This window comes from Massilia agilis (genome assembly GCF_024756255.1).
In the GTDB taxonomy this organism is placed as follows: domain Bacteria; phylum Pseudomonadota; class Gammaproteobacteria; order Burkholderiales; family Burkholderiaceae_D; genus Telluria; species Telluria agilis.
This window is the reverse complement of the sequence record NZ_JANUHB010000002.1, coordinates 114,180-170,788: the sequence shown is the minus strand read 5'-3', so window position 1 is coordinate 170,788 and position 56,609 is coordinate 114,180. Positions and strand designations below refer to the sequence as shown.

Genomic DNA, 56,609 nt, shown 5'->3' with positions numbered 1-56,609 from the left:
GCAAGTACCAAGGCCAGCATGGCGTGACGCTGCCGAAGGCTTGATACGTTTTATGCGGCAGGGCGCCGCAGGATGAAAAAAGGAGCCTGGCCGGCTCCTTTTTTTGTTTGACGCAGCCCGTAGGGTGGGCTCTCGAGCCCACGCGGGTGGTTACGCGGCGCGTATCACCGCGTGGGCACAGGTGCCCACCCTACGACGCCGATTACTGTTTGACGCAGTCGACGAAGTAGCCCAGCTTGCCATCCACCACGCGCTTGACCAGGCCGTGGACGTCGGTCTCGAAGCCCGGGAAGCGCTCGTTGAAGTCGCGCGCGAAGCGCAGGTAGTCCACGATCGTCTTGTTGAAGCGCTCGCCCGGGATCAGGAGCGGAATGCCCGGCGGGTAGGGCGTGAGCAGGATCGCGGTGATGCGGCCTTCCAGCTCGTCGATCGCCACGCGCTCGATCTCGCGGTGCGCCATTTTGGCAAACGCATCCGACGGCTTCATCGCCGGCACCATGTCCGACAAGTACATCTCAGTGGTCAGGCGCGCCACGTCATACTGCTTGTAGAAGTCGTGGATGGCCTGGCACAGGTCGCGCAGGCCCCAGCTCTCGTAGCGCGGGAAGGCAGCCGCGAACTCGGGCATCACGCGCCACATCGGGGTGTTCTTGTCGTAGTCGTCCTTGAACTGCTGCAGCGCCGTCACCAGCGTGTTCCAGCGGCCCTTGGTGATACCGATGGTGAACATGATGAAGAACGAGTACAGCCCGCACTTCTCGATGATCACGCCGTGTTCGGCCAGGTACTTGGTCACGATCGAGGCCGGGATGCCGGTCTCGGCAAAGCTGCCGTCCAGCGCCAGGCCGGGGTTGACCACGGTCGCCTTGATCGGGTCGAGCATGTTGAAGTTCGGCGCCAGCTTCCCGAAGCCGTGCCAGTCGTCCTCGGCGCGGATCATCCAATCTTCCTGCGTGCCGATGCCTTCTTCGCTGAAGGTGTCCGGGCCCCAGACCTTGAACCACCAGTCCTGGCCCCATTCCTCGTCCACCTTCTTCATGGCGCGGCGGAAGTCGAGCGCTTCCAGGATCGATTCCTCGACCAGCGCGGTGCCGCCCGGCGCTTCCATCATCGCGGCGGCCACGTCGCACGAGGCGATGATCGAGTACTGCGGCGAGGTCGAGGTGTGCATCAGGTAGGCCTCGTTGAAGGCATCCTGGTCGAGCTTCACGCTCTCGGACTCGCGCACCAGCACCTGCGAGGCCTGCGACAGGCCGGCCAGCAGCTTGTGGGTGGACTGGGTCGAGAAGATCATCGACTGCTTCGGGCGCGGGCGGTCGTTGCCGATCGCGTGCATGTTCTTGTAGAAGTCGTGGAAGGTCGCGTGCGGCAGCCAGGCTTCGTCGAAGTGCAGGGTGTCGATCTCGCCGTCCAGCAGCTCGCGCAGCACCTCGACGTTGTACACCACGCCGTCATAGGTCGATTGGGTGATGGTGAGGATACGCGGCTTCTTGTTCTTCGCTTCGCGCGCGAACGGGTTGGCCTCGATCTTGCGGCGGATCGATTCGGGGCTGAATTCTTCCAGCGGGATCGGGCCGATGATGCCCAGGTGGTTCCTGGTCGGCATCAGGAACACAGGGATCGCGCCGCACATGATGATCGAGTGCAGGATCGACTTGTGGCAGTTGCGGTCCACCACCACGATGTCGCCCGGCGCCACCGTGGAGTGCCAGACCATCTTGTTCGAGGTCGAGGTGCCGTTGGTGACGAAGTAGCAGTGGTCGGCGTTGTAGATGCGCGCGGCGTTGCGCTCCGAGCGCGCGACCGGGCCGGTGTGGTCGAGCAGCTGGCCCAGTTCCTCGACCGCGTTGCACACGTCGGCGCGCAGCATGTTCTCGCCGAAGAACTGGTGGAACATCTGGCCGATCGGCGACTTCAGGAAGGCCACGCCGCCCGAGTGGCCCGGGCAGTGCCACGAGTACGAGCCGTCGTTGGCGTAGTTGACCAGCGCGCGGAAGAACGGCGGCGCCAGGCTGTCCAGGTAGGCTTTCGCTTCGCGGATGATGTGGCGTGCCTGGAACTCCGGCGTGTCCTCGAACATGTGGATGAAGCCGTGCAGCTCCTTCAGGATGTCGTTCGGCAGGTGGCGGCTGGTGCGGGTCTCGCCGTAGATGTAGATCGGGATGTCCGAGTTCTTGTATCGGATCTCCTCGACGAAGGCGCGCAGGGCGGCCAGGGCGAAATTGGTCTCCTCGGGCGAGCCTTCGCCGAATTCCTCGTCGTCGATCGACAGCACGAAGGCAGCGGCGCGCGACTGCTGCTGGGCGAACTGCGACAGGTCGCCGTAGCTGGTCAGGCCCAGCACTTCCATGCCTTCCTTTTCCATCGCCGCGGCCAGCGCGCGGATGCCCAGGCCGGACGTGTTCTCGGAACGGAAATCCTCGTCAATGATGACGATCGGGAAACGAAATTTCATGGACAGCTCCAATGCGAAGCGCCGTGGGAGCGGCCAACCCCGTCAAGGAGCGGCCACCGCACACGGCACCGAAAAATAAGAAGCGGATTTTCGCAGAAAATCAGCAGTTCGGTGGAAATTTTTTTGTTAGGTTAGCTAGACAGGCATGGGGATGGCGCACCGTTGTTTTTCAGCAAACACTCGTCAACGCGAAATCGTCATCCCTGCGCAGGCGGGGATCCATGCTGAGGCTGTATCCACGCGGCTTGTGCGCCCTTCGAGATTCAGTATGGGTCCCCGCCTGCGCGGGGACGACGTGTGAAGGGCGCGGGTGCCTGTTCGGCGTCAGTGGTGCGCCGCCGCGCCACCGGCAAACAGCGCGCCCAGCGGATCGACGTGCAGGGCCGCGAACGCCCCCAGCGCAAAGCCGATGATCGCTACCACGTAGGTCGCGTTCAGCAGCCAGCGGCGGCGCGTGAGCAGCGTGATCGCCGCCAGCGAGATCGCGATCTGCTCGGCGGTGGTCGCCAATGCCCACTGGTGGTGGCGGTGCATCGCTTCCTCGGACTTCTTGTTCCACTCCTCGGACGAGGCTTCCCACTTTTCCGCGTCCTTCTTGATGTCGCCCTTTTCGGACTGGTAGCGCGCCACGTCGGCCTTGTACTTGGCCTGGTCCACGCCCGGCAGGTTGGAAGCCAGCTCGGCCAGGTTCTGCTTGTTTGACTTGGCCTGGTAGTAGTTCCAGGCATTGGCCGCGGTGGTCTTGTCGATCGCCGCGTTGTTCTTGAAGAGCGCAGCGTCGTTCTGCGTGGCGCCGCCCAGGTAGCCGAACAGCGCGCCCACCGTGGCAAGCACCGCGGTCATCACTGCGATCTTGTTGGAGAAGTTGTCGCTGCCATGGGCGACGTGTTCGACCGCATGGTCATGCGGCCCGTGTACGTGAAAACCGTGTCCGGACATTCCTGTTTACTTTCTCTTCTCGTAAGTGACAAACGAATAGTCGAAGCCATTGGCCTCGGAATGGTGGCGCTCGCGCGCGGTCTCGACCCATTGGGCGGGATCGATCGCCGGGAAGAAGGTATCGCAGCGGAAGACGTGATCGATCTCGGTGATGATAATGCGGTGCGCGACTGCCAGCGACTCGTTGAAGATTTGCGCGCCCCCGATGATGCTGGCCGGTTCGTCCGCCGCCATCGCCACCGCCTGCGCCAGCGAGTACGCGACCTCGACGCCTTCGTGGGTCCAGCCTGCGTTGCGGGTGACGACGATGTTGCGGCGCTTGGGCAGCGGGCGGCCGATCGAGTCGAAGGTCTTGCGGCCCATGATGATCGGGTGGCCGAGCGTGACGCGCTTGAAGTGCGCCAGGTCCTCGGGCAGGTGCCAGGGCAGCTTGTTGTCGATGCCGATGCCGCGCTGGGCATCCATCGCCACGACGAGAGTGATCTGAGCCATCAGACAGCCACCGGCGCCTTGATCCCGGGATGCGGCTCGTAGCCCGTCACCTCGAAATCCTCGAATTTGTAGTCGAACAGCGAGTCCGGCTTGCGCTTGACAACCAGCTTGGGCAGCGCCAGCGGCGCGCGCGACAGCTGCAGGTCCACCTGCTCCATGTGGTTGGAGTACAGGTGGCAGTCGCCGCCAGTCCAGACGAAGTCGCCCACGTCCAGGTCCGCCTGCTGCGCCATCATGTGGGTGAGCAGGGCGTAGGACGCGATGTTGAACGGCACGCCAAGGAAGATGTCGGCGCTGCGCTGGTACAGCTGGCATGAGAGTTTGCCGTCGGCGACGTAGAACTGGAACATCGCGTGGCAGGGCGGCAGCTTCATCTTCGGCACGTCGGCCACGTTCCAGGCCGAGACGATCATCCGCCGCGAATCCGGGTTGTTACGGATCTGATCCATCACCTGCGCGATCTGGTCGATATGCTCGCCGTTGGGGGCCGGCCAGCTGCGCCACTGGTAGCCGTAGATCGGGCCCAGCTCGCCGTTCGCGTCGGCCCACTCGTCCCAGATGCTCACGCCGTTTTGCTTCAGGTAGGCGATGTTGGTGGAGCCGGCCAGGAACCACAGCAGCTCGTGGATCACCGACTTCAGGTGCACCTTCTTGGTGGTCACCAGCGGGAAGCCTTCGGCGAGATTGAAGCGCATCTGGTAGCCGAACACCGAGCGCGTGCCGGTGCCGGTGCGGTCGGTCTTGACCGCGCCATGCTCTTTCACATGGCGCATGAAGTCGAGGTATTGGCGCATCGTGTTGGACTATGTAAGGACAAATTGCGATTTTAACCCAGCCGCTCAAGCGGCGAGGGCTTTGGCGAACAGCGCCAGGCCGTCGCGCACCTGCTGGTTCGACAGGCCAAGCATGTTGTCGCCAATGTAGAGCTCGACGTAGCTGGAGTCCGGCAGCGCCGCGTGCGAGGCGCGGTTGAAGATCCAGATGCCGTGTTCCTCGGCGAGCTGGTTGCGGATCGCCAGTGCGCGGTCGCGGCTGACCGGCAGGTGCAGGTGCAGCATGTTGGCTTGCGGTTCGGCCGGGTTGACGCGGATCTCCGGATGCGCACGCAGCGCCTCGTACAGGAATTGGGTGCGCTCGAAGTAGGCCGGCATGGCGGCAAGGCGCTCGTCGAACTGCATGGCCGCAGCCACCACGTAGGGTGAGCGGTGGATGACGTTGCCGCCCTGGCGCTTCATCCACTCCGAAGCACGCGCGACAAATTCGCGGCTGCCGGCCAGCATGGCGCCACCCAGCCCACCGATGCCCTTGTACAGCGAAACGTAGACCGAATCGAAGCCGGCCGCGATTTGCGCCGCCGTCTTGCCGTAGCCGGCCTGCGCTTCCCACAGGCGCGCGCCGTCCATGTGCAGGTGCGTGCCGCGCTCGCGGCAGTGGGCCTTGATCGCTTCGAGCTCGTACCAGGGCGTGATCTGGCCGCCGATCTCGCGCATCGGGATCTCGAGCGCCACCGCGCCAAGGCGGTCGGGCACCGACTGCAGGTCACAGACCGTCCAGGTGCGGTGGCGGTCGCCCACCTGCAGGGCGTTGAAGTGGCCGAGCAGCTGGTAGTTCGAGCGCTCGTGCACGATGATGTGGGAGGTCGGGTGCAGCGCGACCAGCGGACGTCCGCGGTCCTGGCAGGCCAGCCGCAGTGCTGTGACCTGGGTCATGGTGCCGCTCACGCAGAATACCGCCGCCTCGAAGCCCAGCAGCGCGGCAACCTTGCGTTCGAACGACTCGATCAGGTCACCCGCGCCGTACACATCGTGTTCGATGCCGTTGGCCTCGCACCACTCTCCCATGGCGGCAAACATCTCGGCCGGACGGCGGGCGCGGTGGCTGGTAAAGACGGTGTGGCAGCGTGCCAGCAGTTCTTGGTCGGTCAAAACGGGCTCCTTGGCAAATGGGCCATTCCGGCCCGCCGCCACTGTACACCGAAGCGGCGGACGGCGAAAGGCGGCTAGGCCTGGGTCTCGCTGGGCGCAGCCTGCAGGTGGTGGAACTGCAGCGCGGCCAGGTTGGCGTACACGCCGCCCAGCGCAACCAGCGAGGCGTGGGTGCCGGTTTCGACGATGCGGCCGTCTTCCATGACGATGATGCGGTCGGCGCGCTGCACGGTAGCGAGGCGGTGCGCGATGATGAGGGTGGTGCGACCGACCATTGCCGCTTCCAGCGCGGCCTGCACCAGCCGTTCGGACTCGGCGTCCAGTGCGCTGGTCGCTTCGTCCAGCAGCAGGAGCGGCGGGTTCTTGAGCAGGGCGCGCGCAATCGCGATGCGCTGCCGCTGGCCGCCGGACAGGCGCACGCCGCGCTCGCCGAGGAACGAGCGGTAGCCCTGCGGCAGCCGTTCGATGAACTCGTGCGCGGCCGCCATCTTCGCCGCTGCGATCACTTCGTCGTCGCTCGCCTCCGGACGGCCGTAGCGGATGTTTTCCATCGCGTCGGCAGAGAAGATGACGGTATCTTGCGGCACGATGCCGATCGCGCCGCGCAGCGTGTGCAGGTCAAGGTCGCGAATGTCCACGCCGTCCAGCGCAATGGCGCCGGCCTGCGGATCGTAAAAGCGCAGCAGCAGCTGGAACAGCGTGCTCTTGCCAGCGCCCGAGGGGCCGACCACGGCCACCGTTTCGCCGGGGCGGATCAACAGGTTCAGGTGCGCCAGCGCGGCAGTGTCCGGGCGCGACGGGTACGAGAAACTGACGTCCGCCAGCGCCACCGCTGCGCCGCCTTCGGTGCGCTGCGGCAGCGGCTTGCCATGCGCCGGGTTCTGGATTTCGGAGCGCGCGGCCAGCAGTTCGAGCAGGCGCTCGGTGGCGCCGGCGGCGCGCTGCGCTTCGCCCATCACCTCGGACAGCGCGCCAATCGAGCCGGCCACGATGGACGCATACAGGATGAACTGGCCAAGGTCGCCACCCGTCATGTCGCCCGACAGCACCGCGTGCGCGCCCAGCCACAGCACGAACACGATGGTACCGAACACCAGCACGATGGCCAGCATGGTCAGGAAAGCACGCGCACGGATGCGGCGCATCGCGGTGTGGAATGCTCCCTCGACCGAGCGGCCGAAGCGGTCAGCCTCGATGCGCTCGTGGGTGAAGGCCTGCACGGTGGGCACGGCGTTGAGCATTTCGCCGGCCAGCGCCGAGGCGTCGGCGATGCGGTCCTGCGAATCGCGCGAGAGCTTGCGCACCCGGCGGCCGAAGAACACGATCGGCACCACCACCAGCACCAACAGGCCCAGGATGATGGAGGAGAGCTTCACGCTGGTCACGAACAGCATCGCAAGGCCGCCGAGGAACAGCAGGGCGTTGCGCAGGGCCACCGAGATGCTGCTGCCGACCACGCTCTGGATCAGGGTGGTGTCGGTCGTCAGGCGCGAGAGCACCTCGCCGGTCTGCGTGGTCTCGAAGAACTCGGGGCTTTGCTGGACCACGTGGCGGTACACCGCTTCGCGCAGGTCGGCGGTGACGCGTTCGCCCAGCCACGACACGGTGAAGTAGCGCGCCGCGGTGGCCAGCGCGAGCACGGTCGCGACCGCGAACAGCGCGAGGAAGGTGGCGTCCACGTGCTTGATGCTCCTGGCGCCGGCGGAGGCGCCGAAGCCCAGGTCGATCATCTGCTTGAATGCGTAGGGGATCGCCAGCGTGGCAGCGGCTGCGACCACCAGCGCGATGCCGGCCATGAGGAACTGGCGGCGGTACGGACGAAGGAACGGGAACAGGCCGCGGAAAGCGGCAAGGCTGCCTTTGCGGGATGGCTCGGTGCCGGTGGAGCTGTCGGTCATGTGTTTACGCGTTGTTCTGTTGTTCGGTTCAAAGCTTGAGCGGCGCCACGTAGCCGGTCATTTCAAGATAGCCGTGGCCTGCGGGCGCGCCATCGAGCAGCACGCTGACCGCGCCTTCCCAGTACACGGCGCCGGTCGAGCGGCGGGAGTCGAGTTCCTGGTCCTGCTGCAGGGGGCGCAGCTGCCAGGTGGCGCCGCCCAGCGCCAGGTCGGTGGCGACCGGGTACACGGCGCCGGTGCGTGGGGATGTCCAGCGCGCTTGCGGGGTGAAGCGGACCTGGTCCGCCGCGTATTGTGCCACCGCGCCCGCGGCGTTGCGCACGGTTGCGTGCGCCCACAGTGTACCACCGCGCTTGGCGCGTATCTGGAACGCCATCAGGGCGCTGCCGTCGTCCAGGTTGGCGCCCAGCCAGTCCCACCCGGCAGCGTCTTCCTGCAACGCTTCGCTCGACCATTCGTGGTCCAGCCAGGCGGTGCCGGTCACCGCCACGGCGGCACCGGAGCGGCGCGATGCCGATCCGCTGACCTTGAGCTGCGGCTGGCTGTAGTAATAGCTGGCGTTGCGCGGCGCCGGGCCTTTTTGCGAGAAGCCGCGTTCGCCCTGCAGCAGCACGGGCTGGCCGGGCTCGAGCCGCAGGTCGAACGCCAGCTCGCGCGCATGCACCGACACGCGGTAGCTGCCGTCGGGCGCGCGCACCATCGTCCAGTCGTCGAGCTTGACGTCGGTGGTGCCGGTGCGCGCCCACGCCAGGCCAAAGCCCTCGCGCGCGCTGCGCTCGTCGTGCAGCAGGTGGCCGAGCGCCGGATCGGACAGCGCCGCGTGGCCGATGATGAGCTGTTTTGCCGCGAACGCGCTCGGGTTGGCCGGGTCGTTGCCGGTGCGGCTGCGGAAAAACGTGACCTGGAAGCCGAGCGGCTTGCCGTCCGGCGTACGCAGCCAGCCGGTTACATACCACCACTCGGTACGAAATTCAGGGTGCGCGCCAAAGTCGGCCGGGAAGACGAGGGTGCGGCCCGGCGTGACGGGCGTAAAGGTGGGCGGCGCGGCCTGGCAGCACGCGGCGGCCAGCAGCAGCAACAGGAGCAGCAGCCTTTTCACCAGTCCTCCCTTACGGCCCGCACCGGGCCGCCGGACAGCGCGTAGCGGCCGGACGCCAGCGCGGTGAGGATGGACGCCACCACCAGCACCGCCGCCACGGTGCCGATCAGCGGCCAGGGCAGGTGCAGTTGCATCGTCCAGTGGAAGGACTGCGGGTTGACGACGAACACGAGGATCAGGCTGATGAACAGGCCCAGCGCAAAGCCGCACAGTACGCCCAGCGAGGTGAGGAAGCCGCCCTCGAACGCGAGGATGCGCAGCACCTGGGTGCGGGTGACGCCGACGTGGCGCAGCATGCCGAACTCCCGCGCACGCGCGAGCGTCTGGGCCGAGAAGGTGGCGGCCACGCCGGACAGGCCGATGGCGATCGCGATCGCCTCCAGCAGGTAGGTGACGGCAAAGCTGCGGTCGAAGATCTTCAGGCTGATCGCGCGGATCTCGCCGGGCTGGGCCAGCGTGAGCGCTGGGCCGAAGGGCAGGGCGCGGATCGACTGTGCCAGCTTGTCGGCGCTGGTGCCCGGTTGGGCCCACATGGCCGCGTCGGTCACTTCGCGGTCACCGGTCAGCGCGCGGTAGTCGGCCAGGCGGACGACGACCGAGCCGGATTGGTTGGCGTAGTCGCGCCACACCCCGGCCACGAAGAACTGGCGCGGCGCGCCGCCCAGCGGTATCGAGATGCGGCTGCCCGGGTGTACCTTGTACAGGTCCTGCATGGCCTCGGATATCCAGGCCGGACGTTCGCCCGCCGGCACGCTTGCTTCCGGGCCGATCAGCGCAAGCAGCTTGCCCGGCTCGCGCAGGTCGAGGTCGCGCGCGACCAGGGTCACGTCGGGCCGGTCGGCCTGCAGCGAGACCGGGCGCGTGCGCAGGAACTGGATCTGCTGCACGCCCGGCAGTTGCGCAAGCGCCTGCTGCTGGGCTGCGGACAGAGCGCTGGTGTTGCCGCCTTGCGCGCTGCGGAGGTACAGGTCGGCAGGCAGGATGTGCACCATCCAGTCGTCCACCGACACGCGGAAACTGGCGACCATGATGCCCATTGCGACCATGAGGCTGAAGCTGGCCAGCACGCCGCCCAGGGCGATCGAGGCCTGGCCCGGGGCATTGGCCAGCCGGGCGAGGGCAAGCGTCAGGATCGGCATGCGCGCCGGATTCTTTTGCACCTGGCGGTCGAGCACGTGGAACACGGAAGCCGCCAGGCGCGGCATCAGGCCGATGCCGCCCACCAGCAGCAGCGCAATGGCAAAGTAGCCGAACAGCGGCAGCTCGAATACCGGCGGGGCGAACGTGAATGCGGCGGCGCAGGCCAGGCAGACCAGCGCGGGCCACACGCGCGACAGGCGCGCAAGCGGCGCCTCGTCATTGCCCGCCTTGAGCGCCACCGCGGGCCGGGCGCGCGCCGCTTCCAGTGCCGGGGCAAGGCAGCCGAGCAGCGCCACGCCCAGGCCCAGCGCGAAGAACACGGCCGCCGCCAGCGGAGAGAATGCCACCTGCGGCTGCACGCCCGGGAAGTAGCCGGCGCCCAGGTCGCCGCCAAAAAAGCGCAGCGCAGCTGCCGCCAGCGCATAGCCGGCGCCGATGCCGCACAGGGAACCAATCACGCCCAGCGTGGCGCCTTCTACCAGCACCTGGCGCAGCAGGCGCCGGCGTTCGAGCCCGAGCACGCGCAGCAGCGCGAACTGGCTGCGCCGGCGCAGCACCGACAGGGCCTGCGTCGAGAACACCAGGAAGGCCCCGGTGAACAGGGCCACCAGCGCAAGCACGGTCAGGTTGACCCGGTACGCCCGGCTCATGTTGTTGGTGCGGCTTTGCTGCTGCTCGTCGTTGGGCTGGCCGACGCGAAAGCGGCCGGGGTAGGCCTGCTCCAGCTCCGCCGCCAGCGCGCGTTCGAAGGCTGCCCGGTCCACGCCGGCACGCAGCTTCAGGTCGATGCGCGACAGTTGCCCGACGCGGTTGAAGCGCCACTGCGCGGCGCCGATGTCCATCACGCCAAGGCGCTGCCCGGCACGCGCCTGCACCGTGCCGGCCACGCGCAGGCGCACCGGCTGCGTGCCCGCGCGCGGGGCGACGGTGGCGCCGGGACGCGCGTCCAGCCACGCCTGCGCCGCGGGCGAAAGGAAGATCGCGTCGTCCGCGATCACATCCGTTTGCTGCCCCCTGGCCGAGGTGCCGATCAGGCCCGGCTCGACGAAGCCGGCACGGAACGGGTCCACGCCAACCACCTTGAGCGTGCCCTTGGCCTCGGGGACCGGGGCCGCCACTTCCAGCACGGGCGAGGCCATGGCGACCCCCTCGTGCGTGGCCAGCCGCGGATAGACCGATTCGTCGAACAGCGCTTCGCGCCCGGACACCTGCAGGTCGGCCTGGCCGGCGAGGCTCTTGACGGCGGCCGAGAACTCGTTGAATGCGGCAGCGTTGATCAGGTGGATGGCAAAGCCCATGGCCACGCCGACCGCGATCGCGGCAATGGCCAGCAGTGCGCGCACCGGGTGCGCGCGCCACTCGCCAAGCAGCAGCCAGCGTGACAGGAGGCTTACGCCGGACATTCCACCGCCAGCGTTTCGGCGTCGCGCCGCGCCTTGATGCGTGCCTGTTCGAGCGCTGCCCCGGTCAGCCGCGCGCGGTCTTCATCTGCCCACTTCTGGCGCAGGCGCAGCTTGCCGCAGCGGCGGCGCTGGCTGTCGGCGGCGCGCCGTTCGCGCGCTTCGGCCCGCGCCTCGCGCTCGGCGCTGGCGCGCGCGCGTTCCTGCTGCAGCTCGCGGGCGAGGCGCATTTTTTCTAGCTCGAGCAAGGCCTCGCGTTCGCGGCTGGCCGCGCTGGCGGCGCCTGGGCCAGGCGCGGGCGGAACGTTGAGCGCGACCACCTGGCCGCGCGCGCACGGCCGGTCGCCGTATTCGATCTTGCCGTCCACCGTGCATTTGAACACCGACTGTGCCAGCGCTCCCTGGCACAGCGCGCACGCGGCCAGCGCGGGAATGAGTCGCAACATGGTCATCTCCTGGTCAAAGAATTTTGCCAGGGTTCATAATGCCGAGCGGGTCGAGCGCGGTTTTGATGGCACGCATCATGTTCAATTCAACGGCCGACTTGTAGCGCGTCAGGTCGCTCCGCTTGAGCGCGCCAATCCCGTGTTCGGCGGATATTGACCCGCCGAAAACATGCACGCTGTCGTGGACGATCCGGCTGACCGCCGCCTGGTTGGCCAGGAACTCATCGTGCGACTGTCCCTCGGCCGGGGCGACGTTGTAGTGCAGGTTGCCGTCGCCCAGGTGGCCGAAGCACACCAGCTGGCAGCCGGGGAAGGCCTGCTGCAGCTGGGCCGCGGTCTGGTCGATGAAGTCGGCAATGCGTGAGATCGGCAGCGACACGTCGTGCTTGAGGTTCTTGCCGTCGGCCGCCTGCGCCAGCGGAATGTGCTCGCGAATATTCCACAGCGCACGCGACTGCGCCAGCGAGGTGGCGACCACGGCGTCGTCGATGATCCCTTGCTCGAGCGCGTCGCCGATCGCCCCTTCCAGCAAGCCGATCGCGTGTTCCTCGGATTCGTTGCTGGATACTTCGAGCAGCGCGTACTGCGCGTGCTCCTGGGCGAACGGGCGCGGCAGGTGCGGGAAATGGCGGCCGACCAGCCGCAGGCACACGTCGGACATCAATTCGTACGCGGTCAGGCTGGCGCCACAGTAGTCCTGCGCCAGCGACAGCAATTCGAGCGCGCGCCGCGGCGAGCCTGTCGCCACCAGTGCCGTGATGGTCGCCTTGGGCTGCGGATACAGCTTGAGGACGGCGGCGGTGATGACCCCCAGCGTGCCTTCTGCGCCAATGAACAGGTCGCGCAGGTCGTAGCCGGTATTGTCCTTGCGCAGGCCGCGCAGCCCGTCCCACACCTCGCCCTGGGCGGTGACCACTTCCAGGCCCAGGCACAGCTCGCGCGTGTTCCCGTAGCGCAGCACCGCCGTTCCGCCGGCGTTGGTGGACAGGTTGCCGCCGATCGTGCAGCTGCCCTCGGCGGCCAGCGACAGCGGGAACAGCAGGCCCGCTTCCTCGGCCGCATCCTGGATCTGCTGCAGGATGCAGCCGGCCTGCACCAGCATGGTCCGGTTGGCGGTGTCGATGTGGACGATGCGGTTCAGGCGGGTGAGCGAGAGCACTACTTCCAGCCCGCTGTCGTCCGGCACGCTCCCCAGCACCAGGCCCGTCTTGCCACCTTGCGGCACCAAGGGCACCCGGTATTCGCCGCAGGCCTGCACCAGTTGCGCCACCTCGGCGGCGCTGGCGGGGCGCAGGACGGCGCGCGCGCGGCCGGTGAAGCGACCGCGCCAGTCGGTCAGGTAAGACGCCATGTCGGCATGCGAGGTCAGGACATGGGACGCGCCGATCAGTTGGCGGCAGCGCTCGAGGAAGGCGTCAGTCATGCGGTACTTTCACTTTATCCAGCAACTCCTTGGCCAGTTTCTTGGCCGCTTTTTTGTACGGCCGCAGGTACAGCAGGGCGCACGCGAAAAACGCTACCGACAGGATAATCTCGCCCCAGGCCATGAAGCGGGACATCTCAGCCACGTCGGCCCAGGCGCGCACGGCGCCTTCGGCAAAATACAGCAGGATCACCATCGACGACCACTGCAGCGTGTACAGCTCGCGCTTGAGCACGCCGCGCAGCGGGATCAAGAGTGGCAATACCTTCAGGGCGAGCAGCGAACCGCCCGCGTGGATAGGCGCGACGACCATTTCCCAGGCCACGAGCCAGAATATCAGTGCGACCAGGCTGGCAATCGCACCGGCGTGAAAGAACTTCTGGTTTTCCATCACTGTGTTCCGCGCAATTTCACCGCAGCCATCGCCAGACGGCGACCAAGCGCGATGGCCAATGTCTTCTCATCTTCCGTGACCGGCTTGTCACCGTCAATACCGGCCCAATGGGTTGCGCCGTAGGGGCTGCCGCCGCTGCCGGTGTTCATCAACTCGGGATGGGTGTAGGGCAGGCCCATCACCAGCATGCCGTGGTGGAGCAGCGGGATCATCATCGACAACAGCGTTGCTTCCTGGCCGCCGTGCAGACTGCCAGTGGACGTGAACACGGCGGCCGGCTTGCCGGCCAGCGTGCCCGAGACCCATTCGGTGGCGGTGCCGTCAAGGAAGTACTTGAGCGCGGCGGCCATATTGCCGAAACGTGTGGGTGAACCGAGCGCCAGCGCCGCGCAATCGGCCAGGTCCTGCAATTCCACGTAGGGGCTGCCGCTGCGCGGGATGTCGGGCTCGGTCGCTTCGGCCACGGTGGACACCGCGGGCACGGTGCGCAAGCGCGCCTCGGTCCCCGGTACGCTCTCGATCCCCTGGGCGATGAACTGCGCCAGCTTGCGGGTGGCGCCGTGGCGCGAGTAATACAGGACGAGAATTGTCAGATTGGATGGGTTCATCGTTGGTATTATAGGGCGCTTTACAGAGTGACATGCCCGGTACGCGGCACAATTTTAGCGACTACATGCTTTCCAAGACCGTCTCATCGATTTCGCGCTCCACCACGGAAATGATCAACGTCAGCGTGGACATGGTGCGCGGCCTGACCTGGCGCGAAACCCGCGACCTGGTGCGCTTTGCGCGCCGCCGGCTGAACGAGGAAAAGCTGCCGCAGGTGGCTGGCAGCCTCACGTTCACGACCACGCTCGCGCTGGTGCCGCTGCTGACGATCGTGCTGGCGATCTTTACCACGTTTCCCATCTTCGGCCAGCTGCGCGCGGCCCTCGACACCTATTTCGTGCAGACGGTGATGCCCAAGGCGATCGCCAACACCGTCACCTCCAACCTGACCCAGTTCGCCAGCAAGGCCACCCGGCTGTCGGCCGTGGGCGCGGTGGCGCTGCTGGTGACGACCACGGCCATGATTGCCACCATCGAGCGCGCCTTCAACCAGATCTGGCGGGTGCGCCGGCCGCGGCCGCTGGTGCAGCGTATCGTCATCTACTGGGCCTTGCTCACGCTGGGGCCGCTGCTGTTCGGCCTGTCGCTGACGGTGACCTCGCAGCTGTTCACGGCCACCAGCGCTCTGGTCAAGGCGGTCCCGTTCATCGGCGCGCTGTTCTATTCGAGCGTGTCGGTGGCCATCACCACCGGCGGCTACACGCTGCTTTACATGACGGTGCCCAACCGCCCGGTGGACTGGCGCGACGCGGCCTGGGGCGGTTTGGCGGCGGCGCTTGCGTTCGAGGTCGCCAAGCGCGTGTTCGCGCTCTTCATCGGCCAGTTCCCGACATATGCGCTGATCTACGGCGCGCTGGCGGCGCTGCCGCTGTTCCTGCTGTGGATGTACCTGTCGTGGATGATCACGCTGGTGGGGGCGCTGCTGGTGGCGGCGCTGCCGGTGGTGAAATATGAACGCTGGTGGTACGAGCCGGTGCCGGGCGGGCAGTTCGTGGACGCGATGGCGATCCTCAAGGTGCTCTACCGCGGCGCGCAGATTACCGGCACCACGTTGGTGTCCAGCCCGGCGATCCGGGCGCACACGCGCATCGGCTACGACGAAATGCGCACGCTGCTCGACCAGATGGTCACGGCCGGCTGGGTCGGGCGGGTGCAGACCGACATCTCGGCCCGGGCGCGCTGGGGCAAGGGCGTGCGCGAGAACACCGACAACTGGGTGCTGCTGCTCGACCCGAGCACGCTCAGGCTGTCGGACGTGTACCGGTTGTTCATCTTCGGCGCGGCCGGAGTGGAGGCGCTGGCGACCACCGGCCCGGAACTGCTGCCGTCCTCGCCCGTGACGCTGGATACCGCGGCGCTGGCGCGCCAGGTGGAAGAGGCGGTGGAGCGCGGGCTGGACCAGACGCTGGCCGAGCATTTCGGGGACCGGCGCAAGGCGGAATAGCGAGCTGATATACCGTCGTTCCGGCGAAGGCCGGAACCCATACTGAGTTCGCTACTTCGTTGCGACGGTTGATTACCAGGTCACCTTCCCGGTCAACATCTGCCAGTACATCACCCAATCGGCCCGGAACGAATACAGCGGCTGGTCGAACGTGGCCGGGCGGTTCTTTTCGAACATGAAGTGCCCGATCCACGCCCCGCCGTAGCCGGTGACGAGCGCCACCAGCAGCCACCACGGGTTCAGGCTGTCGGCAAACTGCACCATCGCGGCGATTGCCGACGAGGTGCCGAGGAAATGCGCGCGACGGCAGCGGCGGTCGGCATGCTGGGTCAGGTAGTACGGGTAGAAGTCCGCAAAGCTGGTGTAGCGCGCCGTCATGCTGCCTCCTCGTTAGAGCTTGCTGGCGAAACCGTACAGCGCGTCGAGCACCGCGTCCGGCTGCTCGCTCATCATCTGGTGGCCCGCGTCCACGCTGGCGATTCTCCCATGGCCGATTGCGCCCGTCAGCAGCTTGGCCGAACGTGGCGGTGTCATCACGTCCTTGGTGCCGAGCACGAACAGCGTGGGGCAGCGCACCGCTTCGGCTGCCGCCTGGCCGTTGGCGTAGGCGTTACAGGCCGCAAAGTCGGTGTAGAACAGTTGCTCCGGGTTTAGCTGCGACATGCGCTGCATGAGCCGGCGGGCTCCGCCCATCACCCAGAACCCCGGCCCCGGGCACGATGGCTTGTGCGCGATGGTGGAGTGCGACCAGATATTGACCATGTCGATCGCGCGCGCTTCGTCACTGCGCGCCGTCTCGAGTAGCGCGTCGGACACCTTCATCGGCCAGGTCGTGCCCAGCAGCGCCAGGCCGCGCACGCGCTCCGGTGCGCGGTGGCTCGCTTCCAGCGCAATCAGGGAACCCATGCTGTGCCCCGCGAGCACGGCCTGCTCGACACCGGCGGCAGTCAGCAGCGCCAGCACCCAATCGGCCATCGCCTCGACGGTGGTGAGGGCGGGACCGCCGCTGCGGCCGTGGCCGGGCAGGTCCAGCGCCAGCACGGCAAAGCCGTGGTGTGCGAAATAGCGGGTTTGCAACGCCCACACCGAGTGGTCGTTCTGCGCGCCGTGAATGAAGACGATCGCCGGCAGCGATGCATCGAACGCGCGCCCGCCCGTGTAGCAGTAAGCCTGTTTGCCTTGCACCTCGAGGATCACGTCATGCTCCTTTCTGCGACAGCTTGAGCGCGCGCGCCAGGTCTTCGATCAGGTCGGCCGGGTCTTCCAGGCCCACGGACAGGCGCATTGTGCCTTCCTGGACGCCGCTGGCGGCCAGCTGGTCGGCCGGCACGCGCAGGTGCGTGGTCGAAGCAGGGTGGATCACGAGCGACTTGGCGTCGCCCACGTTGGCCAGGTGCGAGAACACCTTCAGGCCATCGACGAAACGGCGCCCGGCGGCGCGGTCGCCCTTGAGGTTGAAGGTGAACACGGCGCCTGCTCCCTTGGGCAGCAGGGTCTTGGCGAGCTGGTAGTCGGGATGGGTGTCGAGCTCCGGATACGACACCGATTCGACCGCCGGGTGGCTAACCAGGAACTCGACCAGCTTGCGCGTGTTGGCCACGTGGCGCTCCATGCGCAGGCCCAGCGTTTCGATCCCCTGCAGGATCGCGAACGCGTTGTGCGGGCTCATGACCGCGCCGAAGTCGCGCAGGCCTTCGCGGCGCGCGCGCAGCGCGAACGCGGCCACCGTGGATTCTTCGCTGAACACCATGCCGTGAAAGCCCTCGTACGGCTCGCACAGTTCGGCAAAGCGCCCCGTGCGTTCGTACGCGCGCTGCCAGTCGAAAGTGCCGCCGTCCACCAGCAGGCCGCCCATCGCGGTGCCATGCCCGCACAGGAACTTGGTCGCGGAGTGGAACACGAGGTCGGCGCCGTGTTCGAGCGGCTGCAGCAGGTAGGGCGTGGTGAAGGTGGAATCGACCATCAGCGGCAGGTCGTGCGCATGCGCCAGTTCGGCCAGGCGCGGCACATCCAGCACGGGGAGGCCCGGGTTGCCGAGGGTCTCGCCGAACAGCACCTTGGTGTCGGGCCGGATGGCGGCGCGCCAGGCGTCGATGTCGCGCGGATCGACGAACGTGGTCTCGATGCCGAAGCGCTTGAGCGTGTAGGCCAGCAGGTTGTGCGAGCCGCCGTACAGCGCGCGCGAGGCGACGACGTGCGAGCCGGCGCCGGCGATGGTGGCAAGGCCGATGTGCATGGCCGCCTGGCCGCTGGCGGTGGCAATGCCCGCCACGCCCCCTTCCAGCGCCGCGATGCGCTCTTCCAGCACCGCGTTGGTCGGGTTGGAGATGCGCGAATAGACGTCTCCCGAGCGCTCCATGTTGAACAGCGCCGCGGCGTGGTCGGAATCGGGCAGGGCGAACGAGGACGTGAAATAGATCGGCGTGGCGCGCGCGCCGGTGGCCGGATCGGGCGCACTGCCGGCGTGCAGCGACAGGGTGTCGAAGCCGGGATATTGGGGACCGCTCATGGCTGGCTCATCAATCAAGGACGGAAATGGGCCGCATCGTAGCATTTATTCATCACCCTGCGAGCCTCGACTTGCACTGATTTGGCGCAACGCTGGATTTTTTGTGGGGCATAGGCTAAATTGGTGTTGTATGAGATACAAAGAATTCAACGAAAGCAACCTCTTGCGGGCAGGGTGGATATCATGAAAGTGTCAGAGATTCTCCAGGTGAAGGGCAACATCCTGTACACCGTCACGCCCGAAACGCTGCTCGCGGACGCGGTCAGCACGATGTCGGAAAAGGACATCGGCTCGTTGGTGGTCATGGAATATGGCGACCTGGTCGGCATGCTGACTTTCCGCGAGGTGATCGCGGTGCTGGCCGCCAACGGCGGCTCGGTCGGCAACGGCACGGTGCGCCGCTACATGGACGACAGCCCGATCACCGTCACCCCCGACACCGAGGTCAACGAGGTGCGCCGCATGATGCTCGAAAAGCACGCGCGCTACCTGCCCGTGATGGACGCGCGCACGCTGCTTGGCGTGATCTCGTTCTACGACGTGGCACGCGCGGTGCTGGAAGCGCAAAGCTTCGAGAACCGCATGCTCAAGGCCTATATTCGCGACTGGCCGGCGGAGCAGGCGGCTGACGACTGACGCTAGCGGCTCAATACGTGCTGGTTGAACGCGTGGGCAGGGAAACCTGCCCACCCTACAAAGGCGGCCGCTTCACGTAGGGTGGGCAGGTTTCCTGCCCACGCGTTCAGCTGGCGCAAAGCCACCACCTTCTTATGCTTTATCCCGTCTAGGGCACGGCCAGCCAGCTGACCAGTTCATCCGGCGCCAGCGGACGCGAGAACAGGAAGCCCTGCGCCTTGCGGCAACCGAGCGCGCGCAGGATCTGCGCCTGGCGTTCGTCCTCCACGCCCTCGGCGATGATCGACAGGCCCAGGTTGCGGCCCAGCTGGATCACCATTTCCGCGATGCTGCTGCCGCGCGCCGAGCCGGTGATCTCGCTCACGAACGCGCGGTCGATCTTGAGCCGGTCCACCTGCAGCCGCTGCAGGTGCGACAGCGACGAAAAGCCCGTGCCAAAGTCGTCGATCGCGATCGACACGCCAGTGCGCTTGACCTGCGCCAGCATCTCGGCCAGCAGGTCGGGCTCTTCCATCGCCATCGATTCGGTAATTTCCAGCTCCACGTATTCGGCCGGCGCGCCGGTGTCCTGCAGCGCACGGCGCAGCATGTCGAGGAAGTGCGGGTGGCGGAACTGCACCTGCGACACGTTCACCGACATCGTGAAATCGACATGCCCCGCCTCGCGCAGGCGCACCAACTCGGCGCAGGCCTCGCGCAGCACCCATTCGCCGATCTCGGTGATCAGGCCCGAGTACTCGGCGATCGGGATGAAGCGGTCGGGCGGCACGTTGCGGCCGTCTTCCAGCCGCCAGCGCAGCAGCGCCTCGGCGCCGAACGCGCGCCCGGTCGCCAGGTCGACCTGCGGCTGGTAGGCCAGGTACAACTGGCCGCGCGCAAAGCCGCCGCGCAGGGCGTGCATCATGCGCACGCGCTCGCGGATTTCCACGCCCAGGCCGCGCGTGAAATAGAAATGGTTGGTGCCGTGCTTGCTTTTGGCGCGCTTGAGCGCGATGTCGGCGTCCTTGAGCGCGTCGGCGCCGTTGCCGTCATGCTCCGCAAGCCGCACCAGTCCCAGCGTGGCCGCCACCTGCACGTCCTGCCCGTCGATCGAGAACGGCGCCTCGAACAGGGCGGCGATGCGCGAGGGGACCACGGCGCTTGCGCTGCCCAGCACGCAGAACACGTCGCTGCCGATGCGCGCCACGGTCTCGCCGCTGGACAGGGCCGACTTGAGGCGCTCGGCCACCGCGGTCAGCAGGGCGTCGCCGAACTGGTGGCCCAGCGCGTCGTTGGTCTCGGCAAAGTGGTCGATGTCCACCAGCGCGACGATGGCCTCGGAGCGGAATGGTCCGTCCAGCGTGGCGTCGAGCAGCTCGACCAGCCGGGTGCGGTTAGGCAGCCCGGTGAGCGTGTCGTAGAAGGCCGACATGTGCAGGTGGCTGACCAGCTCGACGTTGTCCAGTCCCACCGCGACCACGCTGCAAAAAACTTCCAGCAGCTTGCGCTGGATCTCGCACATGGGCGCCGCCAGGCGCAGGCCGACCGAAAAGTCGCGTCCCGATTTGCCCGGGAAGTACAGCGCCAGGCGGCCGTCGGAAAACAGGTTGGTACGCTCGTCGAGCGCGCGCACGACCGCGTCGACGACGCTCGGGTCGTGGCGCGTGGCCGGCTCAAGTTCCAGGATATGGGCCCACGCGCCCGAACCGGCGATCACCTGCGGCAGCCCGGCGCCGGACCTGTCGCGCGCGCACAGCAGGCCATCGGCATCCTGCCCGAGCAGGGCGGCAAGCTGGGCCAGCACACCGCGCCCGAAGTCGCGCAGGCGATGCAGCGCGGTCAGCTCGGCGCCGGCGCGCACGATGCGTTCCATGCCGGCGCGGCTGGCCTGCAGGGCGCGGATCTGCTCGTAGGAGCGCACCGCCGCCGCCACGGCGGTGAACAGCTTGGTGCGGGTGAGCTCGGCCTTGGAGCGGTAGTCGTTGATGTCGTAGCCGCGGATCGCCTCCATCTCCGGCGCATAGCCCGGCTGGCCGGTACGCAGGATGATGCGCACGTCGGCGCGGCCAAGCGTCTCGCGCACGTGGCGCACCAGGTGCAGGCCGGCGTCGGCCTGTTCCATGACCACGTCCAGCAGGATCACCGCGATGTCGGCTTCGCGCTCGAGCAGGGCGCGGGCTTCGGCGGCGGAATGGGCGTGCAGGAATTCGAGCGGCCGCCCCTGCATCTCCAGGTTGGCAAGCGCAAAGGCGGTGGTGGTGTGGACGTCGGCGTCGTCATCCACCACGAGAATGCGCCAGGCCGGACCGCCGCCGCTGTCGCCGGCCTGCGGCGTCTCGGCCAGGAACTCGAGGTCGTCGCTGTCATCGATCGCGCTGGCGCGCGTTTTCGGTGCTGGCATCCTCGTGGTCTCCCTGGTTGGCTCGGCTTGGTGTTCCGGTTCAGTATAGCCAAATTGTATGCAAGCAAGTGAAGATCGTGGTCGAATTGTCAAAATATGTCCACAGGGCAACATATTTCTTGACGTAGGGGCAAAAAAAGCGCTAACCGGCCGACGGCCGCGGGCTGGTAGAATGTACGTTCCCTTTACGCATTTCTACATCATGTCCGGCAATACTTTTGGCAAGCTGTTTTCCGTTACTACCTTTGGCGAATCGCACGGGCCTGCGATCGGCTGCGTGATCGATGGCTGCCCGCCGGGGATGGCGCTGTCCGAAGCCGACATCCAGCCGGAGCTCGACCGGCGCAAGCCCGGCACCTCGCGCCACGTGACGCAGCGCCAGGAGGCGGACCGGGTCGAGATCCTGTCCGGCGTGTACGAGGGCGTCACCACCGGCACGCCGATCGCGCTCCTGATCCGCAACGAAGACCAGCGCAGCAAGGACTACGGCAACATCGCCGACACCTTCCGTCCCGGGCACGCGGACTATACCTATTGGCACAAATATGGCGTGCGCGACCCGCGCGGCGGCGGCCGCTCGTCGGCCCGGCTGACCGCGCCCGTGGTGGGCGCCGGTGCGGTGGCCAAGAAATGGCTGCGCGAGCACTATGGCACCGAAGTCCTGGCCTACATGAGCCAGCTCGGCGACATCGAGGTGCCGTTCGAGGGCTGGGAGCACGTGCACGCCAATCCGTTTTTCGCTGCCACCGGCGACGCCGCCCTGGTCGCGCGGATGGAAGAGGCGATGGACCAGCTGCGCCGCGCCGGCGACTCGATCGGCGCACGCATCAACGTGGTGGCCAGCCGCGTGCCGGTCGGGCTGGGCCAGCCGATCTACGACAAGCTGGACGCGGATATTGCCTACGCGATGATGGGCATTAATGCGGTCAAGGGCGTGGAGATCGGCGCCGGCTTTGCCTCGGTGTGCCAGAAGGGCTCGGAGCATGGCGACGAGCTGACGCCGCAGGGCTTCGTCGGCAACAACGCGGGCGGGGTGCTGGGCGGGATCTCGACCGGGCAGGACATCACGGTCTCGATCGCGATCAAGCCCACTTCCTCGATCCGCGTGCCGCGCCGCTCGATCGACAAGGAGGGCAACCCGGTGATGGTCGAGACCTTCGGCCGCCATGACCCCTGCGTGGGCATCCGTGCCACCCCGATCGCCGAGGCGATGCTCGCGCTGGTGCTGGCCGACCACGCGCTGATGCAGCGTGCCCAGTGCGCCGACGTGCGGGTGACGACCCCGAAAATCTGACCTCGATTCAGGCCCGGCTGGCGGCCACGTCGCGCTGCTCGCGCGGGTCGAGCGAACGTGCCAGCAGGGTGCGCAGGTCGTTGAGCAGCCCGAACTCGACCGGCCCGGGCGCGACTGCCTGCGCCGTGCCGCGCCAGTCGCCGTACAGGAAGCCGGCCGGGTCGCCGCGCACGCACAGCGGCAGGATCACGAACGCGCGCGCATCAAGCAGCGTGGCCTTCCACCACTGCGGCAGCTTGTTCGCAAAGCCAGGTGCGTGCGCATCCTCGATGAAGATCACGCGGTCGCTCTTGAGGGCGGCGTGGAACACCGTCGGCTCGTAGCCGTCGCCAAAGCGTAGCCCCGGGGCGAGCGCGTTGATGTCCTCGCCCAGGCCCATGCGCGCCAGGTACAGCGCCTCGCGCCGGTTGCGCAGGAAGGCGAAGCTGCGCGAAAAATCGAGCCCGCGGTGCATCGCCTCGAGCGCCAGTTCCACCATGCGCGTGCCGCCGCCCTGGGCGAGCGTTTCGCGCAGTTCGGCCGCGCCGGCCATCATGACGCGGTTGCCGGAGGCGCGCCGGCGTGCGCTGTCGGCCTGGCGCTCGCGCTTTTCCTGCGGGCGTGCCAGCGGGGCCACGGTCAGGTCGGCCGCCGCTTCCACCCGGGCCTGCGCGACCGCCTCCAGGATGCGGCGCGGCTCGATCCCCAGCATCGGACCGTAGGCGCCTGCCAGGCGCCGCACTTCGTCGGCGCCGGCCTCGTCGTCGTTCCACAGCGACTGTGCGCAGCGCGAGGACATGGTGCCGATTGCGGCCAGCCAGTCTTCGTGGCCGGCGCTGATCTGGCGCGCGGCCGGCGGCAGGCTGCGCATGCCGGCGACCAGGTTGCGCGGCAGTCCCCAGTGTTCGGCCGCCGCGCGCCCGATCGCTTCCAGCGACAGGCCCAGCAAATCCTGGGCGGCCGCGTCCTCGTGGCCGGCGCCGCGTTCCTGCAGCGCGCTCCAGCGCTCGGGCAAATAGAAGGTGACCATCATGCGGCCCAGCGAGTGCAGGATGGCGCACACCACGGCCGCCTCGGGGTCGCGCAGCGCGTGGTTGCCGGCCACCTGCTGCGCAACCATCCCGGCCAGTACCGCCTTTTCCATTTCGGCGTGGGCCTGGGCCGAATCGGGCCGGCTGCGCGACAGCTCCTCGACCAGCTTGAGCCCCAGCGCCAGGTGGCCGATGGTCTCGGTGCCAAGCACCAGCACGGCCTTGGAGACGGTGTCGATGCGCTGGCCGAAGGCGGCGTACATGCCGCTGTTGGCAAGGCGCAGCACGCGCTGGGTCAGCACCGGGTCGGACAGCACTGTCTGCGTCATCGAAAAATCGCGTTCGGCTTCGCCGCGCAGCGCGGCCAGCACCGCGCCCACCGCGCGCGTGAACCCGGGCATGTCGCCCTGGCGCCGCACGCGTTCCCACAGCAGGGCCAGGGTCGAGGCGGCGAGCGGCGAGCGGTCGGCGGGCTGGGTCATGGCGGTTACAGGCGCGATTCCGAGGGCATCAGCGCCTCGTACATGTCATCGTTCAGCGCCGCGATGGCCGCGTGCGGCGGCATCGGCTTGCCGGTCAGGTAGCCCTGCACGTAGTGGCAGCCGCGCTCGGCCAGGCATCCCAGCTGGTCCTCGGTTTCGACACCCTCGGCCACCACCGACAGGTCGAGGTGGCGCGCCAGGTCGAGCACGGCGTTGCAGATGGCGGCATCCTTGGATGAGCCGGGCAGGTCCTTGATGAAGGCGCGGTCCACCTTGAGCACCGAGATCGGGAAGCGCTTCAGGTAGGCCAGCGACGAGTAGCCGGTGCCGAAGTCGTCGATGGCGATGCGCGCTTCGCGCCCGGCCATGCGCTCGAGGATGGTCTCGGCGTGGGCCGGATCGACCATCAGCGTGCCCTCGGTGATCTCGAGCACCAGCTGGCGGCCCGGCATGCCGGAGATGGCCAGCGCCTCATCCAGCACGTCGAGGAACTTGTCGCTCCTGAACTGCCGCGGGCTGATGTTGACCGAGATGTACAGCTCGCGCCGCGCGGCCTGCTCGAATTGGCGCAGCTGCACGCAGGCGGCCTTGAGCGCCCAGGCGCCCAGCAGGTTGATCAGGCCATTGGTTTCGGCGATCGGGATGAAGCGCGCCGGCGGCACCATGCCGAGCGTCGGGTGCTTCCAGCGCATCAGCGTTTCGAAGCCCTCGATCTTGCGCGTGCGCGCGCTCACGATCGGCTGGTAGTACAGCAGGAACTCGCCTTCGCGCACCGCCGAGAACATCGCCGCCTCCAGCGAAATGTCGTGCGCCGGCGGGCCGTTGTCGCGCGCGCTGTACACCACGCAGCGCGACTTGCCGGTGGCCTTGGCGCGCGACATGGCGCAATCGGCCAGCGCCACCAGCCGCACCTCGTCCTCGGCATGGTCGGGGTAGAGCGACACGCCGACCGAGGCGCCGATGTAAATCGTATGTTCGTCGATCTCGAACGGCGACTGCAGCGCGGCCAGCAGGCGGCCGCTGACGAGCCTGACCTGCGCCTCGGTGTGGGTGCCCGGCAGGACGGCTACGAACTCGTCGCCGCTGGCGCGCGCCAGCGTGTCGCTGTCGCGCAGCGCGCGGCGCAAGCGGCCGGCGGCCATGCGCAGCACCTCGTCGCCCACCGCGTGGCCGAGCGCGTCGTTCACTTTCTTGAAGCCGTCCAGCCCGACGGTGGCAACGGCAAAGTTCTGGCCCGAGCGGCGCGCGTTGGCGATGATCACGCGGATGCGGTCCGACAGCAGCAGGCGGTTGGGCAGTTCGGTCAGCGCATCGTGGGTGGCCATGTGGCGCAGCCGCTCTTCGGTAGCGTGCTGCGCGGTCATGTCGCGGCCGATGACGAGCAGGGTGCTGTCGTCGGCCAGTCCCGGGCAGTTCGTGATGCGCAGCTCGAACCAGGTCTCGCGTTCATGCGAGCGCAGGCGCACTTCGACCAGCACCGGCTGCGGCCCGGCGAGCGCGTCGGCGATGGCGTTGCGCAGGGCAGGGCGGTCGGGTTCGGATACGAGGGCGGACAGCGCCGCCCCGCGCAGCCCGTGCGGCAGGCCGGCCAGCCGGATCGCGCCCGGGCTGGCGAAGCAGATCTCGCCGGTGGCGGCCAGCCGGAATGCGACGTCCCCGGCGGCTTGCAGCAAGCCGTCCAGCCCCGGTCGCAGGCCCTGCGTCGGCACAACCGATGAACTCGAGCGCATCGTTGGGATCCCCCATGGCCGCGGCGCCCATCGGCTGCACGCGGCATTCGGTAACGGCCAACCAAAACGAGTGTCCAATGTAGCACCCGAAGATTCCCTTAGGCATCAAAAAATCACAAGTCTCCGTGTGGTTTTCGCGCCGTTTTGATGTGGAGCAGCAACACCTTGCGCCCCCGCAGCGCCGGTCCGGGCAGGCCTTGCCTTGGTATCAACTTTCAGCTAGCCTGCTCCGACAGACCGCCGCGACGCGGCACGCCAACCAGGAGACGGCATGGACACGTTCGACACCCACGAGGTTTTCAACCAGGCCGCGCCGTTCGCGGACGTGAACCTGTTCACCTGCGACCCGGCGCTGCAGGAAGCGCTCGAGCGCGAAGGCGGCGGTTGGGCCGCCGGCGCGCTGGCGGCGCTGGGCGACAAGCTGGGGCGCGCCGAAACGCTCGACCTGGCGCGCCTGGCCAACGCCAACCCGCCGCGCCTGGTGCAGTTCGACCGCAGCGGCCGCCGCGTGGACGAGGTCGAGTTCCACCCCGCCTGGCACGCGCTGATGGCGCTGATGGTGGGCGCGGGCGCGCACTCGGCGCCGTGGGCCGAGCCCAGGGCCGGCGCCCAGGTGGCGCGCGCGGCCCAGTACCTGCTGTTCGGCCAGCTCGAAAACGGCGCCCAGTGCCCGGTGACCATGACTTACGCCTCGGTGCCCGCGTTGCGGCGCGAGGAGCGGCTGGCCAGCACCTGGCTGCCCAAGATCCTGTCGCGCGACTACGATCCGCGCGCGCTGCCGGTGGCGCAAAAGCGCGGCGCGCTGGTGGGCATGGGCATGACCGAAAAACAGGGCGGCACCGACGTGCGCGCCAACACCACGCGCGCCGAGCCGCTCGAGCCTGGCGCCGCGCGGGCGCGCTTTGGCGAGGACGGCGACGGCGCCTGGCGCATCGTCGGCCACAAGTGGTTCTTCTCGGCCCCGCAGGCCGACGCGCACCTGGTGCTGGCACAGACCGACGACGCCGGCAGCGCTGGGTTGTCCTGCTTCCTGCTGCCGCGCATTCTTCCCGATGGCACGCGCAACGCGATCCGCGTGCAGCGCCTCAAGGACAAGCTGGGCAACCGCTCGAACGCCTCGTCCGAGGTCGAGTTTCATGGCGCCGTTGGCTGGCTGGTGGGCAAAGTCGGGCGCGGCATCCCGACCATCCTCGAAATGGGCAGCCACACGCGCCTGGACTGCGTGATCGGCACCGCCGGCATCATGCGCGCCGCGCTGTGCCATGCGCTGCACCACGCGCGCGGGCGCGCCGTGTTCGGCCGCATGCTGGCCGAGCAGCCGCTGATGCAAAACGTGCTGGCCGACCTGGCGCTCGAATCCGAGGCGGCCACCGCGTTCGCGCTGCGGCTGGCGCGCTGCTTCGACCAGCAGGACGACCCGGCACAGGCGCTGCTGGGCAGGCTGCTCACGCCGGCCGGCAAATACTGGATCTGCCGGCGTGGCCCGGGCTTTGGCGCCGAGGCGATGGAAGTCGTCGGCGGCAATGGCTATGTGGAGGACGGCCCGCTGGCGCGCCTGTACCGCGAGTTCCCGGTCAATTCGATCTGGGAAGGCTCGGGCAACGTGATGTGCCTGGACGTGCTGCGCGCGCTCGGCAAGGCGCCGCTGGAAACGCATGCCGCCCTGGCGGCCGAGCTGGAGCCGGCGGCAGGCCTGGACGCGCGCTTTGATGCATTCGCCGGCAGCCTGCTGGACGACCTGGCCGCCATGCGCGTGGACGAATTCGGTGCGCGCGTGCTGGCCGAGCGCATCGTGCTGGCGGTGCAGGCGGGGCTGCTGCTGCGCTTTGCGCCAGGCTACGTGGCGCAGGCGTTCGTGGGCTCGCGCCTGCTGGCCGGGGCCGGTGGCGCTTACGGCCAGCTGCCCGAGGGCACCGATTGCGCGGCGATCCTGGCGCGCGCGCTGCCGGCATGAAGCACAAAATTCTTCGCCAAACTGAGGACAAACGGGCGCGCGGCTGGGATAATGCTGCGGATAAGCCACAACAACATCCCAGATGCCGATCATGAAACAAGACCCGCGCTTTCCCAACCTGTTCATCCTGAACCACCCGCTGATCCAGCACAAGCTGTCGCACATGCGCGAGCACGACACGTCCACGCGCACCTTCCGCGAGCTGCTGCGCGAGATCACGCTGCTGATGGGCTATGAGATTACGCGCGACCTGCCGCTGACCACCCGCAAGGTGCAAACGCCGCTCGAGACGATCGATGCGCCCGTCATCGCCGGCAAGAAGCTGGCCGTGGTGCCGATCCTGCGCGCGGGCGTGGGCATGAGCGACGGCCTGCTGGAGCTGGTGCCGTCGGCCCGCGTGGGCCACATCGGCGTGTTCCGTGACCCGGAAACCCACGAGCCGGTGGAATACCTGGTGCGCCTGCCGGACACGACCGACCGTACCTTCATCCTGTGCGACCCGATGGTCGCCACCGGCAACTCGGCCGTGCATGCGGTGGACGTGCTGAAGAAGCGCGGCGTGGCCGACGAGCAGATTATCTTCCTGGCGCTGGTGGCCGCGCCCGAAGGCGTGGCGGTGTTCCAGAAGGCGCACCCGAACGTGAAGCTGTACGTCGCTTCGCTCGACTCGCACCTGAACGACCATGCCTACATCGTGCCGGGCCTGGGCGACGCGGGCGACCGTATCTTCGGCACCAAATAACCACGGCGTCGTTTTGCCACCACGGTTGCCGGACGGTGCGGGCGGCTTTTGCTGACCGCTCCGTCCGGACCGCGCCTCGTCTCCCATCCCCCTGCAGCCCGTGTTCCCCCGTGCGCATCCAGTCGTGCGCCGTGTTTCTATCTTAATAGGCTAGAGTCTGCTTTGCCGTACCGCATAGAAACATGCGTATGATCGTTTGATCCATCGCAAATTTGACAAGTATCGATGGCCTATATTCTTCATACCGCCGACGCAAATGCAGCTCCGCGAGTTGGGTGTGAGAATTACGGAGTTTTGTATTAAATTTGCGAAAACCATGTACACGTGGTTTTTATCGGTATAATGAGGGATCGTTGGGTTCGAGGTAGTAGTGCAGTCTGTCTGTCATTTCTTTCTTGCTTCTTCAAACGATCTGAAAACGGACGAAAGTCCAACTTAACTGAAATAGGAAATTGTAATGGCAACTGGCATCGTAAAATGGTTCAATGACTCGAAGGGCTTCGGCTTCATCACCCCGGACGAGGGCGGCGAAGATCTGTTCGCTCACTTCTCGGCGATCCAATCGCAGGGCTTCAAGTCGCTGCAGGAGAACCAGCGCGTCTCGTTTGACGTGACCTCCGGCCCGAAAGGCAAGCAAGCTTCGAACATTCAGCCGCTGTAATGCTCGAATTTGCTTAGGCAAAGAAATCCTCGGAACTTCCGGGGATTTTTTTTTGCCTGTTCCATTTCTATTTCCCTTCAGAACTTCTCCAGTAATCCGGCCGGGCGTAGGCGCGGCGCAGGAAATCGACGAAGGCGCGGATGCGCAGCGGCAGGTGTCGGCGCTGGGGAAACACCGCGTAGATGTCGTTGCCCGGCGCCGAATACTGGTCCAGCACCGTGACCAGGCGCCCGGCCTCGATCTGCGCCGCCACCTCCCACATCGAGCGCCACGCCAGCCCCTTGCCGGCCACCGCCCAGTCGTGCAGGACGGCGCCGTCGTTGCACACCATGCTGCCGGCCACCTTCAGTGTCACGATCTTGCCCTTGTCGAGGAAGGTCCAGCCGCGCTGGCTGCCCTCGCTGCTGATGGCCAGGCACTGGTGGCGGGCCAAATCGGCCAGGGTGCGCGGGGCGCCGTGGCGCTTGACGTAGGCAGGCGAGGCGACGACCACCCGGTGGTTGTCGGCCAGTTTGACGCTCACCAGGTTCGAGTCCACCGGGCTGGCGATACGTATCGCCACGTCCACGCCTTCGCCGATCAGGTCCACGATGCGGTCGGACAGGTTCAGGTTGACGGTCAGGTCGCGGTGCTCGGCCAGGAAAGAGGGGATCAGCGGCGCCACGTGCTGGCGCCCGAAGCCCGCCGGCGCCGAGATCAACAGGTTGCCGGTGGCGTGCACGCTGCGTTCCGAGACTGCCGCCTCCGCCTCTTCCAACTCGCCCAGGATGCGCTGGCAATCCTCCAAAAACGCCGCCCCTTCGTCGGTCAGCGCCAGGCGGCGCGTGGTGCGCTGCAGCAGCTTGACGCCCAGCCGCGCCTCCAGCGCATCCAGGCGGCGCCCGATCATGGCCGGCGCAATGCCCTCGGCCCGCGCGGCGGCCGACAGGCTGCCCTTGGAAACGACCTCGACAAAGGTGGAAATCTGGCGAAATTTGCCCATCTGGATTTGATACAAAAAGTGAGAGATGAAGTGATCAATTGTATCGTTTAGATACGGCGGAGTGAATATACTTGAGTGATGATAAACGCGCTGCTGGCATATACTGCTTCGCAGTGCAGCACGACAGATTTCCTCAACTTTCGAAAACAGGAGCATTGCACATGGCCATCGTCACCCCAGCCGGAATGGAAATCCGGGCCGAGATCAAGCCCGGCTACGAACAGATCCTGACGCCGGAGGCGCTGGAACTGGTTGCCAAGCTGTCGCGCGAGTTCGAGCCGCGCCGCCAGCAGCTGCTGGCTGCCCGTACCGAACGTGCCCGTCGCCTGGACGCCGGCGAGCGCCCCGACTTTTTGCCGGAAACCGCGCACATCCGCGCCGGCGACTGGAAGATCGCGCCGATCCCCAAGGCGCTCGAATGCCGCCGCGTGGAGATCACCGGCCCGGTCGAGCGCAAGATGGTGATCAACGCGCTCAACTCGGGCGCGGACAGCTACATGACCGACTTCGAGGATTCGAACACGCCGAACTGGGACAACCAGATCACCGGCCAGCTGAACATGCGCGACGCCGTGCGCGGCACGATCTCGCTGGAGCAGGGCGGCAAGTCGTACAAGCTGAACGACAAGGTGGCGACCCTGGTCGTGCGCCCGCGCGGCTGGCACCTGGACGAGAAGCACGTGCTGGTGGACGGCAAGCGCATCTCCGGCGGTATCTTCGACTTTGCGCTGTTCATGTTCCATAACGCCAAGGAGCAGCTGGCGCGCGGCGCCGGCCCGTACTTCTACCTGCCGAAGATGGAGTCGCACCTCGAGGCGCGCCTGTGGAACGACATCTTCATCATGACCCAGTGCGAGCTTGGCCTGCCGCAGGGCACGATCAAGGCCACCGTGCTGATCGAAACGATCCTGGCCGCGTTCGAGATGGACGAGATCCTGTTCGAACTGCGCGAGCACAGCGCCGGCCTGAACGCGGGCCGCTGGGACTACATCTTCTCGTGCATCAAGAAGTTCAAGCTCGACAAGAACTTCTGCCTGGCCGACCGTCCGAAGGTCACGATGACCTCGCCGTTCATGCGCGCTTACGCGCTGCTGCTGCTCAAGACCTGCCACAAGCGCGGCGCCCCGGCCATCGGCGGCATGTCGGCGCTCATCCCGATCAAGAACGATCCGGCCAAGAACGAGGTCGCGATGGGCGGCGTGCGTGCCGACAAGTCGCGCGATGCGACCGATGGCTACGATGGTGGCTGGGTGGCGCACCCGGGCCTGGTCGAGCTGGCGATGACCGAATTTACGAAGGTGCTCGGCGATCGTCCCAACCAGATCGACAAGCAGCGCGACGACGTGCAGGTGACCGCGGCCGACCTGCTTGACTTCCGTCCGGAAGCGCCGATCACCGAGGACGGCCTGCGTTACAACATCAACGTCGGCATCCACTACCTGGGTGCATGGCTGGCCGGTAACGGCTGCGTGCCGATCCACAACCTGATGGAAGACGCCGCCACCGCCGAGATCAGCCGCTCGCAGGTGTGGCAGTGGATCCGTACGCCCAAGGGCGTGCTGGAAGACGGCCGCAAGGTGACCGCCGAAATGGTGCGCGCGATGATCCCGCAGGAACTGGCCAAGGTGAAGGCGGTGGCGCCGAACGGCGACAACCCGAGCTATGTGCGCGCTGCCGAGATTTTCGAGCAGATGTCGACGTCGGAGGACTTTGCCGAGTTCCTGACGCTGCCGCTGTACGAGGAAATCTAAATCGCGGAAACAGCAACCGCCGTCGTCCCGGCGCAGGCCGGGACCCATGCTGAGATCGCCTGACGGCTACGCTCGACGTCGCCAGTTGTGCATGCGATGCATGGGTTCCGGCTTTCGCCGGAACGACGGGGTGGGAGTTGGAAGTGGGCAGCTGCCGCCAAGCAGCGTCAGAAAACGTTTTTCCACTCGCGCAACGCCGCGAACACCTGTACCGGGCCGGCGCCCGGCGCCAGTTTCCCGGCCTTGACCAGGCTGTCGGCAATCGCCGGCTCGGCATAACGCAGGAAAGGATTGGTCGCCTTCTCGCTGCCGATGTTGGACGGTACAGTCGGCAGGTTCATCGCACGCTTGGCGCTCTCGTCGGCGATGCGGCGGATCAGCGCTTCGTTGCCAGGCTCGACAGCCTCGGCAAAGCGCAGGTTCGACAAGGTGTATTCGTGCGCGCAATACACCAGCGTGTCATCCGGCAACGCGGCCAGCTTGCCAAGCGAGTCCACCATCTGCTCCGGCGTGCCTTCGAACAGCCGCCCGCAGCCGCCCGCAAACAGGGTATCCCCGCAAAACACCGCACGCACGCCGCGCCGCTTGACGTAGGCGATGTGGCCCAGCGTGTGGCCCGGCACGTCCAGCACTTCCAGCTCCAGGTCCAGCCCCGGCACCGCGACGCGGTCGCCTTCGGAGAGTGGATTTGTCACTGCGACAATGCCATCGTGGCGCGGCCCGAATACCGGTACCGCATAGCGCGACAGCAAGTGCGACACGCCGCCGATATGGTCAGCATGGTGATGGGTGAGTAGAATGGCAGTCAGCGCGAGCTTGTGGCGCTCCAGCGCTTCCATGACGGGCGCGGCGTCGCCGGGATCCACTACGGCGGCATGGGTTCCGTCATGGATCAGCCACAGGTAGTTGTCCTTGAACGCCGGCACGGCGAGAACGGCAAGGCTACTTTGCGGCGGGTTCATCATCGTGTTCGATTCGACAAAGGGTAGGCATGGATAGTGCTGCATCCGAAAAATCCATTATAGCGCTCGACCACTGGCTGCAATCGCCGGCCGGCGCCTACGTGCGCGCGTGGGAACAGAGCTGCCTCGACGAGTTGACGGCGGACATCTTCGGCTTCAACGCCATCCAGATCGGCTTGCCGCAAATCGACGCGCTGGCGGCCAACCGGATGCCCAACAAGTGGCAGGCGGCAACGCGCACGTCGACCGTGGACGAGCTGGCGATTACCCATGGCAAGCAGGTCGCGGTGGCGCTGGACTTTGCCGACCTGCCGTTCGCCTCGCAGAGCCTGGACCTGGTGGTGCTGCCGCACGTGCTCGAGTTCGCGGCCGAGCCGCACCAGGTGCTGCGCGAGGTCGAGCGCGTGCTGATCCCGGAAGGGCAGGTCATCATTTGCGGCTTCAATCCGGCCAGCATGTGGGGCGTGCGCCAGGGCGTGGGCAAGATCACGCGCAGCGATTACCTGCCGGCCGCCGGCGAGTTCATCTCTTTGCCGCGCCTGAAAGACTGGTTAAAATTGTTGAATCTGGGCGAGAGCCGCAGCCATTTCGGCTGCTACGCGCCGCCGTTTCGCACCGAGCAGTGGCTCGACCGTTTTTCCGTGATGGAATCGGCCGGCCAGAAGTGGTGGCCTTACCTCGGCGCGGTGTACATCGTGCATGCGATCAAGCGGGTCAAGGGCATGCGCCTGATCGGGCCGGCCTGGAACAAGAAACCCACCAAGGCCGCGCAGACCGTGCCGGCCGCAAACAGGAATGAACGAGTCAAATAAGGGCGGCATGACGACGAAAGTAGAGATTTACACCGATGGCGCCTGCAAGGGAAACCCCGGCGCGGGCGGTTGGGGTGCGCTCCTGGTGTCCAACGGCCACGAGAAGGAAATTTTCGGCGGCGAGCTGAACACCACCAACAACCGCATGGAGCTGAAGGCCGTGATCGAGGCCCTCGGCGCGCTGACGCGCCCGTGCCAGGTGGTGCTGCACACCGACAGCCAGTATGTACAGAAGGGCATCTCGGAGTGGATTCACGGCTGGAAGGCGCGCGGCTGGAAGACCTCGACCAAGGAGCCGGTGAAGAACGAGGATTTGTGGCGCGCGCTCGACGCGGCACAGCAGCAGCACGACGTCGAATGGCGCTGGGTGCGCGGCCACAACGGCCATCCCGGCAACGAGCGCGCCGACGTGCTGGCCAACCGGGGTGTGGCGTCGGTGCGTCGATGAGCGGGCCGCGGGTTTGCTATACTCGCGACGTGCCAACTCATCCGTAACACTCCATGCGCCAGATTGTCCTCGATACCGAAACCACAGGCTTAAATCCCCGCACTGGCGACCGCATCATCGAAATCGGCTGCGTTGAAATCTTCAACCGCAAGCTCACCGGCAACAACTTCCACCGCTACATCAACCCCGAGCGCGACTCCGACGAGGCCGCGCTCGCAGTGCACGGCCTGACCACCGAGTTCTTGAGCGACAAGCCCAGGTTCCACGAGATCGTCGAGGAGCTGCGCGAGTATGTGCGCGGGGCCGAGATCATCATCCACAACGCGCCGTTCGACCTGGGCTTTTTGAACCACGAGTTCTCGCGCCTGGGCCTGCCGGAGTTCACCGAGCACTGCACCGGCGTGATCGACACCCTGGTGCATGCCAAGGAACTGCACCCGGGCAAGCGCAACTCGCTCGACGCGCTGTGCGACCGCTACGGCATCTCCAACGCGCACCGCAAGCTGCACGGCGCATTGCTCGACTCGGAGCTGCTGGCCGATGTCTACCTCGCGATGACGCGCGGGCAGAACACGCTGTCGATGGATGTGGAGGTCGAGGCGGCGATCGGGGGCGACCTGCTGGAAGCGGTGCCGCTGGGCGAGATCATCGTGCTCAAGGCAAACGCGGAAGAGGAAGCCCTCCACGAAAGCGTGCTGGGCGGGCTGGACAAGGCGGCCAAAGGCAGCTGTGTTTGGAGAAATTATTCTCAACAGGGGTGACAAACAGAAAGAGACCTGTCATAATACGCCTCGTTGAACGGGAAGCACTCCCGGATCAAACGGGAGGTTAGCTCAGGGGTAGAGCACTGCATTCACACTGCAGGGGTCGCAAGTTCGAAACTTGCACTTCCCACCAAGAATTTTAAAACGCTGCACGCGCAAGCCTGCAGCGTTTTTTGTTTGTATGGCCGGTTCATGTAGGGTGGGCTCTTGAGCCCACGCAGGTGCACCTGCCGCGTGAACAACGCGTGGGCTCAAGAGCCCACCCTACGAATCTTCCAGCAGTCACTCGAGCGCAATCTCGCCGTCGAAGCGCACCTTCAACTGCAGGCCCGCCACCTCGAGCGTCATTGTTGCCGGCAACACCGCATCGGCGGGAATCTGGCGCGCGGCCAGCGCGCGTGCGACGGCCTGTTCGATCTCGTGCTGGGATTTGACGCCCACCATCTTCAGGAATTTGCGCACGCTGAGATTCAGGGTTTCTTCGTTCATCGATTCGTCCTCCAGGTTGTGCCGGGTTAGACATCAAAAACTTATCGCAAGTTAGCTTCTTGCCCTATGATGGGCGAACCTAAAAGAATGATGAGGAGAAAACCCTTGCGACGCAAGATCCTGACGGTTCACGCCGTGCTGCTGGCCGCGCTGGCGGCGGCAAACGCGGTCCATGCCGCCCCCTCGGTCGGCCAGACCTTTTTTGAAAGCAATTGCGCCGAGTGCCATACGGTTGATCCGAAGATGGGTTCGCGCTCCGGCCCCAGCCTGTATGGCCTGCTGGGGCGCAAGCTTGGTTCGGCGCCCGGCTACAACTATACCGAAGCACTGGCCAAGGCCGGCGCGAGCGGCCGTACCTGGACCCGCGCCGAGCTCGACGTGTTCCTTGTCGATCCCGAGCAGTCAGTGCCGGGCACGACGATGCCGGTGATGGTGCCGGACAAGGCGGACCGTGAGCCGCTGATCGACTACCTGGCCAGCCTGAGCGGCCTGGCGCAGGGGCCGGCAGCGGCGGCGGGCGCGGCGGCACATGCGGACGCGGCGGCATGGGGCGAGAACAAGCCCGGCAAACGGCACCGCATCACGGCAGCCGAGCTCGTTGCGCCGTTTGCCAGCAGCAGCGCGGGCAACGGTTCCAAGCTCGCGCCGCGTCCGGACGGTGCGCTGCCGGCCGTGCCGCCCGGCTTCAAGGTGGGCATCTTCGCCACCGACCCAGAGAAGGGGCGGCTGCCGGTGCGCGCACCCAATGGCGACATCTTCCTGGCCGAACCGGCCAAGGGCCAGATCAAGTTGCTGCGTTCGTCCAACGGCGAGACCGCCGAGACCGCGAGCGTGTTCGCAAGCGGCCTCACGCGGCCGTATGGCATGGCGTTCTACCCGTCCGGCGCCCACCCCAAATACCTGTACGTGGCCAACGTGAACTCGGTGGTGCGTTTCCCGTATTCGAACGGCGACCTGGCCGCGCGCGGCGAGCCCGAGGTGGTGGTGGCGCAGCTGGCGGGGACCTCGGGCGGCCACGTCACGCGCACGCTGGCCTTCTCCGAGGACGGCAAGACGATGTTCGTGTCGGTTGGCTCGGCCACCAACTACGCCGCCGACATCGGCGCGCAGCCGCCCGAGCCGCTGGCGCAGTGGGAAGCCAGGCACGGCCTTGGCGGCGCGTGGGGCGTGGAGACCGACCGCGCCGCCGTGCTCGCCTTCGATCCGGACGGCGGCAACCGCCGCACCTATGCGACGGGCTTGCGCAACTGCGTCGGCATGCTGGTCTATCCCGGCACCGGCGAGCTGATGTGCAGCGTGAACGAGCGCGACGAGCTCGGCGACAACCTGCCGCCGGATTACGTGACGCGCGTGAAGAAGGGCGGCTTTTACGGCTGGCCTTGGTACTACATCGGCGACCACGAAGAGCCGCGCTTGAAGGGCGTGCGTCCGGACCTGAAGGGCAAGGCGATCGTGCCGGACACGCTGCTGCAGGCCCACTCGGCGCCGCTGGGCATGGTGGTGTACCACGCGCCGGCGGGCGCGAAGCACGCCTTCGCCAAGGAATACGAGGGCGATATCTTCCTGGCGCTGCACGGCTCCTGGAACCGTGGCACCCGCACCGGCTACAAGCTGGTGCGCGTGTTCATGAAGAAGGGCGTGCCGACCGGCGAATACGAGGACTTCATGACCGGCATGGTGCTGTCGGACCGCGACGTCTGGGGCCGCCCGGCGGCGGTGACGGTCGCGGCCGATGGCGCGCTGCTGGTGGCCGACGATGGCGGCGGCGTGATCTGGCGCATCGCCCCGGTGCGCTGACTCCGGCAGCGTAGGGTGGGCAGGTCTCCTGCCCACGCGTTCAGGCCAGGCGTGCTCCGCTTGCACGCGTGGGCAGGAAACCTGCCCACCCTACCGTGCGAGCTGTGTTAGCCTCCACCCATGAAGCCGGAGTGGAAAGAAGCGTTGCGTCAGGTTGGCCCCGGTTTCATCACGGGCGTTGCCGACGACGACCCGAGCGGCATCGCGACCTACTCGCAGGCCGGCGCCCGGTTCGGCACGGCCATGCTGTGGGTGTCGCTGTTCACCTTTCCCCTGATGGCGGCGGTGCAGGAGATCAGCGCGCGCATCGGCCGCGTGTCCGGCCACGGCTTGGCCGGCAACATCCGGCGGCATTATCCGCCCGCGCTGATGTACATGGTCGTGGTGCTGATCGCGATCTCGAACATCATCAACATCGGCGCCGACATCGGCGGCATGGCCGCGTCGATGGAACTGGTGCTGGGACGCGACCGCCTGCACCTGTACCCGGTTGCGATCAGCGTGGTGTCGGTCGTCGCGCTGACCCTGCTCTCGTATTCCGCCTACTCGTCGCTGCTCAAGTGGCTGGGCCTGTGCGTGTTCGCCTACGTCGGGATCGTGTTCTTTGTGCAGATACCGTGGCCTGACGTGGCACGCGACACGCTGGTGCCGCGGCTGCAGTTCTCGCATGGCTACCTGTCCATGCTCACCGCGGTGCTGGGCACGACGATCAGCCCCTACCTGTTCGTCTGGCAGTCCTCGCTGGAAGTGGAGGAGCAGCGCAACACCCCGCACGAGGCGCCGGTGCGCATTGCGCCGAGCCAGGCGCGCCAGCAGTTCATGAAGATCCGGGTGGACACCTACCTGGGCATGGCGGTGTCCAATGCCGTGATGTTCTTCATCATCCTGACCGCCGCCGTGACCCTGAACGCGCACGGCATCACCCAGGTGGAATCGGCCGAACAGGCCGCCCGCGCGCTCGAGCCGGTCGCGGGGCGCCATGCGTTCCTGCTGTTTGCGATCGGTGTCATCGGCACCGGCTTGCTGGCGGTGCCCACCCTGGCCGGTTCGCTCGGCTACGCGATGGGCGAGGCGTTCCGCTGGCGCACCGGCCTCGATTACAAGCCCTACCAGGCACGCCGGTTCTACGCGGTGATCGCGGTGGCCACGCTGCTGGGCATGGCGATGAACTTCATCGGCATTGATCCGATCCGCGCGCTGATCGCCAGTGCTGTCATCAACGGCATCCTGAGCGTGCCGCTGCTGTTCCTGCTGCTGTCGATCGCGCGCAACCCCAAGGTCATGGGCCGCTTCGTGATCCCGCGCCGGCTGGCGGTGCCCGGCTGGATCACGGCGGTGCTGATGGCCTGCTCGGCCGGGTTGACGCTGGTGGACCTTGCGCTGTCGCTGGTGTAAGGCGTGACCGGCCGAGGTCGCTTTTTGCCTTGACGGAGCAGCCACTGCCCACTTACACTCGCGCTGTTTTCATTTTTCGGGTCCACTCATGGGCACTTGTTCAAGCGACAGTTGTAGCCAGCACGAGGCTGGCGCTTCCTTGGCAAGATAACGCAGGCGTTCCCCGTCCCCTGCCGTCATCCTGCCACGGATGATGGCGTCTTTGTGTGCCGGTCCTGGCCGGCGCATCCGTATAGTCAGCAACACACGCAAAACCGGCATGGCGCGCGGCAGCGTTTGCCTGCGCGCGTGCCGGCGCACCATCGATGCCGCAAGCGCGGCCAAACGACGGGTCAACCACAGGCGCCAGAGGCGCGCCTGGGCGAGCCGCACGCGTGCGGTCAGGGATGTGTTGATGTTCGAGTTCTTCAATGTGCGGCAGGGCGGCCAGGGCAGGGCCGCACGCGGGCCCAATCGCTGGGACTGGGTGCTGCTGCCGCTGGTGCTGGCGGTACTGGCCGCGGCCGCCTACGGCGCCATGCAAATGGCGCGCCCGTTCGTGCTGGGGCAGGCCACGCCGATTTCGCTGGATGTGGCGGTGCTGCCGTACTACCTGCTGCGCACCATCCTGCGCATGTTCATGGCGCTCGGCTGCTCGCTCTTGTTCTCGTTCGTGTTCGCGGCGGTCGCGGCCAAGTACCGGGCGGCCGAAAAGGTGCTCATTCCACTGCTCGACATCCTGCAGTCGGTGCCGATCCTGGGCTTCCAGGCGATCGCGATCGCCCCCTTCATTGCACTGTTCCCGGGCAGCCTGCTGGGCGTCGAGTGCGCGGCGGTGTTTGCGATCTTTACCTCGCAGGCGTGGAACATGGCGTTCAGCCTGTACCAGTCGATGCGCACCGTGCCGGCCGAACTGTCCGAGGCGGCGCGGGTGTTCTGCCTGTCGGGCTGGCAGCGCTTCTGGCGCCTGGAACTGCCGTACGCGATGCCGGCCCTGCTGTGGAACATGATGATGTCGATGTCCGGCGGCTGGTTCTTCCTGGTCGCGGCCGAGGCGATCTCGGTGGCCGGCCAGGACATCAAGCTGCCCGGGATCGGCGCCTACATCGCGGTGGCGATCGAGCAGGAGAACGGCCGCGCCGTCGCCGCGGCGATCGGGGCGATGCTGGCCGGGATCGTGCTGTACGACCAGCTGTTCTTCCGGCCGCTCTTGGCCTGGGCCGACAAGTTCCGCTTCGAGGAGTCGCAGGGCGAGACGGCGCAGCGCTCGTGGCTGCTGGACTGGGGCCGCCGCAGCCGCTGGATGCGCCGGCTGGCGGACCGCTTCTGGGCACGCATGCGCGGCGCGCTGGGCTGGTTCGGCGGTGCGCCGGTCGTGCGGGCCAGCGCACAGGCGCCGGCCCCCTGGCAGCGCGCGCTGCCACGGTTGTGGGATGGCTTCCTCGCGCTGGCCGCCTGCTACGCCAGCCTGCGGCTGATCGTGTACGTGCATGCGCAAGTGGGGTGGGCCGAGGTCGGCCATGTGGTGCTGCTGGGCCTGGCCACGCTGCTGCGCGTGATGCTGCTCATTGCGCTCGCCTCGCTGGTGTGGGTGCCGGTCGCGGTATGGATCGGCCTGCGTCCGCGCTACTCGCAGCGCGTGCAGGCGGTGGCGCAGTTCCTGGCTGCGTTCCCGGTCAACCTGATGTTCCCGGTGGTGGTGTTCGTGCTGGTCACGTTCCGGCTCAACCCGGACATCTGGCTCAGTCCCCTGATGGTATTCGGTACCCAGTGGTACATCCTGTTCAACGTGGTGGCCGGCGCGTCGACCGTGCCCACCGAGCTGCGGCTGGCGGCCGACAATTTGGGCCTGAAGGGCTGGCTCAAATGGAAGCGGGTGTACCTGCCGGCCGTGTTCCCGGCTTACCTGACCGGCGCCATCACCGCCAGCGGCGGTTCGTGGAACGCGAGTATCGTGGCCGAATACGTCACCTGGGGCAAGACCACGCTGGCCGCCCAGGGCCTTGGCAGCTACATCAAGCAGATGACCGATGCCGGCGACTTCCACCGCATCGCGCTTGGCATCGGCGTGATGTGCATTTTCGTGATGCTGTTGAACCGGTTCTTCTGGCGCAAGCTGTACCTGCTCGCCGGCGACCGCAGCCTGTAAGGAGGCATGATGACCGAACAAATCCTGATCGCGCTCGAAGGCGTCGGCAAGACCTTCACCAGTGCCGAAGGCGCGCCGCGCCGCATCCTCGACAAGGTGGACTTCGCCCTGCAGAAGGGCGAAATCGTGGCCCTGCTGGGCAAGTCCGGCTCGGGCAAGTCGACGCTGCTGCGGATCATGGCCGGGCTGGTCCCGGCCGACGGCGGGCGTGCCAGCTATCGCGCGCGGCCAATCGACGGACCGGCGAGCGGTGTGGCGATGGTGTTCCAGTCGTTTGCGCTGTTCCCGTGGCTGACGGTGCAGCAGAACGTGGAGCTGGGCCTGGAGGCACAAGGCGTGCCGCCGGCCGAACGGGAGCAGCGCGCCGATGCGGTGCTGGAGATGATCGGCCTGGCCGGCTTTGGCGGCGCCTTGCCGCGCGAGCTCTCCGGCGGCATGCGCCAGCGCGTCGGCATCGCGCGCGCGCTGGTGACCAATCCGGACGTGCTGCTGATGGACGAGGCGTTTTCCGCGCTCGACGTGCTGACCGGCGAGACGCTGCGCAACGACATCCTCGACCTGTGGGACAGCAACCAGATCCCCACGCGCGGCATCGTCGTGGTCTCGCACAACATCGAAGAGGCGGTGATGATGGCCGACCGCATCATCATCCTGTCCAGCGACCCCGGGCGCATCGTGAGCGAGGTGGCGATCAACCTGCCGCGCCCGCGCGACGTGGACTCGCCACGGGTGCGCGCGCTGGTGGACCAGGTGTATGGCCTGATGACCATGCGCCCGGCGCCGCAGGTTGCCGCCGGCGCCGCGCCCGCTCCCGTGCAACCGGACTACCGGCTGCCCGATACCGACATCGACCGCATCGAAGCAGTGCTGGACCTGGTCGCGCAGCCGCCCTTTGACGGCCGCGCCGACCTGCCCAAGCTGGCCGAGGAAGCCGAGCTGCCCGACGAGGAGTTGTTCCCGACCTACGAGGCGATGGGCATGCTGGGCCTGTCGCAGGTGGAGTCGGGCGACATCATGCTCACGCCGCTGGGCATGCGCTACGCCGGCGCCGACCAGCAGGAGCGTCAGGAGATCTTCGGGCGCCAGTTGCTGGCCAACGTGCCGCTGGCCGCCCTGGTGCGCGAACGCCTGACGGCGGACGAAAGCGGCACCGTGTCGGAGCAGCCGTTCCTGGAACTGCTGGAAGAGCACATGGAGTCCGACGAGGCCAAGCGCACGCTGGAGATTGCGGTGGAATGGGGCCGTTATGGCGAGGTGTACGAGTACGACTACCACCTCGGGCGCCTCAAGCTGCCCGGGCTGGAACCGAAGTGAGCGTCAGCGCAGCGACAGCCCGGTGAAGGTCAGGCCGAACGCCAGGTAGCGCTCCTTGCCGCGCAGGCTGATGCGGTCGCCCAGCGCCGCGTCCAGGATGACGTCGCCCGAGGGCGTGGCATAGCGCACGCCTGCCTGGGCATAAGTGCTTCCCTGGCCATACGATTCCAGCGTCAGGCTCCAGCGTGGGCTGGCGGTCCACTCGCCGCCCAGGCCCCAGCTCGGCCCCGAGCGCGCCCCGTGCACGCGCAGCCAGCCGGCATTCACATGCACGCGCACCGCGTCGTCCATCAGGGAAAAGCTCAGCAGAGCGTTCAGCGACGCATTCGAGAGGAATCCGCTGCCGCGCCCGAACTGGTTAGCCAGCGTCATTCCGGCGCTCCAGCCGTTCGGTTCCAGCGGCCGGAACACGGTCTTTGCCAGCAGCAGGCCCGAGGTGGAAGCGTGCGCCGGGGTGGGGCGAAGTTCGCCCGCGCCCGCGGCCAGTTCCCAGTCGCCGCCAGGGTTACAGTGCGGGACCGCCCAGTACTGGATGTCGCCCGGATGGCGGTCGGTCCAGGCTTCGACCTGGCACTCGCGCGGCGCCACGATGGAAGCGTCGTCCGTGACCATCGGGCGGGCCGCGTGGACAAACGGGCATGCCAGCAGGGCGGCGGCGAGGGTGGCGGGGCGGGCGAGTAAAGACATGGTCGCGGATGATAACGCGGGGCGTGCCCAGCGTACAATATCCGGCGCTGCGCTCCGCGCACGAGTCGGGGCGGCACCACCATCAAAAGAGAACATGAAACGACCTTTGCTCGCAATTGCACTGTTGGCGGCGGCCACTGCCGCCTTTGCCGATGACCGCCAGGCCTGCGAGGCGGCGCGCGGCTCGTATGTGTCGGGGACCGTGGTCAAGGGCCCCAAGTTCACGCACGGCCAGTTCCGCAAGGGCGTGGAGCTGTCGCACACGCACCTGAAGCTGCGCGCCGACCAGGACGGCCAGGTCTATGACGTGGCGATCGACAACGTGTTCGCAAGCGGCTACCAGCCGGACCGGCCCGAAGTGCCGGCGCCGATCGACGCCATCCGCGTGGGCGACAAGCTCGCGCTGTGCGGCGAGCTGTACGACCGCGGCGTGGGCATCCATTTCGTGCACACCAATTGCGGCGAGACGCCGTCGCCGGCGCATCCGGACGGCTGGATCCGCGTGGTCGATGGCAGCGGCAGGGCCGGGCCCAACCTGGAGGCGAGCACCAACTACTGCCCGCTGTTCGGCCGCGGCGGCCGTGGCTACCGGCAGCGCGGGCGCTAGCCGCGGAAGATGTCGAAGGCTTCGATGCGCAGGATCTTGCGGATGCCGATGTAGCTCGACATGGCCGCGATCAGCACCACCATGCCGAGCGCGAGCCCAAGGTTCCCGTAGGTGATCTGCGAGGCGTAGTTCGGCAGGCGCAGCTTGGCCAGCGTGACGAGCAGCGTGCACAGGCCCACACCCAGGCCATACCCGGTCAGCGAGGTGAACGTGGCCTGGAACAGGATCATGTACACCAGCTCGCGGCTCTTGGCGCCGATGGCCTTGAGCGCCCCGAACTTGTCCAGGTTTTCGAGGATGAAGGTATAGAAGGTCTGGCCCGAGATCGACAGCCCGACGATGAAGCTGATCACGGTCATCAAGAGGATATTGGTGCCCACGCCGGTCTGGTATTTGTAGAAGTCGCTGATGCGCGCGATGAACTCGTCGCGGGTCAGGGCCAGGTAGCCCAGTCGCGTGACCTCGCGCTTGACTTGCCCGATGGCCGCCTGCGATTTCACCTCGACCAGGATGTACGAGATCGTGAAGCGCGTGGACGGGATGTACTGGATCGCGCGGTTGTAGGTGGTGTACAGCGTGGGTACGCCGAACAGGCCGCCCGCCGCCACCCTGGCGATCCCGACGATCACGCCGCGGTGGTCATTGAGCTCGAATTCGGTGCCGATGGCGGGATTTTCCAGCTTGCGGTATTCGGCGTCGCGCACCACGATGAAACCGTTCTCGCCGTAGATGTCCTGGATGTTGCCCGCCTCGAGCGGCGGGCGGCCGAACAGGGTGGTGTCGTCCAGGCCGATCACGCTCACGGACTGGAAGTGGCCGCTGCGCAGCTTGACCAGCGCGCCGCCGGTGTACATCGGAACCGCGTAGCGCACGCCGGGAATGCTGCGCACCGCATCCAGCAGGTAGTCGGGCACGGGAATGGTGTTGGCCACCGTGTTTACTGCCGGGTCCATGATCCAGACCGTGGCGCCGATGTTGGTCACGGTGGCCGAGGAGCGCTTGAGCACCCCCGAGAAAATCGAGGTCATCATCACCATCAGGAACACCGCGAAGGTAATCCCGACCAGCAGTGCGAAGAATTTGCCGCGGTCGTTGGTCAAGAGCTTATAGGCGATGCGCCAGTGGCCGGGCAGCTTCATGGCGGGGGCCCCTGCAGGCTTTGCGCGGGCAGGCCCCACCAGCCGCCGCCCAGCGCCAGGTACAGCGCCGCGCTGTCCTGCAGTTGCTGGGCGCGGACCTGGATGAAATCGATCTGCGCGCGCTGCAGCTGGGCGTCGGCCACCAGCACGTCGAGGTAGCTCACCAGGCCCGCGCGGTAGTTCGCCTCGAGCAGCGTGAGCGCCTGCCGGGCCGCGTCCAGCGCCTGCTGCTGGGCCGCCACCGCGTCGGTGTCGTGGCCCAGCGCGCTCAACGCGTCGGCCACCTGCGCGAATGCGGCGAGCACGGTCTGGCGGTAGTTCGCAAGCGCGCCGCGCCATGCCAGGACGGACGCGTCGCGCTGGTGCGCCAGCGTCCCGCCATGGAACAGCGGCAGGTCGACGATGGCGCCGGTCTGCCAGAACCTGCCGTGCGGGCCGGTCATGTGCTCGATCTCGCGGCCTTCGGTGCTGTAGCTGGCGGCCAGGCTCACTTTCGGGAACAGCGCGGCGGTGGCCACGCCGATGTTGGCGCTGGCCACGTGCAGGCGCGCCTCGGCCGAGAGGATGTCGGGGCGCCGGCGCACCAGTTCGGACGGCAGTGTGAGCGGCAGGTCGCGCGGCAGGGTGAGCTGGTCGAGCGCGAGCGGTGGCGCGCTCCATTGCGAGGGCGAGCGGCCCACCAGCGTGGCCAACAGGTGCGTGGCCTGGTCATAGCGCTGCTGCAGCGCCGGCAGCTGGGCACGGCTGCTGGCAAGCTGGCTTTCGATGCTGAGCACGTTGGAAAAGGGCGCGATGCCGGCGGCGGCCTGGGTGCGCGCGATGTCGCGCTGCTCGGCCTGGCGCCGCACCAGCTCGCGCGTGGCTGCAATCTGTGCCGCATAGGCGGCGCGCGCGATGCTGGTGGTGGCGATGTTCCCCGACAGCGACAGCCACGTCGCCAGCATCTCGCTGCGCTGGAAGTCGGCCTGCGCGCCCAGCGCCTCTACCGTGCGGCGGTTGGCGCCGGCCACGTCGAGCAGATAGCTGATCGTGCCGCCCAGCGTGAACACGTTGAACACGCCCCGCAACGCGGTCAGGCCCGAGGTGAGCGGCGCGGCCTTTTGCCGCTGTGCCGAAAAAGCCAGGTCCAGCTGCGGCCAGAACACGCCGCGGCCGGCGCGCAGCTCTTCCTGGCTTTGGCGCAGCGCGGCCTGGGCCGCCTGCAGCGTGCCGTTGTTGGCCAGCGCGGCGCGCATCATGCGGTCCAGTTCGGGCGAGCCGAACATGCGCCACCAGTCCGGGGCGACGGCGGCGCCGGGGTGGAAGACTTGCGCGCCACCGGCTGGCTGGCTTGCCGGCAGGTAGCCGCTGTCCGGCGGCGGGGCGGGGCGCACGAAATCGGGGCCGGCGGCGCAGCCGGCCAGCAGGCAGGCGGTGGCAATGGCGGTGCAGGCGCGGCGCATGGCATGCCCCTAGTTGCGCCGGCCGACGTACACGTCCACCAGCTGGCCCGGGTACACCCGCACGTCGCGCGGCCGTGTAAATCGGAAGATCACCGGCAGCACGCGCACGTCCACGCGCTCCTGGCGCTGGTTCGACAGCGCGATCTTGGGCGACACGTACGGCTGCACCCGCACGTACTGGAGCGGCAGCTTGACATTGGTGCCGCGGATCGCCATCTGCGCCACGATGTGCTCCGGCGCAGGCAAGCGGCTGATGAGGATCTCGTCGATGTAGCAGCGCACGTCGTACTGCCCGGAGTCCGCGCCCATCACCAGCGCCGGCAGCGCGCCTTGCGTGTAGCTGTCGTACACACCCTGCGGCGAGGCGTAGCTGCCCAGCGCAGCGTTCACCGACAGCACGACGCCGTCGACGGGCGCGCGCAGCGTGTAGCGGTCGAGCAGGGCGGCAGCGGCCTGGTAGGCGCGATCGGCCGCGCTGGCCAGGCGTTCCTGGTTGCGGATGTCGTAGCTCCATGCGCCGGCGCGCGTCAGCTCGTACTGGCGCTGGGCCACAATGTGCGCAGCCTGCGCGGTTTCCAGCTTGTTGCGGGCGGTGTCCAGCGCGTCCAGGCTCACCGAACGCGGTTCGATCTGGTACGAGCGCTGCTGCTTGTCGTACTGGTTCCGTGCGGTCTCCAGGTCGGCGCGCGCCTGCCTTTCCTGTGCCTGCGACACGGCCAGCGTTTCCTTGCGCGGCTGGGCGCGCAGCGCCTGCAACGTGGTGGCGGCGGCCTCCATCTGCGCGCGCAGCTGGGCAACGGTGGCGCGCTGGATGCTGTCGTCGATCTGCACCAGCGGGGCGCCCGCGCGCACGGCGTCGCCTTCGTTCACCAAAATGCGCCGGATCGTGCCCGACACCTCGGGATAGATGTTCACGTTCTGGCCGTGCGACTGGGCGCTTTCGATGATGCCGTTGGCGTAGATGCCCTGTGCGTACGGGTTCTGCGCCGGGTTGAATACCGGCGGCTGGGCCACCGTCGGCCTTCCGGTCAGCCAGGCGGTGGCAAAGGCGGCCAGCACGCCCAGGACCGACAGCAGGAAGATGAAACGGTTGTTCATCCCGTGCCCGTGGCGACCCCGGTGATGCGGCCGTCCTCCATGCGCAGGATGCGGTCCGCATACTCGAAGATGCGCGCATCGTGCGTGACGATCAGGATGCAGCGCTGGTCGTTGAGGATGTGGTCGTGCACGAAGCTCAGGATGCGGCGCCCGGTGTCGCCGTCCAGCGACGCGGTCGGCTCGTCGAGCACCAGGATCTGCGGCTGGCTCACGATGGCGCGGGCGATGGCCACACGCTGCTGCTCGCCGCCGCTGAGCTTGAACGGGGGCAGGCCGATGCGCTCGTGCAGGCCGACCACCTCCAGGTATTTCTCTGCCTCGGCCAGGGCCTTGTCCCAGTCCACGTTCTGCAGGATCAGGGGAATGGCCACATTCTCGGCCGTGGTCAGGCGCGGGAACAGGTGGTAGTCCTGGAACACGAAGCCGATGGTGCGCAGGCGGAATTCAGCCAGCGCGTCCTTGGACAGGCGCCAGATGTCGGTGTCCTTGACCGTGACCGTGCCTTCGTCCGGGCGCAGGATGCCGGAGATGATGGACAGCAGGGTGGTCTTGCCGCTGCCGGAGGGGCCGACGATGAACAGCATTTCGCCAAAGCGCGCCTCCAGCGCAGCATGGTCGACCGCCAGCGTGCGGGCCCGGCCCTCGCCGAACCATTTGACCAGTTGGGATGCCCGAATTGCGACAGCAGCCATGGTGCCCCCGCGGCAAAATCAAGCACGAGCATAGGCCCGGGCGACCGGCGCCGTTTGAGTTGAGTCAAGGTCGCCGGGCACCAGCACGTGCGCTGCGTAAAACCGTTGTGGCCTTATCATCGGTTCGCCGGCTGCCCGCCGGAACAAACGCTGGGGAGAATCCGTGTTCGGTATCGACGTGCGCACCGCCCGGGTCGTCTGGACCGCGGCCTTGGTCCTGCTTGGCCTGTATTGCATCTACACGATGCGCACGACCCTGCTGGTCATGCTGTTCGGTGTGTTCTTCAGCTACCTGGTCTATCCCTTGTTCACGCTCGCGCAACGCGCCTGCGGCCTGCGCGTGCCGCGCACCCTGGTGCTGCTGGTGGTGTTCGCGGCCGTCGCCAGCCTCATCGGGCTGGTGGGCCTGCTGTTCGGCAACCAGATCGTGGCGGAGGCGACCAACCTGGGCCAGCAGTTGCCGAAGTTGATGCAGCCGGGCGAGCTGGAGCGGCGGCTGCCCTTGCCGGCACCGCTCGAGCCGCTGCGCGTGCGGCTGGGCATCCTGCTGCAGCACCTGCTGGAGGGCGGGACGGCGCAGGCCCTGCCGGTGGTGCGCGGCCTGGGCACCAGCCTGTTCCACGCGGCGGGAAACCTGATCTACGTGGTGGTGGTGCCGATCTTCAGTTTCCTGATGATCCTGGAGGCGCCCTGGATCGAATCCTTCCTCGCTTCGCTGGCCCAGCGCCCCGATGGCAGGCTGTGGTCGAACGTGGCGCGCGGCCTGAACGACGTGCTCTCGCAGTACGTAAGGGCGCTGGCCCTGCTGGTGCTGGCCACCCTGGTCTCGTACAGCGTGGTGCTGGGCCTCCTGGGCGTGCCGTTCACACTGCTGCTGGCGGGGCTGGCGGCGGTGCTGGAAATCATTCCCGTGTTCGGCCCGCTCATTGCGGCGCTCACGATCATCGTGGTGGCGGCCTTCAGCGGTTATGGCCACGTCTGGTGGCTGGTGCTGTTCTTCGCCGGCTACCGTATCTTCCAGGACTACATCCTCAACCCCTGGCTGATGAGCGAGGGCGTGAACGTGCCGGCCATCCTGGTCGTGTTCGGCCTGCTGGCGGGCGACGAGCTCGCAGGCGTGCCCGGGATTTTCCTGTCCGTGCCGGTGATTGCGGCGCTCCGCATGTTCGCGGTGCAGGTGCGCCTGCACCGGGAGGCCCGGCTGAATGCCGGCGGCGCCACCCAAGGGTGATGTATGTATGTCTGTATGGACAGCCGTTTTATTGTTGCGCGAAAACTCATGCAGTGGTTCAATGCGGCATTTCGCCGCGCGTGGACCAGGGATTTTGGACCTGGTTTGCGCGTGCTGCGTGCCCCGCAGCGGCCAAACGGCCTCGCTGGGTATGTAGAGAATGCGATAATGTATGGCCTGCAAGGTGGAGCTGTCGTCACTGCAGTAGAAAAACTTGGGTTTGCGACAACAACAAGAACGTAAGCCGCCTATCAAATTGGAGAGACTAGTGAGTTTATTCAGAACTAAAAATCTTGATCACATGGTTGCCGCGAGCCGCAGCTCGCACAGCGGGCTCAAGAAGGTGCTCGGCCCCATGGACCTGATCATGATGGGTATCGGCGCGATCATCGGCACGGGTATTTTCGTGCTGACCGGCGCCGGCGCGGTCACTGCAGGGCCGTCGCTGACCCTGTCTTTCATCGTCGGCGCCTTCGCCTGCGGCTTCGCGGCCCTGTGCTATGCCGAATTCGCCTCCACCGTGCCGGTTGCCGGCTCGATCTATACCTACAGTTACGCCACCCTGGGTGAACTGGTTGCCTGGATCATCGGCTGGGACCTGCTGCTCGAATACGGCCTGGCCACCTCGGCGGTGTCGGCCGGCTGGTCCGGCTATTTCCAGTCGCTGATCGGCGGCCTGGGCTACCATCTGCCGGACGCGCTGTCAGCGGCGCCGGGCGCCAAGGCGGGCGTGACCACGTATTTCAACCTGCCGGCGTTCTGCATCATGATGATCCTGACCTTCATGCTGTCGCTGGGCGTGCGCGAATCGGCCCGCATCAACAACGTCATGGTGGCCATCAAGGTGGGCGTGGTGCTGCTGTTCATCGTGGTCGGCGCCAAACACGTCCGTCCGGAAAACTGGCAGCCGTTCATGCCGTTTGGCGCAAGCGGCATGATGAGCGCGGCGGCCCTGGTGTTCTTCTCGTTCATCGGCTTTGACGCGGTGACCTCGGCAGCGGAAGAGGTCAAGCGCCCCGAACGCGACCTGCCGATCGGCATCATCGGCTCGCTGGCGCTGTGCACCGTCCTGTACGTGGTGGTCTCGGCCATCATGACCGGCATCGTGCCGTTCGCCGAATTCAAGAACAACATCGACCACCCGGTCTCGCTGGCCCTTGAAGTGGCCAAGGAAAACTGGTTCGCCGGATTCGTCAGCCTGGGCGCCATCCTGGGCATGACCACCGTGATCCTGGTGATGGCCTACGGCCAGACCCGCATCATCTTCGCCATGTCGCGCGACGGCCTGCTGCCGGCCCGCCTGTCGAAGGTGCACCCCAAGTACGGCACCCCGTTCTTCGCAACCTGGATGGTCGGCATCATCTTCGCGCTGCTGGGCGCGCTGGTCCCGCTGGACGTGCTGGGCGAACTGGTCAACATGGGCACCCTGGCCGCGTTCTGCCTGGTGTCGGTGGCCGTGATCGTGCTGCGCAAGAAGCGTCCGGACCTGCACCGTGCCTTCCGCTGCCCGGGCGTGCCAGTTATCCCGGCGCTGGCCGTGATCTTCTGCGCAACGCTGATGTCGTTCCTGAGCAAGACCACCTGGATCGCTTTCCTGGTCTGGCTGGTGATCGGCCTGTTCGTGTACTTCGGCTATGCGCGCCATCGTTCGGCGCTGAACAACGCGGCCAAAGAGGCCCCCGCTGTAGCGTCCTGAACGTCGCATCCTGAAAGCCCGGGCCCGGCAGTATTGCACTGCCGGGCTTTTTCGTTTTTGGCCACGCCCGGCCGAACTGCCTGGCGCCACGCGAATCAAAACTGCTTCACATCCGATTGCCAGGCACACCGGCTGGTGTGGAAGGAGAAGCGATGAAAGCTGTTGTATTTCACGACGTCGGCGACATCCGGCTCGAGGACGTGCCCGAGCCGGCCCTGCAGCAACCGACCGATGCGATCGTGCGCATCACCGTGAGCGCCATCTGCGGGACCGACCTGCATTTCGTGCGCGGCACCTTCAGCGGCATGCAAGACGGCACCATCCTCGGCCATGAGGCCGTCGGCGTGGTGGAGCAGGTGGGCAAGTCGGTGCGCAACCTGGCGCCCGGTGACCGCGTGGTGATCCCGTCCACTATTGCCTGCGGCTACTGCTCGTATTGCCGCGCAGGCTATTACGCCCAGTGCGACATCGCGAACCCGAACGGGCCGACGGCTGGCACGGCGTTCTATGGCGGGCCGCCGCTGTCCGGCGCATTCAACGGCTTGCAGGCAGAAAAGGCGCGGGTCCCGTTTGCCAGCATTAACCTCGTCAAGCTGCCGGACGACATCAGCGACGACCAGGCGATCCTGTTGTCCGACATTTTCCCGACCGGCTATTTCGGCGCCGACCTTGCCCACATCAAGCCCGGGCACACGGTGGTGGTGTTCGGCTGCGGGCCGGTGGGGCAGTTCGCCATTGCCTCGGCCAAGCTGATGGACGCGGGGCGCGTGCTGGCAGTGGACAACCTGCCGGACCGGCTGGAGATGGCGCGGCGCCAGGGCGCGGAGGTGATCAATTTTGACGAGGAAGACCCGGTGCAGGCGGTGCGCGACCTGACCGGCGGCATTGGCGCCGACTGCGCCATCGATGCGGTGGGCGTGGACGCCGAATGCGCCCACCACGGGCCGGCTGCGGCGCAGGCGCAACAGCAGGCAGAAGCGTTCCGGCAGGAAGTGGCGAGCGTGGCGCCAGTGCAGCACCCGTCCGGGCAGAACTGGAAGCCGGGTGAAGCGCCGTCGCAGGCCCAGCAGTGGGCGATCGAGGCGCTGGCCAAGGCGGGCACGCTGGCGATCATCGGCGTGTATCCCCCCAACGATTCCTCTTTCCCGATCGGCAAGGCCATGCTCAAGAACATCACGATCAAGATGGGCAACTGCAACCACCGGCGCTACATCCCGCACCTGATCGAGCTGGTCAGGAGCGGCGGCTTCGACCCGACCAGCGTCATCACCCAGCACGAGGCGATGACGTCGGCGATCGATGCCTACAAGGCGTTCGACGAGCGCCGGCCCGGATGGATGAAGGTCGAACTGGTCAACGCGCGGCAGGGCCAGCAACCCACCCCGTAGCCAAGGCACGGCCAATCCCGTGTTCAAAAGCTTCTTCCAGGCCGGCTTCGAGTGCGCGACCGGCTACAACCGCGACGGCGAGTGGATCGACCTGATCGAGGACACCTGGCACCACCGCCACGTCGACGAAGACTACCGGCGCCTGCGCGCGGTGGGCATTGCGACCGTGCGCGACGCGATCCGCTGGCCGCTGGTCGATCGCGGCGGCGGCCGCTTCGATTTTTCCACGGTGCGCAAGCCGGTCGCGGCGGCGGTGCGCCACGGCATCGAGGTGGTCTGGGACCTGTTCCACTACGGGTACCCGCAAGGGACCGATCCGCTGGCCGACGATTTCGCCGAGCGCTTTGCCGCCTACTGCGGCGCCTGCGCCCGCTATTTGCGCGGCCGCCTGCCAGGCACGCTCTGGTTCACCCCGGTCAACGAACCGTCCTACATGGCCTGGGCGGCGGGTGACGCCGCGCACTTCGCGCCACACCTGTGCGGGCGCGCCGGCGAACTCAAGGTGGCGCTGGTGGCGGCCGCGATCCGCGGCATCGACGCCATTCGCGCCGAAGTGCCGGACGCGCGCTTCGTTCACGCGGACCCGATGTGCCGGGTGGTGCCGTGCGACGCGAGCGCGGCGGCCGTGGCGGCGGCGCACCACTTCAACGAGCGCGGCGTGTTCGAGGCGCGCGACATGCTGGCCGGGCGCCTGCGCCCCGAGCTGGGCGGCAGCCCGGCGCACCTGGACGTGGTCGGCATCAACTACTACTGGAACTGCCAGTGGGTGCTGGGCGAGCAGGGCAGCTGGCTGGCGCCGGACGACGCGCGCCGGCGCCCGTTCCGCGAACTGGCGCTCGCCGCCTGGGAGCGCTATGGCCACGAGATCGTCATTTCCGAAACCTCGCACTGGGGCGAGCACCGCGCCGGCTGGCTCGACGAGCTGGCGGGCGAGGTGGAGTGGCTGCTGGCGCGCGGGGTGCCGCTGCGCGGAGTGTGCCTGTACCCGATTTTGGGCATGCGCGACTGGCACGCGCCGCGCGACTGGATGCCGATGGGCTTGTGGGACATCGACCATGCCGGCGGCATGCGGCGCGTGCTGCACCAGCCGATGTTCAAGGCGCTGCTGCGGGCGCAGCGGCGGCTGCAGCGCCACCTGCCGGCCAGCCGCCGCGCCTGAGGCGGGCGCGGAACTGTCGCTCACCGGGCCTGCCTAATGAAACAGCGGACAGGCCGGGTCTCCTTTCCCGGCCGCGCTGATGTTGGCAGGCGGTCGATATGAACAGTTTTTATGTGCGTTCCTGGTGGGTGGCAGCGCTGCGCGGCGTGCTCGGCATCCTGTTTGGCGTGCTGGCCCTGATGTGGCCGGGCCTGACCTTGCTCACGCTGGTGGCCTTGTTCGCGGCCTACGCCATGCTCGGCGGGATCGCTTCCGTGATCGGCGCGATCAGCCATCGCAAGGTGGACGACGACTGGTGGATCCCGCTGCTGCTCGGATTGGTGAGTATCGGCGCGGCGGTGGTGGCGGTGGTCAATCCCGTGCTCACCACGCTGGTGCTGGTGATGGTGATCGCGGCCAACGCGCTGGTCTCCGGCGTGCTGGACATCGTGGCCGCTGCACGGCTGCGGCGCGAGCTGCACGGCGAATGGATGCTGGCCCTGTCGGGCATCGCCTCGGTCGTGTTCGGCGCGCTGGTGTTCCTGTATCCGCTTGCCGGCGCCATTGCGATGGTCTGGCTGATCAGCATCTACGCGATCATCAACGGCGCCCTGCTGCTGTCGTTGGCCATTCGCGCCCGCACCGTGACCGCCCGCACGCAAGCGCGCCCGGCGGTCGAGCGGCGCGTGCTGCCCGACCGGCGCATGGCCGGGGCGCATTGACGCGGAGCCGGCGATGGGCCCGTCGAGTGAATTCATCCGCTGGTTTGCCGACCTTTCCGCGGACGATGTGCCGCTGGTGGGCGGCAAGAACGCGTCGCTGGGCGAAATGTACCGCGAGCTCTCGGCGCACGGCGTGCGCGTGCCCAATGGGTTCGCGATCACGGCCGCGGCCTACCGCGCCGCGATGGAAGAAGCCGGCGCGTGGCAGCCGCTGCACGCGGCGCTGGATGGGCTGGATGCTGCCAACGTGGACGACCTGGCGCGGCGTGCGCGCGCCGCCCGCGACATCGTGTACGGCGCCGCGCTGCCTGCGCAACTGGCCGAGCAGATCGTGCAGGCCTATCGGCGCCTGCGCGACGAGTACGGGCCCGAGCTCACTGTGGCCGTGCGCAGCTCCGCCACGGCCGAGGACTTGCCCACCGCAAGCTTCGCCGGCCAGCACGAGACCTACCTGAACATCGGCGGCGAAAGCCAGGTGCTCGACAGCGTGCGGCGCTGCTTCGCCAGCCTGTTCCAGGACCGCGCGATCGTGTACCGGATCGAGAACGGCTTCGACCACTTCAAGGTGTACCTGTCGGTGGGAATCATGAAAATGGTGCGCTCCGACCTTGCCTCGGCCGGCGTGATCTTCACGCTCGACACCGAGACCGGCTTTCGCGACGTGGTGTTCGTCACCGGCGCTTACGGGCTGGGCGAGAACGTGGTACAGGGCACGGTCGATCCCGACGAGTTCTACGTGTTCAAGCCGGCCTACCGCGAGGGCAAGCAGGCGGTGCTGCGGCGCAGCCTGGGCGGCAAGGAAGTGCGCATGGTTTATGCGCAGGGCGGGCGCGCCACCACGCGCAATGTGCCGACCCTGCCGGCCGAGCGCGAGCGCTTCTGCCTGCCGGATGAAGACGTGCTGGAACTGGCCGGCGCCGCGCTGCGCATCGAGGACCACTACAGCGGCCGGGCCGGGCACCCGGTCCCGATGGACATCGAGTGGGCCAAGGACGGCGTGGACGGCAAGCTGTACATCGTGCAGGCGCGGCCCGAGACGGTCGCTTCGCGCAAGAGCGGCGCCGTGCTGGACGAGTACACGCTGGACGGGCACGCTGCCGTGCTGGCCAGCGGGCGCGCGGTGGGGGCCAAGGTCGCATCGGGCCGTGCGCGCGTGATCCACAGCGTCGGCGAGCTGGGCACATTCAGGCCGGGCGAAATCCTGGTGGCGGACACCACCATGCCCGACTGGGGCACGGTGATGAAGACGGCGGCGGCCGTGGTCACCAACCGCGGCGGACGCACCTGCCACGCGGCGATTGTGGCGCGCGAGATCGGCGTGCCGGCGGTGGTTGGCTGCGGCAACGCCACCGAATGCGTGCAGACCGGCGCCGAGATCACGGTGTCGTGCGCGGAGGGCGACCTTGGCCACGTGTACGCGGGGATCCTGCCGTTCCATAAAACCAGCACCGACCTGTCGGCCTTGCAGCTGCCGGCCACCCACATCATGGTCAACATCGGCAACCCGGACACCGCATTCCAGACCCGCTTCCTGCCCAACGACGGCGTGGGCCTGGCGCGTATGGAATTCATCGTGGCCGAGCACATCAAGGTGCACCCGATGGCGCTGGTGCATCCGGAGCAGGTGGCCGATGCGCAGGTGCGCGCGCAGATCGCACAGCTCACGCGCGGCTGGCCGTCACCGGCCGAGTACTTCGTGCGCCAGCTAGCCGAAGGCGTTGGGACGATCGCAGCGGCGTTCTACCCGAAGCCGGTGATCGTGCGCATGTCCGACTTCAAGACCAACGAATACGCGAGCCTGCTGGGCGGCCAGTGGTTCGAGCCACACGAGGAAAACCCGATGCTGGGCTTTCGCGGGGCCGCGCGCTACACCCATCCGGCGTACGCGGAAGGGTTTGCGCTCGAATGCGAGGCGATGAAGCGGGTGCGCGGCGACATGGGGCTTTCCAACGTGCGCCTGATGATCCCGTTCTGCCGCCGGGTGCAGGAAGCCGAGGCGGTGATCGCGGCACTGGGCGCACATGGCCTGGTGCGCGGGCAGGATGGGCTCGAGGTGTACGTGATGTGCGAGATCCCGAACAACGTGGTCCAGCTGGACGCCTTCGCGCGGCTGTTCGACGGCTTTTCGATCGGCTCCAACGACCTGACCCAGCTGACCCTGGGCGTGGACCGCGACTCGGACATCGTCGCCTTCGACTTCGACGAGCGCGACCCCGGTGTGCTTGCGCTGATCCGCATGACGATCGAGGGGGCGCGGCGCTGCGGGCGGCATGTGGGCATCTGCGGCCAGGCGCCGTCGGATTACCCGGAGGTGGCGCGCTACCTGGTCGAGCAACGCATCGATTCGATCAGCCTGAACCCGGACTCGGTACTGTGCACGCTACGTGAAGTGGCCGAGGTCGAGCGACGCCTCGGCATCGCACCGCGCGCCGCACAATCCTGAGCCGGCCTTCGCGCCGCCGGGCGTGGCTGCGCCCCATGGTATAGTCAGCCCGATCATGAACATCAACGGGCGGCGCCGGCGCGCGCTGCCAAAGCACAGGGAGCGGATAACGAGATGCGGATTGCGATCAGCACGGGCGGCGGCGATGCGCCGGGACTGAACGCCGTCATACGGGCGGTGGTACTGGCGGCCGAGCGCCAGGGGTGGGAATGCTGGGGCATCCGCGACGGCTACAACGGCCTGCTGGAGCCGGCACAATGCCTGGGCGAGCCGGTCATGCGCCTCACACCCGAGACGGTCTATGGCATCGGCGCGCTGGGCGGCACCATCCTGGGCAGCACCAACCGCGGCAACCCCTTGCACTACCCGGTGCGCCAGCCAGACGGCAGCACGGCCGAGGTCGACCGCGCGGACGAACTGGT

The 56,609-nt window shown here is 67.2% G+C and carries 50 protein-coding genes and 1 tRNA gene (2 of these 51 cut by a window edge); 24 read left to right on the top strand and 27 right to left on the bottom strand.

The window, feature by feature from the left end:
* On the top strand, positions 1–44 hold the end of the coding sequence (gene dcd, locus NX774_RS07675) for a dCTP deaminase (RefSeq protein WP_258821593.1). It extends 523 nt beyond the left edge of the window; only the last 44 of its 567 coding nucleotides appear in the window; its start codon lies beyond the left edge, outside the window; it ends in the stop codon at positions 42–44.
* A 158-nt stretch (positions 45–202) separates the two neighbouring features.
* Here the strand turns inward: dcd and NX774_RS07670 are convergent, their stop codons facing one another.
* The 12 genes from NX774_RS07670 to wrbA all read right to left on the bottom strand — a co-directional run bounded on the left by NX774_RS07670 (position 203) and on the right by wrbA (position 14,219).
* Positions 203–2,455 carry an arginine/lysine/ornithine decarboxylase gene (locus tag NX774_RS07670; RefSeq protein WP_258821592.1) on the bottom strand — a complete coding sequence of 751 codons (2,253 nt, stop codon included), beginning with the start codon at positions 2,453–2,455 and terminating at the stop codon, positions 203–205.
* A 324-nt stretch (positions 2,456–2,779) separates the two neighbouring features.
* Positions 2,780–3,394, bottom strand: coding sequence for a DUF4337 domain-containing protein (locus NX774_RS07665; protein WP_258821591.1), 615 nt, complete (start codon positions 3,392–3,394; stop codon positions 2,780–2,782).
* 6 nt (positions 3,395–3,400) lie between these two features.
* Positions 3,401–3,886: a dihydrofolate reductase gene (locus tag NX774_RS07660; RefSeq protein WP_258821590.1), complete on the bottom strand. Its 486-nt coding sequence runs from the start codon at positions 3,884–3,886 to the stop codon at positions 3,401–3,403.
* Positions 3,886–4,680: a thymidylate synthase gene (thyA, locus tag NX774_RS07655; protein ID WP_258821589.1), complete on the bottom strand. Its 795-nt coding sequence runs from the start codon at positions 4,678–4,680 to the stop codon at positions 3,886–3,888. The genes NX774_RS07660 and thyA overlap by 1 nt, the downstream gene beginning before the upstream one ends.
* Positions 4,681–4,725: 45 nt before the next feature.
* Positions 4,726–5,811 (bottom strand): threonine aldolase family protein, encoded by a 1,086-nt coding sequence (locus tag NX774_RS07650; RefSeq protein ID WP_258821588.1) that lies wholly within the window; start codon positions 5,809–5,811, stop codon positions 4,726–4,728.
* A gap of 74 nt (positions 5,812–5,885) precedes the next feature.
* Complete coding sequence (locus NX774_RS07645) at positions 5,886–7,709, bottom strand: ABC transporter transmembrane domain-containing protein (RefSeq protein WP_258821587.1); 1,824 nt, start codon at positions 7,707–7,709, stop codon at positions 5,886–5,888.
* A gap of 28 nt (positions 7,710–7,737) precedes the next feature.
* Positions 7,738–8,808 carry a lipocalin-like domain-containing protein gene (locus NX774_RS07640; RefSeq protein WP_258821586.1) on the bottom strand — a complete coding sequence of 357 codons (1,071 nt, stop codon included), beginning with the start codon at positions 8,806–8,808 and terminating at the stop codon, positions 7,738–7,740.
* Positions 8,805–11,351, bottom strand: a complete 2,547-nt coding sequence (locus NX774_RS07635) for an FtsX-like permease family protein (protein ID WP_258821585.1) — start codon at positions 11,349–11,351, stop codon at positions 8,805–8,807. The genes NX774_RS07640 and NX774_RS07635 overlap by 4 nt, the downstream gene beginning before the upstream one ends.
* Complete coding sequence (locus NX774_RS07630; protein WP_258821584.1) at positions 11,339–11,794, bottom strand: DUF4124 domain-containing protein; 456 nt, start codon at positions 11,792–11,794, stop codon at positions 11,339–11,341. The genes NX774_RS07635 and NX774_RS07630 overlap by 13 nt, the downstream gene beginning before the upstream one ends.
* Before the next feature lie 13 nt (positions 11,795–11,807).
* Positions 11,808–13,217 carry an FAD-binding oxidoreductase gene (locus NX774_RS07625; RefSeq protein WP_258821583.1) on the bottom strand — a complete coding sequence of 470 codons (1,410 nt, stop codon included), beginning with the start codon at positions 13,215–13,217 and terminating at the stop codon, positions 11,808–11,810.
* Positions 13,210–13,608 carry a DUF2069 domain-containing protein gene (locus NX774_RS07620; RefSeq protein ID WP_258821582.1) on the bottom strand — a complete coding sequence of 133 codons (399 nt, stop codon included), beginning with the start codon at positions 13,606–13,608 and terminating at the stop codon, positions 13,210–13,212. The genes NX774_RS07625 and NX774_RS07620 overlap by 8 nt, the downstream gene beginning before the upstream one ends.
* On the bottom strand, positions 13,608–14,219 hold the full coding sequence (gene wrbA / locus NX774_RS07615) for an NAD(P)H:quinone oxidoreductase (RefSeq protein ID WP_258821581.1): 612 nt from the start codon (positions 14,217–14,219) through the stop codon (positions 13,608–13,610). The genes NX774_RS07620 and wrbA overlap by 1 nt, the downstream gene beginning before the upstream one ends.
* Before the next feature lie 65 nt (positions 14,220–14,284).
* On the opposite strand from wrbA, the gene NX774_RS07610 reads away from it, so the two are divergent.
* Positions 14,285–15,664, top strand: coding sequence for a YihY family inner membrane protein (locus tag NX774_RS07610; protein WP_258821580.1), 1,380 nt, complete (start codon positions 14,285–14,287; stop codon positions 15,662–15,664).
* Positions 15,665–15,736: 72 nt separating this feature from the next.
* Here NX774_RS07610 and NX774_RS07605 read toward each other — a convergent pair whose 3' ends face one another.
* From NX774_RS07605 to NX774_RS07595, 3 genes are read right to left on the bottom strand one after another with little or no spacing between them, the layout of a single operon-like run.
* Positions 15,737–16,042, bottom strand: a complete 306-nt coding sequence (locus NX774_RS07605; RefSeq protein ID WP_258821579.1) for an Mpo1-like protein — start codon at positions 16,040–16,042, stop codon at positions 15,737–15,739.
* Positions 16,043–16,054: 12 nt separating this feature from the next.
* Complete coding sequence (locus NX774_RS07600; RefSeq protein WP_258821578.1) at positions 16,055–16,861, bottom strand: alpha/beta fold hydrolase; 807 nt, start codon at positions 16,859–16,861, stop codon at positions 16,055–16,057.
* A gap of 1 nt (position 16,862) precedes the next feature.
* The gene (locus NX774_RS07595; protein WP_258821577.1) at positions 16,863–18,173 is read right to left on the bottom strand and encodes an O-acetylhomoserine aminocarboxypropyltransferase; all 1,311 of its coding nucleotides are present in this window, start codon (positions 18,171–18,173) and stop codon (positions 16,863–16,865) included.
* A gap of 183 nt (positions 18,174–18,356) precedes the next feature.
* Between NX774_RS07595 and NX774_RS07590 the strand changes: the two genes are divergently transcribed.
* Positions 18,357–18,809, top strand: coding sequence for a CBS domain-containing protein (locus tag NX774_RS07590; RefSeq protein WP_258821576.1), 453 nt, complete (start codon positions 18,357–18,359; stop codon positions 18,807–18,809).
* A 148-nt stretch (positions 18,810–18,957) separates the two neighbouring features.
* Here the strand turns inward: NX774_RS07590 and NX774_RS07585 are convergent, their stop codons facing one another.
* Entirely contained in the window at positions 18,958–21,189 is a 2,232-nt protein-coding gene (locus NX774_RS07585; RefSeq protein ID WP_258821575.1) for a putative bifunctional diguanylate cyclase/phosphodiesterase, read from the bottom strand.
* 202 nt (positions 21,190–21,391) lie between these two features.
* On the opposite strand from NX774_RS07585, the gene aroC reads away from it, so the two are divergent.
* Complete coding sequence (gene aroC / locus NX774_RS07580; protein ID WP_258821574.1) at positions 21,392–22,483, top strand: chorismate synthase; 1,092 nt, start codon at positions 21,392–21,394, stop codon at positions 22,481–22,483.
* Positions 22,484–22,490: 7 nt separating this feature from the next.
* Here the strand turns inward: aroC and NX774_RS07575 are convergent, their stop codons facing one another.
* Both NX774_RS07575 and NX774_RS07570 read right to left on the bottom strand, forming a co-directional pair.
* On the bottom strand, positions 22,491–23,975 hold the full coding sequence (locus NX774_RS07575; RefSeq protein ID WP_258821573.1) for an HDOD domain-containing protein: 1,485 nt from the start codon (positions 23,973–23,975) through the stop codon (positions 22,491–22,493).
* Between the two features lie 5 nt (positions 23,976–23,980).
* On the bottom strand, positions 23,981–25,705 hold the full coding sequence (locus tag NX774_RS07570; RefSeq protein ID WP_258821572.1) for a putative bifunctional diguanylate cyclase/phosphodiesterase: 1,725 nt from the start codon (positions 25,703–25,705) through the stop codon (positions 23,981–23,983).
* Between the two features lie 271 nt (positions 25,706–25,976).
* Between NX774_RS07570 and NX774_RS07565 the strand changes: the two genes are divergently transcribed.
* From NX774_RS07565 to NX774_RS07555, 3 genes are all read left to right on the top strand, one after another.
* A complete protein-coding gene (locus tag NX774_RS07565; RefSeq protein ID WP_258821571.1) occupies positions 25,977–27,659 on the top strand; it encodes an isovaleryl-CoA dehydrogenase in 1,683 nt (560 codons plus the stop codon).
* A gap of 91 nt (positions 27,660–27,750) precedes the next feature.
* On the top strand, positions 27,751–28,401 hold the full coding sequence (gene upp, locus NX774_RS07560; RefSeq protein WP_258821570.1) for a uracil phosphoribosyltransferase: 651 nt from the start codon (positions 27,751–27,753) through the stop codon (positions 28,399–28,401).
* Between the two features lie 457 nt (positions 28,402–28,858).
* Positions 28,859–29,062: a cold-shock protein gene (locus NX774_RS07555; protein ID WP_036166698.1), complete on the top strand. Its 204-nt coding sequence runs from the start codon at positions 28,859–28,861 to the stop codon at positions 29,060–29,062.
* 67 nt (positions 29,063–29,129) lie between these two features.
* On the opposite strand, the gene NX774_RS07550 is transcribed toward NX774_RS07555, so the two are convergent.
* Positions 29,130–30,044 (bottom strand): LysR family transcriptional regulator, encoded by a 915-nt coding sequence (locus tag NX774_RS07550; RefSeq protein ID WP_258821569.1) that lies wholly within the window; start codon positions 30,042–30,044, stop codon positions 29,130–29,132.
* A gap of 161 nt (positions 30,045–30,205) precedes the next feature.
* Here NX774_RS07550 and aceB point away from each other — a divergent pair, with 161 nt between their 5' ends.
* Positions 30,206–31,795, top strand: coding sequence for a malate synthase A (aceB, locus tag NX774_RS07545; RefSeq protein ID WP_258821568.1), 1,590 nt, complete (start codon positions 30,206–30,208; stop codon positions 31,793–31,795).
* Positions 31,796–31,962: 167 nt separating this feature from the next.
* Here the strand turns inward: aceB and gloB are convergent, their stop codons facing one another.
* Positions 31,963–32,760 carry a hydroxyacylglutathione hydrolase gene (gene gloB, locus NX774_RS07540; RefSeq protein WP_258822719.1) on the bottom strand — a complete coding sequence of 266 codons (798 nt, stop codon included), beginning with the start codon at positions 32,758–32,760 and terminating at the stop codon, positions 31,963–31,965.
* 26 nt (positions 32,761–32,786) lie between these two features.
* Between gloB and NX774_RS07535 the strand changes: the two genes are divergently transcribed.
* The 4 genes from NX774_RS07535 (at position 32,787) to NX774_RS07520 (ending at position 34,914) form a co-directional block, all read left to right on the top strand.
* Positions 32,787–33,569: a class I SAM-dependent methyltransferase gene (locus NX774_RS07535; RefSeq protein ID WP_258821567.1), complete on the top strand. Its 783-nt coding sequence runs from the start codon at positions 32,787–32,789 to the stop codon at positions 33,567–33,569.
* Positions 33,570–33,576: 7 nt separating this feature from the next.
* Entirely contained in the window at positions 33,577–34,017 is a 441-nt protein-coding gene (gene rnhA / locus NX774_RS07530) for a ribonuclease HI (protein ID WP_258821566.1), read from the top strand.
* Positions 34,018–34,070: 53 nt separating this feature from the next.
* Positions 34,071–34,778 carry a DNA polymerase III subunit epsilon gene (gene dnaQ / locus NX774_RS07525; protein ID WP_258821565.1) on the top strand — a complete coding sequence of 236 codons (708 nt, stop codon included), beginning with the start codon at positions 34,071–34,073 and terminating at the stop codon, positions 34,776–34,778.
* A 61-nt stretch (positions 34,779–34,839) separates the two neighbouring features.
* Positions 34,840–34,914 (top strand) — tRNA-Val (locus tag NX774_RS07520).
* Between the two features lie 149 nt (positions 34,915–35,063).
* On the opposite strand, the gene NX774_RS07515 is transcribed toward NX774_RS07520, so the two are convergent.
* On the bottom strand, positions 35,064–35,270 hold the full coding sequence (locus tag NX774_RS07515; RefSeq protein ID WP_258821564.1) for a DUF6494 family protein: 207 nt from the start codon (positions 35,268–35,270) through the stop codon (positions 35,064–35,066).
* 105 nt (positions 35,271–35,375) lie between these two features.
* On the opposite strand from NX774_RS07515, the gene NX774_RS07510 reads away from it, so the two are divergent.
* Positions 35,376–37,067: a PQQ-dependent sugar dehydrogenase gene (locus NX774_RS07510; RefSeq protein ID WP_258821563.1), complete on the top strand. Its 1,692-nt coding sequence runs from the start codon at positions 35,376–35,378 to the stop codon at positions 37,065–37,067.
* Between the two features lie 144 nt (positions 37,068–37,211).
* On the top strand, positions 37,212–38,462 hold the full coding sequence (locus tag NX774_RS07505) for an Nramp family divalent metal transporter (RefSeq protein WP_258821562.1): 1,251 nt from the start codon (positions 37,212–37,214) through the stop codon (positions 38,460–38,462).
* 69 nt (positions 38,463–38,531) lie between these two features.
* Here NX774_RS07505 and NX774_RS07500 read toward each other — a convergent pair whose 3' ends face one another.
* Positions 38,532–38,873: a hypothetical protein gene (locus NX774_RS07500; RefSeq protein WP_258821561.1), complete on the bottom strand. Its 342-nt coding sequence runs from the start codon at positions 38,871–38,873 to the stop codon at positions 38,532–38,534.
* On the opposite strand from NX774_RS07500, the gene NX774_RS07495 reads away from it, so the two are divergent.
* Positions 38,857–40,590, top strand: a complete 1,734-nt coding sequence (locus NX774_RS07495) for an ABC transporter permease (RefSeq protein WP_258821560.1) — start codon at positions 38,857–38,859, stop codon at positions 40,588–40,590. The genes NX774_RS07500 and NX774_RS07495 overlap by 17 nt on opposite strands.
* 9 nt (positions 40,591–40,599) lie before the next feature.
* On the top strand, positions 40,600–41,904 hold the full coding sequence (locus NX774_RS07490; protein WP_258821559.1) for an ABC transporter ATP-binding protein: 1,305 nt from the start codon (positions 40,600–40,602) through the stop codon (positions 41,902–41,904).
* A 3-nt stretch (positions 41,905–41,907) separates the two neighbouring features.
* On the opposite strand, the gene NX774_RS07485 is transcribed toward NX774_RS07490, so the two are convergent.
* Positions 41,908–42,591 (bottom strand): PA4824 family protein, encoded by a 684-nt coding sequence (locus NX774_RS07485; protein ID WP_258821558.1) that lies wholly within the window; start codon positions 42,589–42,591, stop codon positions 41,908–41,910.
* Between the two features lie 94 nt (positions 42,592–42,685).
* On the opposite strand from NX774_RS07485, the gene NX774_RS07480 reads away from it, so the two are divergent.
* Positions 42,686–43,198, top strand: coding sequence for a hypothetical protein (locus NX774_RS07480; protein WP_258821557.1), 513 nt, complete (start codon positions 42,686–42,688; stop codon positions 43,196–43,198).
* Here the strand turns inward: NX774_RS07480 and NX774_RS07475 are convergent.
* Genes NX774_RS07475 through NX774_RS07460 form a run of 4 tightly spaced genes read right to left on the bottom strand, consistent with a single transcriptional unit; the run spans position 43,195 to position 47,569 of the window.
* Positions 43,195–44,337: an ABC transporter permease gene (locus NX774_RS07475; RefSeq protein WP_370660408.1), complete on the bottom strand. Its 1,143-nt coding sequence runs from the start codon at positions 44,335–44,337 to the stop codon at positions 43,195–43,197. The two genes, NX774_RS07480 and NX774_RS07475, sit on opposite strands and share 4 nt — an antisense overlap.
* Positions 44,334–45,779 (bottom strand): efflux transporter outer membrane subunit, encoded by a 1,446-nt coding sequence (locus NX774_RS07470; RefSeq protein ID WP_258821556.1) that lies wholly within the window; start codon positions 45,777–45,779, stop codon positions 44,334–44,336. The genes NX774_RS07475 and NX774_RS07470 overlap by 4 nt, the downstream gene beginning before the upstream one ends.
* A 9-nt stretch (positions 45,780–45,788) precedes the next feature.
* Positions 45,789–46,877 (bottom strand): HlyD family secretion protein, encoded by a 1,089-nt coding sequence (locus NX774_RS07465; protein WP_258821555.1) that lies wholly within the window; start codon positions 46,875–46,877, stop codon positions 45,789–45,791.
* Complete coding sequence (locus tag NX774_RS07460; RefSeq protein WP_258821554.1) at positions 46,874–47,569, bottom strand: ABC transporter ATP-binding protein; 696 nt, start codon at positions 47,567–47,569, stop codon at positions 46,874–46,876. The genes NX774_RS07465 and NX774_RS07460 overlap by 4 nt, the downstream gene beginning before the upstream one ends.
* Before the next feature lie 163 nt (positions 47,570–47,732).
* Here NX774_RS07460 and NX774_RS07455 point away from each other — a divergent pair, with 163 nt between their 5' ends.
* The 7 genes from NX774_RS07455 to NX774_RS07425 all read left to right on the top strand — a co-directional run.
* On the top strand, positions 47,733–48,800 hold the full coding sequence (locus NX774_RS07455) for an AI-2E family transporter (protein WP_258821553.1): 1,068 nt from the start codon (positions 47,733–47,735) through the stop codon (positions 48,798–48,800).
* A gap of 268 nt (positions 48,801–49,068) precedes the next feature.
* Positions 49,069–50,496 carry a branched-chain amino acid transporter BcaP gene (bcaP, locus tag NX774_RS07450; protein WP_370660407.1) on the top strand — a complete coding sequence of 476 codons (1,428 nt, stop codon included), beginning with the start codon at positions 49,069–49,071 and terminating at the stop codon, positions 50,494–50,496.
* A 152-nt stretch (positions 50,497–50,648) separates the two neighbouring features.
* A complete protein-coding gene (locus NX774_RS07445) occupies positions 50,649–51,884 on the top strand; it encodes a zinc-dependent alcohol dehydrogenase (RefSeq protein WP_258821551.1) in 1,236 nt (411 codons plus the stop codon).
* A 19-nt stretch (positions 51,885–51,903) separates the two neighbouring features.
* Positions 51,904–53,043, top strand: coding sequence for a glycoside hydrolase family 1 protein (locus tag NX774_RS07440; protein WP_258821550.1), 1,140 nt, complete (start codon positions 51,904–51,906; stop codon positions 53,041–53,043).
* Positions 53,044–53,141: 98 nt separating this feature from the next.
* Positions 53,142–53,744 carry an HdeD family acid-resistance protein gene (locus NX774_RS07435; protein ID WP_258821549.1) on the top strand — a complete coding sequence of 201 codons (603 nt, stop codon included), beginning with the start codon at positions 53,142–53,144 and terminating at the stop codon, positions 53,742–53,744.
* 13 nt (positions 53,745–53,757) lie between these two features.
* Positions 53,758–56,187 (top strand): phosphoenolpyruvate synthase, encoded by a 2,430-nt coding sequence (gene ppsA / locus NX774_RS07430; RefSeq protein WP_258821548.1) that lies wholly within the window; start codon positions 53,758–53,760, stop codon positions 56,185–56,187.
* Positions 56,188–56,301: 114 nt separating this feature from the next.
* On the top strand, positions 56,302–56,609 hold the beginning of the coding sequence (locus NX774_RS07425) for a 6-phosphofructokinase (protein ID WP_258821547.1). The gene runs 796 nt beyond the window's last position; the window shows 308 of its 1,104 coding nt (coding positions 1–308); it begins with the start codon at positions 56,302–56,304; the stop codon falls past the right edge of the window.

What these genes read in the sequence shown, in the direction of transcription:
- NX774_RS07605 (WP_258821579.1), bottom strand. Translation starts at nt 16,042, where the DNA reads ATGACGGCGCGCTACACCAGCTTTGCGGACTTCTACCCGTACTACCTG.
- NX774_RS07670 (WP_258821592.1), bottom strand. Translation starts at nt 2,455, where the DNA reads ATGAAATTTCGTTTCCCGATCGTCATCATTGACGAGGATTTCCGTTCC.
- ppsA (WP_258821548.1), top strand. Translation starts at nt 53,758, where the DNA reads ATGGGCCCGTCGAGTGAATTCATCCGCTGGTTTGCCGACCTTTCCGCG.
- NX774_RS07585 (WP_258821575.1), bottom strand. Translation starts at nt 21,189, where the DNA reads ATGCCAGCACCGAAAACGCGCGCCAGCGCGATCGATGACAGCGACGAC.
- thyA (WP_258821589.1), bottom strand. Translation starts at nt 4,680, where the DNA reads ATGCGCCAATACCTCGACTTCATGCGCCATGTGAAAGAGCATGGCGCG.
- NX774_RS07460 (WP_258821554.1), bottom strand. Translation starts at nt 47,569, where the DNA reads ATGGCTGCTGTCGCAATTCGGGCATCCCAACTGGTCAAATGGTTCGGC.
- rnhA (WP_258821566.1), top strand. Translation starts at nt 33,577, where the DNA reads ATGACGACGAAAGTAGAGATTTACACCGATGGCGCCTGCAAGGGAAAC.
- NX774_RS07475 (WP_370660408.1), bottom strand. Translation starts at nt 44,337, where the DNA reads ATGAAGCTGCCCGGCCACTGGCGCATCGCCTATAAGCTCTTGACCAAC.
- NX774_RS07630 (WP_258821584.1), bottom strand. Translation starts at nt 11,794, where the DNA reads ATGTTGCGACTCATTCCCGCGCTGGCCGCGTGCGCGCTGTGCCAGGGA.
- NX774_RS07470 (WP_258821556.1), bottom strand. Translation starts at nt 45,779, where the DNA reads ATGCGCCGCGCCTGCACCGCCATTGCCACCGCCTGCCTGCTGGCCGGC.
- NX774_RS07610 (WP_258821580.1), top strand. Translation starts at nt 14,285, where the DNA reads ATGCTTTCCAAGACCGTCTCATCGATTTCGCGCTCCACCACGGAAATG.
- NX774_RS07485 (WP_258821558.1), bottom strand. Translation starts at nt 42,591, where the DNA reads ATGTCTTTACTCGCCCGCCCCGCCACCCTCGCCGCCGCCCTGCTGGCA.
- NX774_RS07435 (WP_258821549.1), top strand. Translation starts at nt 53,142, where the DNA reads ATGAACAGTTTTTATGTGCGTTCCTGGTGGGTGGCAGCGCTGCGCGGC.
- NX774_RS07595 (WP_258821577.1), bottom strand. Translation starts at nt 18,173, where the DNA reads ATGAGCGGTCCCCAATATCCCGGCTTCGACACCCTGTCGCTGCACGCC.
- aceB (WP_258821568.1), top strand. Translation starts at nt 30,206, where the DNA reads ATGGCCATCGTCACCCCAGCCGGAATGGAAATCCGGGCCGAGATCAAG.
- NX774_RS07480 (WP_258821557.1), top strand. Translation starts at nt 42,686, where the DNA reads ATGAAACGACCTTTGCTCGCAATTGCACTGTTGGCGGCGGCCACTGCC.
- aroC (WP_258821574.1), top strand. Translation starts at nt 21,392, where the DNA reads ATGTCCGGCAATACTTTTGGCAAGCTGTTTTCCGTTACTACCTTTGGC.
- NX774_RS07445 (WP_258821551.1), top strand. Translation starts at nt 50,649, where the DNA reads ATGAAAGCTGTTGTATTTCACGACGTCGGCGACATCCGGCTCGAGGAC.
- wrbA (WP_258821581.1), bottom strand. Translation starts at nt 14,219, where the DNA reads ATGAACCCATCCAATCTGACAATTCTCGTCCTGTATTACTCGCGCCAC.
- NX774_RS07535 (WP_258821567.1), top strand. Translation starts at nt 32,787, where the DNA reads ATGGATAGTGCTGCATCCGAAAAATCCATTATAGCGCTCGACCACTGG.
- NX774_RS07625 (WP_258821583.1), bottom strand. Translation starts at nt 13,217, where the DNA reads ATGACTGACGCCTTCCTCGAGCGCTGCCGCCAACTGATCGGCGCGTCC.
- NX774_RS07555 (WP_036166698.1), top strand. Translation starts at nt 28,859, where the DNA reads ATGGCAACTGGCATCGTAAAATGGTTCAATGACTCGAAGGGCTTCGGC.
- NX774_RS07565 (WP_258821571.1), top strand. Translation starts at nt 25,977, where the DNA reads ATGGACACGTTCGACACCCACGAGGTTTTCAACCAGGCCGCGCCGTTC.
- NX774_RS07550 (WP_258821569.1), bottom strand. Translation starts at nt 30,044, where the DNA reads ATGGGCAAATTTCGCCAGATTTCCACCTTTGTCGAGGTCGTTTCCAAG.
- upp (WP_258821570.1), top strand. Translation starts at nt 27,751, where the DNA reads ATGAAACAAGACCCGCGCTTTCCCAACCTGTTCATCCTGAACCACCCG.
- gloB (WP_258822719.1), bottom strand. Translation starts at nt 32,760, where the DNA reads ATGATGAACCCGCCGCAAAGTAGCCTTGCCGTTCTCGCCGTGCCGGCG.
- NX774_RS07620 (WP_258821582.1), bottom strand. Translation starts at nt 13,608, where the DNA reads ATGGAAAACCAGAAGTTCTTTCACGCCGGTGCGATTGCCAGCCTGGTC.
- NX774_RS07645 (WP_258821587.1), bottom strand. Translation starts at nt 7,709, where the DNA reads ATGACCGACAGCTCCACCGGCACCGAGCCATCCCGCAAAGGCAGCCTT.
- NX774_RS07490 (WP_258821559.1), top strand. Translation starts at nt 40,600, where the DNA reads ATGACCGAACAAATCCTGATCGCGCTCGAAGGCGTCGGCAAGACCTTC.
- NX774_RS07635 (WP_258821585.1), bottom strand. Translation starts at nt 11,351, where the DNA reads ATGTCCGGCGTAAGCCTCCTGTCACGCTGGCTGCTGCTTGGCGAGTGG.
- NX774_RS07575 (WP_258821573.1), bottom strand. Translation starts at nt 23,975, where the DNA reads ATGACCCAGCCCGCCGACCGCTCGCCGCTCGCCGCCTCGACCCTGGCC.
- NX774_RS07465 (WP_258821555.1), bottom strand. Translation starts at nt 46,877, where the DNA reads ATGAACAACCGTTTCATCTTCCTGCTGTCGGTCCTGGGCGTGCTGGCC.
- NX774_RS07590 (WP_258821576.1), top strand. Translation starts at nt 18,357, where the DNA reads ATGAAAGTGTCAGAGATTCTCCAGGTGAAGGGCAACATCCTGTACACC.
- NX774_RS07495 (WP_258821560.1), top strand. Translation starts at nt 38,857, where the DNA reads ATGTTCGAGTTCTTCAATGTGCGGCAGGGCGGCCAGGGCAGGGCCGCA.
- NX774_RS07570 (WP_258821572.1), bottom strand. Translation starts at nt 25,705, where the DNA reads ATGCGCTCGAGTTCATCGGTTGTGCCGACGCAGGGCCTGCGACCGGGG.
- NX774_RS07665 (WP_258821591.1), bottom strand. Translation starts at nt 3,394, where the DNA reads ATGTCCGGACACGGTTTTCACGTACACGGGCCGCATGACCATGCGGTC.
- dnaQ (WP_258821565.1), top strand. Translation starts at nt 34,071, where the DNA reads ATGCGCCAGATTGTCCTCGATACCGAAACCACAGGCTTAAATCCCCGC.
- NX774_RS07515 (WP_258821564.1), bottom strand. Translation starts at nt 35,270, where the DNA reads ATGAACGAAGAAACCCTGAATCTCAGCGTGCGCAAATTCCTGAAGATG.
- NX774_RS07660 (WP_258821590.1), bottom strand. Translation starts at nt 3,886, where the DNA reads ATGGCTCAGATCACTCTCGTCGTGGCGATGGATGCCCAGCGCGGCATC.